Origin of the sequence: Synechococcus sp. JA-2-3B'a(2-13) (assembly GCF_000013225.1) — a bacterium.
In the GTDB taxonomy this organism is placed as follows: Bacteria; Cyanobacteriota; Cyanobacteriia; order Thermostichales; family Thermostichaceae; genus Thermostichus.
In genome coordinates this window covers 1,740,517-1,796,837 of the sequence record NC_007776.1, presented here as the reverse complement: position 1 = coordinate 1,796,837, position 56,321 = coordinate 1,740,517, and the positions used below count along the sequence as shown (strand labels likewise).

General features: G+C 59.4%; 49 protein-coding genes and 1 pseudogene (1 of these 50 running past the window's edge). 25 read left to right on the top strand and 25 right to left on the bottom strand.

All coding sequences use genetic code 11. The features are described 5' to 3' along the window. Positions 1 to 168: 168 nt before the first annotated feature. Positions 169 to 564, top strand: coding sequence for a DUF4346 domain-containing protein (locus CYB_RS08155; protein WP_011433316.1), 396 nt, complete (start codon positions 169 to 171; stop codon positions 562 to 564). Positions 565 to 594: 30 nt separating this feature from the next. Here the strand turns inward: CYB_RS08155 and groL are convergent, their stop codons facing one another. The 4 genes and pseudogenes from groL to CYB_RS08135 form a co-directional block, all read right to left on the bottom strand. After that, on the bottom strand, positions 595 to 2,214 hold the full coding sequence (groL, locus tag CYB_RS08150) for a chaperonin GroEL (protein WP_011433315.1): 1,620 nt from the start codon (positions 2,212 to 2,214) through the stop codon (positions 595 to 597). Positions 2,215 to 2,413: 199 nt separating this feature from the next. Then, positions 2,414 to 2,731, bottom strand: a pseudogene (locus tag CYB_RS08145) (30S ribosomal protein PSRP-3); the annotation flags it as partial. A 98-nt stretch (positions 2,732 to 2,829) separates the two neighbouring features. Beyond that, positions 2,830 to 3,945: an NAD(P)/FAD-dependent oxidoreductase gene (locus tag CYB_RS08140; protein ID WP_071818196.1), complete on the bottom strand. Its 1,116-nt coding sequence runs from the start codon at positions 3,943 to 3,945 to the stop codon at positions 2,830 to 2,832. Between the two features lie 11 nt (positions 3,946 to 3,956). Continuing rightward, positions 3,957 to 4,436, bottom strand: a complete 480-nt coding sequence (locus CYB_RS08135) for a GNAT family N-acetyltransferase (protein WP_041437363.1) — start codon at positions 4,434 to 4,436, stop codon at positions 3,957 to 3,959. Between the two features lie 172 nt (positions 4,437 to 4,608). Between CYB_RS08135 and CYB_RS08130 the strand changes: the two genes are divergently transcribed. Together CYB_RS08130 and CYB_RS08125 are read left to right on the top strand one after the other, a co-directional pair. Then, entirely contained in the window at positions 4,609 to 5,361 is a 753-nt protein-coding gene (locus tag CYB_RS08130) for a Uma2 family endonuclease (RefSeq protein WP_011433311.1), read from the top strand. 87 nt (positions 5,362 to 5,448) lie between these two features. Next, a complete protein-coding gene (locus CYB_RS08125) occupies positions 5,449 to 6,081 on the top strand; it encodes a lysophospholipid acyltransferase family protein (protein ID WP_011433310.1) in 633 nt (210 codons plus the stop codon). Here the strand turns inward: CYB_RS08125 and CYB_RS08120 are convergent. Then, positions 6,050 to 6,499: a (2Fe-2S) ferredoxin domain-containing protein gene (locus CYB_RS08120; RefSeq protein ID WP_011433309.1), complete on the bottom strand. Its 450-nt coding sequence runs from the start codon at positions 6,497 to 6,499 to the stop codon at positions 6,050 to 6,052. The genes CYB_RS08125 and CYB_RS08120 overlap by 32 nt on opposite strands. 59 nt (positions 6,500 to 6,558) lie before the next feature. On the opposite strand from CYB_RS08120, the gene CYB_RS08115 reads away from it, so the two are divergent. Next, complete coding sequence (locus CYB_RS08115; protein WP_011433308.1) at positions 6,559 to 7,119, top strand: 2'-5' RNA ligase family protein; 561 nt, start codon at positions 6,559 to 6,561, stop codon at positions 7,117 to 7,119. A gap of 34 nt (positions 7,120 to 7,153) precedes the next feature. Here the strand turns inward: CYB_RS08115 and gap are convergent, their stop codons facing one another. Both gap and CYB_RS14100 read right to left on the bottom strand, forming a co-directional pair. Continuing rightward, a complete protein-coding gene (gene gap, locus CYB_RS08110; protein WP_011433307.1) occupies positions 7,154 to 8,173 on the bottom strand; it encodes a type I glyceraldehyde-3-phosphate dehydrogenase in 1,020 nt (339 codons plus the stop codon). 156 nt (positions 8,174 to 8,329) lie between these two features. Then, positions 8,330 to 8,890, bottom strand: a complete 561-nt coding sequence (locus tag CYB_RS14100) for a Crp/Fnr family transcriptional regulator (RefSeq protein ID WP_187147224.1) — start codon at positions 8,888 to 8,890, stop codon at positions 8,330 to 8,332. 97 nt (positions 8,891 to 8,987) lie between these two features. Between CYB_RS14100 and CYB_RS08100 the strand changes: the two genes are divergently transcribed. From CYB_RS08100 to CYB_RS08080, 5 genes are all read left to right on the top strand, one after another. Then, the gene (locus CYB_RS08100) at positions 8,988 to 11,882 is read left to right on the top strand and encodes a helicase-related protein (RefSeq protein ID WP_011433304.1); all 2,895 of its coding nucleotides are present in this window, start codon (positions 8,988 to 8,990) and stop codon (positions 11,880 to 11,882) included. After that, positions 11,879 to 16,432, top strand: a complete 4,554-nt coding sequence (locus CYB_RS08095; RefSeq protein WP_041436559.1) for an endonuclease domain-containing protein — start codon at positions 11,879 to 11,881, stop codon at positions 16,430 to 16,432. The genes CYB_RS08100 and CYB_RS08095 overlap by 4 nt, the downstream gene beginning before the upstream one ends. 43 nt (positions 16,433 to 16,475) lie before the next feature. Then, the gene (locus CYB_RS08090; RefSeq protein WP_011433302.1) at positions 16,476 to 16,679 is read left to right on the top strand and encodes a type II toxin-antitoxin system VapB family antitoxin; all 204 of its coding nucleotides are present in this window, start codon (positions 16,476 to 16,478) and stop codon (positions 16,677 to 16,679) included. Between the two features lie 2 nt (positions 16,680 to 16,681). Further along, complete coding sequence (locus CYB_RS08085; RefSeq protein WP_011433301.1) at positions 16,682 to 17,077, top strand: type II toxin-antitoxin system VapC family toxin; 396 nt, start codon at positions 16,682 to 16,684, stop codon at positions 17,075 to 17,077. Positions 17,078 to 17,345: 268 nt separating this feature from the next. Beyond that, a complete protein-coding gene (locus CYB_RS08080) occupies positions 17,346 to 22,397 on the top strand; it encodes a DEAD/DEAH box helicase (protein WP_041436557.1) in 5,052 nt (1,683 codons plus the stop codon). Here the strand turns inward: CYB_RS08080 and CYB_RS08075 are convergent. From CYB_RS08075 to pds, 3 genes are all read right to left on the bottom strand, one after another. Then, positions 22,394 to 23,209 (bottom strand): ABC transporter permease, encoded by an 816-nt coding sequence (locus CYB_RS08075; RefSeq protein WP_011433299.1) that lies wholly within the window; start codon positions 23,207 to 23,209, stop codon positions 22,394 to 22,396. The two genes, CYB_RS08080 and CYB_RS08075, sit on opposite strands and share 4 nt — an antisense overlap. A gap of 82 nt (positions 23,210 to 23,291) precedes the next feature. Beyond that, positions 23,292 to 24,170 (bottom strand): phytoene synthase, encoded by an 879-nt coding sequence (locus CYB_RS08070; protein WP_011433298.1) that lies wholly within the window; start codon positions 24,168 to 24,170, stop codon positions 23,292 to 23,294. A 156-nt stretch (positions 24,171 to 24,326) separates the two neighbouring features. Beyond that, positions 24,327 to 25,745 carry a 15-cis-phytoene desaturase gene (gene pds, locus CYB_RS08065; protein WP_011433297.1) on the bottom strand — a complete coding sequence of 473 codons (1,419 nt, stop codon included), beginning with the start codon at positions 25,743 to 25,745 and terminating at the stop codon, positions 24,327 to 24,329. Between the two features lie 207 nt (positions 25,746 to 25,952). On the opposite strand from pds, the gene pgk reads away from it, so the two are divergent. Beyond that, on the top strand, positions 25,953 to 27,191 hold the full coding sequence (pgk, locus tag CYB_RS08060) for a phosphoglycerate kinase (protein ID WP_011433296.1): 1,239 nt from the start codon (positions 25,953 to 25,955) through the stop codon (positions 27,189 to 27,191). A gap of 123 nt (positions 27,192 to 27,314) precedes the next feature. On the opposite strand, the gene CYB_RS08055 is transcribed toward pgk, so the two are convergent. From CYB_RS08055 to CYB_RS08045, 3 genes are all read right to left on the bottom strand, one after another. Continuing rightward, entirely contained in the window at positions 27,315 to 27,665 is a 351-nt protein-coding gene (locus tag CYB_RS08055; protein ID WP_011433295.1) for a DUF1257 domain-containing protein, read from the bottom strand. Between the two features lie 124 nt (positions 27,666 to 27,789). Continuing rightward, on the bottom strand, positions 27,790 to 29,301 hold the full coding sequence (locus tag CYB_RS08050) for a stress-responsive protein Ycf46 (protein WP_011433294.1): 1,512 nt from the start codon (positions 29,299 to 29,301) through the stop codon (positions 27,790 to 27,792). A 198-nt stretch (positions 29,302 to 29,499) separates the two neighbouring features. Beyond that, positions 29,500 to 29,871, bottom strand: a complete 372-nt coding sequence (locus tag CYB_RS08045; protein WP_041436554.1) for a hypothetical protein — start codon at positions 29,869 to 29,871, stop codon at positions 29,500 to 29,502. 178 nt (positions 29,872 to 30,049) lie between these two features. Between CYB_RS08045 and CYB_RS08040 the strand changes: the two genes are divergently transcribed. Continuing rightward, positions 30,050 to 30,256 carry a hypothetical protein gene (locus CYB_RS08040; RefSeq protein ID WP_041436551.1) on the top strand — a complete coding sequence of 69 codons (207 nt, stop codon included), beginning with the start codon at positions 30,050 to 30,052 and terminating at the stop codon, positions 30,254 to 30,256. 21 nt (positions 30,257 to 30,277) lie between these two features. Here CYB_RS08040 and CYB_RS08035 read toward each other — a convergent pair whose 3' ends face one another. Next, positions 30,278 to 32,146, bottom strand: a complete 1,869-nt coding sequence (locus CYB_RS08035) for an ABC transporter ATP-binding protein (protein ID WP_011433292.1) — start codon at positions 32,144 to 32,146, stop codon at positions 30,278 to 30,280. A 68-nt stretch (positions 32,147 to 32,214) separates the two neighbouring features. After that, positions 32,215 to 33,387, bottom strand: coding sequence for an RNA-guided endonuclease InsQ/TnpB family protein (locus CYB_RS08030; protein ID WP_011433291.1), 1,173 nt, complete (start codon positions 33,385 to 33,387; stop codon positions 32,215 to 32,217). Between the two features lie 262 nt (positions 33,388 to 33,649). Between CYB_RS08030 and CYB_RS08025 the strand changes: the two genes are divergently transcribed. Further along, positions 33,650 to 34,459 (top strand): hypothetical protein, encoded by an 810-nt coding sequence (locus tag CYB_RS08025; protein ID WP_011433290.1) that lies wholly within the window; start codon positions 33,650 to 33,652, stop codon positions 34,457 to 34,459. On the opposite strand, the gene argB is transcribed toward CYB_RS08025, so the two are convergent. Genes argB through CYB_RS08010 form a run of 3 tightly spaced genes read right to left on the bottom strand, consistent with a single transcriptional unit; the run spans position 34,456 to position 36,766 of the window. Next, a complete protein-coding gene (gene argB / locus CYB_RS08020; RefSeq protein ID WP_011433289.1) occupies positions 34,456 to 35,394 on the bottom strand; it encodes an acetylglutamate kinase in 939 nt (312 codons plus the stop codon). The two genes, CYB_RS08025 and argB, sit on opposite strands and share 4 nt — an antisense overlap. A gap of 59 nt (positions 35,395 to 35,453) precedes the next feature. Beyond that, complete coding sequence (locus CYB_RS08015) at positions 35,454 to 36,335, bottom strand: M56 family metallopeptidase (protein ID WP_011433288.1); 882 nt, start codon at positions 36,333 to 36,335, stop codon at positions 35,454 to 35,456. Then, the gene (locus CYB_RS08010) at positions 36,332 to 36,766 is read right to left on the bottom strand and encodes a BlaI/MecI/CopY family transcriptional regulator (protein ID WP_011433287.1); all 435 of its coding nucleotides are present in this window, start codon (positions 36,764 to 36,766) and stop codon (positions 36,332 to 36,334) included. Before CYB_RS08010 ends, CYB_RS08015 begins: the two co-directional genes overlap by 4 nt. A gap of 117 nt (positions 36,767 to 36,883) precedes the next feature. Between CYB_RS08010 and miaB the strand changes: the two genes are divergently transcribed. Then, entirely contained in the window at positions 36,884 to 38,218 is a 1,335-nt protein-coding gene (gene miaB, locus CYB_RS08005; protein ID WP_011433286.1) for a tRNA (N6-isopentenyl adenosine(37)-C2)-methylthiotransferase MiaB, read from the top strand. 286 nt (positions 38,219 to 38,504) lie between these two features. Here miaB and CYB_RS08000 read toward each other — a convergent pair whose 3' ends face one another. After that, positions 38,505 to 38,855: a hypothetical protein gene (locus tag CYB_RS08000; RefSeq protein WP_011433285.1), complete on the bottom strand. Its 351-nt coding sequence runs from the start codon at positions 38,853 to 38,855 to the stop codon at positions 38,505 to 38,507. Between the two features lie 234 nt (positions 38,856 to 39,089). Between CYB_RS08000 and gltX the strand changes: the two genes are divergently transcribed. The 3 genes from gltX (at position 39,090) to CYB_RS07985 (ending at position 42,665) form a co-directional block, all read left to right on the top strand. Further along, positions 39,090 to 40,529 (top strand): glutamate--tRNA ligase, encoded by a 1,440-nt coding sequence (gene gltX, locus CYB_RS07995; RefSeq protein WP_011433283.1) that lies wholly within the window; start codon positions 39,090 to 39,092, stop codon positions 40,527 to 40,529. A gap of 79 nt (positions 40,530 to 40,608) precedes the next feature. Then, entirely contained in the window at positions 40,609 to 41,415 is an 807-nt protein-coding gene (locus CYB_RS07990; RefSeq protein ID WP_041436547.1) for a GAF domain-containing sensor histidine kinase, read from the top strand. Positions 41,416 to 41,582: 167 nt separating this feature from the next. Further along, a complete protein-coding gene (locus CYB_RS07985; protein ID WP_041436546.1) occupies positions 41,583 to 42,665 on the top strand; it encodes an isocitrate/isopropylmalate dehydrogenase family protein in 1,083 nt (360 codons plus the stop codon). 57 nt (positions 42,666 to 42,722) lie between these two features. Here CYB_RS07985 and CYB_RS07980 read toward each other — a convergent pair whose 3' ends face one another. Then, positions 42,723 to 43,649, bottom strand: a complete 927-nt coding sequence (locus CYB_RS07980) for a D-isomer specific 2-hydroxyacid dehydrogenase family protein (protein WP_011433280.1) — start codon at positions 43,647 to 43,649, stop codon at positions 42,723 to 42,725. A 330-nt stretch (positions 43,650 to 43,979) separates the two neighbouring features. Between CYB_RS07980 and CYB_RS07975 the strand changes: the two genes are divergently transcribed. The 5 genes from CYB_RS07975 (at position 43,980) to queA (ending at position 49,757) form a co-directional block, all read left to right on the top strand. Continuing rightward, positions 43,980 to 45,191, top strand: a complete 1,212-nt coding sequence (locus CYB_RS07975; RefSeq protein WP_011433278.1) for a phosphodiester glycosidase family protein — start codon at positions 43,980 to 43,982, stop codon at positions 45,189 to 45,191. Positions 45,192 to 45,949: 758 nt separating this feature from the next. Then, positions 45,950 to 46,692 (top strand): IS5-like element ISSoc13 family transposase gene (locus CYB_RS14525; RefSeq protein WP_148202731.1). Its coding sequence is split into 2 segments (ribosomal slippage): positions 45,950 to 46,268 and positions 46,268 to 46,692, totalling 744 coding nucleotides; the frame shifts between segments, so codons are not numbered across the junction. A gap of 390 nt (positions 46,693 to 47,082) precedes the next feature. Next, the gene (locus CYB_RS07955) at positions 47,083 to 47,790 is read left to right on the top strand and encodes a cob(I)yrinic acid a,c-diamide adenosyltransferase (RefSeq protein WP_148202730.1); all 708 of its coding nucleotides are present in this window, start codon (positions 47,083 to 47,085) and stop codon (positions 47,788 to 47,790) included. Between the two features lie 123 nt (positions 47,791 to 47,913). After that, positions 47,914 to 48,495 carry a dCTP deaminase gene (gene dcd, locus CYB_RS07950; RefSeq protein WP_011433274.1) on the top strand — a complete coding sequence of 194 codons (582 nt, stop codon included), beginning with the start codon at positions 47,914 to 47,916 and terminating at the stop codon, positions 48,493 to 48,495. An 83-nt stretch (positions 48,496 to 48,578) separates the two neighbouring features. Continuing rightward, positions 48,579 to 49,757, top strand: coding sequence for a tRNA preQ1(34) S-adenosylmethionine ribosyltransferase-isomerase QueA (gene queA, locus CYB_RS07945; RefSeq protein WP_011433273.1), 1,179 nt, complete (start codon positions 48,579 to 48,581; stop codon positions 49,755 to 49,757). On the opposite strand, the gene CYB_RS07940 is transcribed toward queA, so the two are convergent. From CYB_RS07940 to CYB_RS07925, 4 genes are all read right to left on the bottom strand, one after another. Then, positions 49,754 to 50,566, bottom strand: a complete 813-nt coding sequence (locus tag CYB_RS07940; protein WP_011433272.1) for an HAD family hydrolase — start codon at positions 50,564 to 50,566, stop codon at positions 49,754 to 49,756. The two genes, queA and CYB_RS07940, sit on opposite strands and share 4 nt — an antisense overlap. Positions 50,567 to 50,627: 61 nt before the next feature. Beyond that, positions 50,628 to 50,897 carry a hypothetical protein gene (locus tag CYB_RS07935; RefSeq protein WP_011433271.1) on the bottom strand — a complete coding sequence of 90 codons (270 nt, stop codon included), beginning with the start codon at positions 50,895 to 50,897 and terminating at the stop codon, positions 50,628 to 50,630. 12 nt (positions 50,898 to 50,909) lie between these two features. Beyond that, positions 50,910 to 52,190 carry a beta-ketoacyl-ACP synthase II gene (gene fabF, locus CYB_RS07930; protein ID WP_011433270.1) on the bottom strand — a complete coding sequence of 427 codons (1,281 nt, stop codon included), beginning with the start codon at positions 52,188 to 52,190 and terminating at the stop codon, positions 50,910 to 50,912. A gap of 45 nt (positions 52,191 to 52,235) precedes the next feature. Then, positions 52,236 to 52,481 (bottom strand): acyl carrier protein, encoded by a 246-nt coding sequence (locus CYB_RS07925; protein WP_041436540.1) that lies wholly within the window; start codon positions 52,479 to 52,481, stop codon positions 52,236 to 52,238. A gap of 239 nt (positions 52,482 to 52,720) precedes the next feature. Here CYB_RS07925 and rpsF point away from each other — a divergent pair, with 239 nt between their 5' ends. From rpsF to CYB_RS07905, 4 genes are all read left to right on the top strand, one after another. After that, on the top strand, positions 52,721 to 53,011 hold the full coding sequence (gene rpsF, locus CYB_RS07920) for a 30S ribosomal protein S6 (protein WP_011433268.1): 291 nt from the start codon (positions 52,721 to 52,723) through the stop codon (positions 53,009 to 53,011). Positions 53,012 to 53,084: 73 nt separating this feature from the next. Then, a complete protein-coding gene (locus tag CYB_RS07915; RefSeq protein WP_011433267.1) occupies positions 53,085 to 53,483 on the top strand; it encodes a single-stranded DNA-binding protein in 399 nt (132 codons plus the stop codon). 27 nt (positions 53,484 to 53,510) lie between these two features. Next, positions 53,511 to 54,209, top strand: a complete 699-nt coding sequence (locus CYB_RS07910; RefSeq protein WP_041436537.1) for a M14 family zinc carboxypeptidase — start codon at positions 53,511 to 53,513, stop codon at positions 54,207 to 54,209. A gap of 95 nt (positions 54,210 to 54,304) precedes the next feature. Beyond that, the gene (locus CYB_RS07905) at positions 54,305 to 54,952 is read left to right on the top strand and encodes a universal stress protein (protein WP_011433265.1); all 648 of its coding nucleotides are present in this window, start codon (positions 54,305 to 54,307) and stop codon (positions 54,950 to 54,952) included. Between the two features lie 4 nt (positions 54,953 to 54,956). Here the strand turns inward: CYB_RS07905 and CYB_RS07900 are convergent, their stop codons facing one another. Beyond that, a protein-coding gene (locus tag CYB_RS07900) for a DUF4340 domain-containing protein (protein ID WP_011433264.1) crosses the window boundary here: on the bottom strand, positions 54,957 to 56,321 show its 3' portion. It continues 120 nt past the right edge of the window; the window shows 1,365 of its 1,485 coding nt (coding positions 121-1,485); the start codon falls outside the window, past its right edge; its stop codon occupies positions 54,957 to 54,959.

Here is a 56,321-nt window from a genome sequence, read left to right as displayed (position 1 = left end):
CGCACAGGATCCCCTTCATCGGGTATATGACCAGCCCCACCGTTCAAGCTGGGAAGGAAGTCAACCACCCCAAAGGCTGCCCAAAGATTGGGTTCATCTGCCACAATGAGAGCAGCCAAAAGTAGTCCCGGCTACGTTTCTCCTGTGTGGTTCTGGGTCAGCCGTTCTATGTCCCCTTCCTCCAAGCCCCTGAGCGAGCAGATTCGCAGCATTGACGACCATCTCTCCCGCCGCCCCCTGGATCTGGATCCGGCGGGCTATTTCGTCATCTACTTGGATCGGGAGCAGAACCTCATTTGCGCCAAGTACTACAGCACCGTCATCAATGAGCGGGGGCTGGCCACCGATCCGGAAACAGGAGCTGTGATCCCGGCAAAGGGCTCCGTCAACCGATCCCCTGAACGGGTGTACGTTGGGCGCACGGCCAAAGAACTGTGTGTGCAGATCTTTGAAAAAGAGCAGGAGAAAGTGGTCTCCCAGCTCAGCCATGCGGCCTACTTGGGCAGGGAGTTTCAAAAAGCTGAAGCTGCCCTGATCTCCGGCGAGGAGTACATCCAAGACTGATCCCTTCCCAGAAAGCTCACTTTCGCAAGACTACATCATCCCCTTAGGTGCAGAGCCAGCCGCCGGCTTGGGCTCAGGCTTTTCCACCACAATCGCTTCGGTTGTGAGGTACATTCCGGCTATGGAAGCCGCGTTTTGCAGCGCTGAGCGCACCACTTTGGCCGGATCCACGATCCCCTGGGCAAACATATCCACATAGGTTCCGGTCAGGGCATCGAAGCCAAAGGGCATCTCCTTCTCCAAAACCTTTTCCACCACCACTGACCCTTCCAGACCGGCATTGTGGGCAATCTGAAAGAGAGGGGCCTGCAAGGCTCGGTAAACAATTTCTGCCCCCACCTGTTCTTCGGCATTCAACTTGGCCTTGAAAGCCGGGATCCCTTTGGAGAGGTGCAATAGCGTCGCCCCGCCGCCAGGGACGATCCCTTCTTCCACCGCAGCTCGGGTGGCATTCAGGGCATCCTCAATGCGCAGCTTGCGATCTTTGAGTTCGGTTTCAGTGGCAGCCCCCACTTTGATCACCGCCACTCCCCCGGCTAACTTGGCGATGCGTTCTTGCAATTTTTCGCGGTCGTACTCGGAATCGGTGGTTTCCAGTTGCTTGCGAATTTGAGCCACTCGCTTTTCCACCGCCGCTTTGGTGCTGCCATCGGTCACGATGGTGGTCTTGTCTTTGGTGACGGTGATCTTGCGGGCTACCCCCATCATGTCCAGAGTGACCTTATCCAACTTGATGCCCACATCCTCAGAGATGAGCTGCCCGCCGGTGAGAATGGCGATATCTTCCAGCATGGCTTTGCGCCGATCCCCAAAAGCCGGAGCCTTGACCGCCACCGCATTGAGTACCCCCCGCAGGCGGTTCACCACCAATGTGGCCAGAGCCTCTCCCTCCACATCCTCCGCAATGACCAGAAGAGGCCGACCCTCGCGGGCCACCCGCTCTAGGATGGGCACCAGATCTTGCAGGCTGGAGATCTTGTTGCTGGTAATCAGCAGATAAGCATTCTCATACTCGGCCACCATCCGCTCCGAGTCTGTGACGAAATAGGGGGAAATGTAGCCGCGGTCAAACTGCATCCCCTCCACCACGTCCAACTCGGTTTCCAGCGACTTGGATTCTTCGACCGTGATCACCCCATCTCGCCCTACAGCATCCATGGCCTTGGCGATCATCTCTCCCACTTCGCTGTCATTGCCGGCAGAGATAGTGGCTACTTCGGCGATGGTTTTACGGCCTTCCACAGGCTTGGCATGAGCTGCAATTTGCTCCACCAAGTAGGCAGTGGTCTTTTCAATGCCGCGCCGCAGAGCCACAGGGTTGGCGCCCGCCGAGATGTTTTTGAGCCCTTCCCGCACCATGCTTTGGGCCAGGATGGTGGCTGTGGTGGTACCATCTCCGGCCACATCGTTGGTCTTAGAGGCCACTTCCCGCATCAACTGGGCGCCTGTGTTCTCCAAAGGATCGGCCAACTCAATTTCCTTGGCAATCGTGACCCCGTCGTTGACGATTTGGGGGGCACCAAACTTCTTCTCCAAGACCACGTTGCGTCCTTTGGGGCCAATCGTAACCTTGATTGCATCCGCCAGTTGGTTGATGCCCTGCTCCAATGCCTTGCGGGCCTCTTCTCTAAACAGAATCCGCTTTGCCATAGAATCCGCGATCCTCGTAAGTCTGACTGGGCTCCTACTTTGGGTACTGCCAGGCGGAGTGGGGTTCCCAGGAATCCTCCGGCTCGGCTAGCAGGGAGTTAGCACTCTAAACTCCCGAGTGCCAATCTAGCTCAAAGACGGGAGCCTGAGCAAGATGGGCAGATCCGGAGTCACGTTTTGGCTGACAGGGGGGAGAGGGCTAGGAGTTGCCGCCGATCAGGATGTCGGGAAACTGGGCCTGGGCTTCGCTGATGGGGCGGTTGCGCCCGCCGTTTTGCCAGTAGTTGATGAGTTCGGTGGCTCGGTTAAGCAGCTCGATGCGATCCACTTCGCTGATCCAAGTTTTGCTTTCCAGCTCAGCCTTAAGCTGCTCCCAAGCGTCATCCCGCGGCCAGAAAAAGTAGTGGGTGAGGGGGCTGCGGTTTTTGGCCACCACCTGATCGACGGCAATAGCCAAATCGTTTTCCAACCAGAGGGCTTTTAGGGCGAACTTCGGCAAGGCTCTCTTCTCCTTATGGGCTACTCAACGGACGATCCGATCCTAACCAGGCAGCCTTTCATTCTGACATATGTCCTGTCCATCGGCGGGCCGAGAGCCGGAAGATGGATACGGGCTCAGCCCTGTCTGGGGGCAAAGGGCCCTAGATCACAGAGGGCTGTTTCCCCTTTCAGTACCAAGTCCCGCAGGATGGCGGCGCTGATCGGGGCCAGCAACACTCCATTGCGATAATGGCCGGTGGCAATGAGCAGATTGGCGTAGCCAGGAGCCCAACCCAGGATGGGGGCGCGCTGTCCCACTGGTCGAGGCCGATGGCCGGCCCAATGATCCAACAAAGTCGCTGCGGCCAAAGCCGGGCAGAGTCGGATGGCGCGGGCCAGCAGATCTTGTAGCGCCAGCAGCGTCGGCTCGGGATGAGGGGCCTGAAATTCCACTGTTGCCCCCACCCACAGGGATCCATCCCCCAGGGGAACCAGATGCAGATCCGCGTCGGTGACCACGGGCCCCAGGGGGATCCCGGGGGCTTTGACCCGCAGGGCCTGACCTTTGACCGCTTGCAGCGGCACCTGCAGCCCCAGCTCTTTGGCCAGAGGAGAGCTGCCCAGACCTGCCGCCAGGATGACGTGCCCTGCCGAGAGGGTGAGAGCGGGCGTGTAGACCGTTTGCAGGCGAAAGGGGGGATCCGAGCTGCGCTGAATCTTCTGGACAGGCTGGTGGAAGAAAAAGCGGGATCCCTTGCGTTGGGCTGCTTCCAAGAGAGCCTGGGTTAGGAGCTTGGGTTGGACTTGTCGATCCTGGGGAGAGTAGATGGCCGCCGCCAGGTCGCTGCGCAGGCCGGGCTGCAGGGATCCCACTTCGGCAAGGCTGAGCAGATCTAGGCGGTAACCTGCTTGTCGGCGGGCCACCAGGGTTTCTTGCCAAGCTTCCACTTCCTCCTCCCTGAGGAGTTTGAGAATGCCGCGCCGATTGACGGGCAAACTCCGGCCCAGGTCTTCCTCCAGCCGCGCGATTAGGGGATCGAACAGCTCCAGGCTTTTCAGGCGAAGCTGAACCGTCTCCCCACCCGCTTGCCGACTGGAAATGCCCACCAATACCCCCAGAGCTGCCCCTGTCGAGCCGGCGGCAGGATCCCCGGCATCGATCCCAACCACCGATAGGCCAGCCGCAGACAATTCGTAGGCGATGGCACAGCCCACCACCCCACAGCCGATCACCAGCACATCACAGTTCAACAGCCCAACCCTCAATGGAGATGCTTTTCGTAGTGATACTCCACAGAGTTGCTGCGATCGTGCAATTCACGAATTTCCGGCAGACGCACATAGCCGAGCCGCTCATAAACCCGATGAGCCGTCGTGAAGCGAGTATCTGTCCACAGATGCAGAGAGTCCGCCTGCTGCTGCCGAGCCGCAAATTCGGCCTGTTCAATCAAACGCCGACCCAAACCTCGACCCCGCACTGCGGGCAGGGTGTAGAGTTTTTTCAGCTCCATTCGCCCAGGGATCCCATCGGGCACAAGGCCGACACAGCCGACCACTTGATCCTGATGCTGCGCCACCCAAAGGGATCCCCCCATCTCCGCGAAAGCTGTGGCAGGCTGAAGCAACTCCGGCACCTCTTCGATGTCCAATACACAGCCTGGATACTCCGCAAAGACCACTTGCAAAATGTGGAGCAGAGCCGCACTGTCCGAGTTTTCCGCAGGACGGATGTCGATCTGCATCGAGCAGCGAAGAAAAAGAACGAGCAGCGAAGAAAAAGAAATCATCGTTAAGTAAAGCTTTCTCGATTGTACCTGGGCTTGCTCGAGGACTCTGTTTTCTCTGTTTCTCAGGGAGCAGAGGATCCCTGAGGTGAGCAGCTAAGATCACTGGCATCCCCACCCCCATCTGCCCATGGATACTGAACTGCTGGTTCCCGACGTTGCCGACCTTGTGACGGAGGACGATACCCCGGTGGATAATTTCGCCTCCGAAAAGCAGCAGCGCCTCTTGACAGGGGCTCTCTACAGCGCTTTGCGCGGCAAAACCTTTTTAGCAGCGGCAAATGTAGGCATCTACACCGCCATCGGTCGGCCCCCGATTGTGCCGGATGTTTTTCTCAGCCTGGACGTCACGGTGCCGGAGCAATGGTGGGAGAAGCAAAACCGTTGCTACCTGCTCTGGCAATTTGACAAGCCGCCGGATGTGGTGATCGAGATCGTCTCCAACCGCGAAGGCGACGAGCTGGAAGGCAAGCTGAGCCGTTATGAGCAGATGCGAGTTAGCTACTACGCGGTCTTCGATCCCAATCATGAGCTGGGGCCAGAGGAGTTGCGCATTTTCGAACTGCGGGGCCGCCACTACGCGGAAATGACCGAGACCTGGCTAGAACAGGTGGGGCTGGGCCTGACGGTGTGGGAAGGCGTTTTTGAGGGGAAACAAGCTCGCTGGCTGCGCTGGTGTGATGCCCAAGGGCAGTTGCTGCTGACCGGCGATGAACGGGCTGAGTTGGAGCGGGAACGGGCGGAGCAGGAACGTCAACGGGCGGAACAAGAACGCCAAAGAGCCGAACAAGAACGCCAACGGGCGGAACAGGAACGTCAACGGGCGGAGCGTCTGGCGGCAAGATTGCGGGCTTTGGGTGAGGATCCCGATTTGGAGAGCTGAAGCCCAGGGATCCCCTTCAGCACCCACCCTCCACTACACTCAGAGAGGGAACTGCTGCCGGAGTGGCAGGGATCGTTGGACTCACAGATGGGTTATCGCCGCCGGGATTGGTTGGCCTACTGGCTGCTCAAGTGGCTGGTGGTCAACCCCTTGTTTCGGGGACTGTATTTTGGGCGCACCTATGGGCAGGAAAACGTGCCTCGCCAGGGATCCCTCATCGTCGTCAGCAACCACGCCAGCCATTTGGATCCGCCGCTGGTGGCCAATGCGGTGCGCCGCCCGGTGGCCTTCATGGCCAAGGAAGAGCTGTTTCGGGTGCCGGGGCTGAAGCAGGTGATCCAGCTCTACGGCGCCTACCCGGTCAAAAGAGGCGGCTCTGACCGCGCTGCCCTGCGGGCCACGGAAGCAGCTTTGGCGCAGGGATGGGCGGTAGGGATCTTTTTGAATGGCACTCGTACCCCCGATGGCCGCATTCCTCAGCCCCACTTGGGAGCGGCCTTGGTTGCAGCCCGCACCCAAACGCCTCTGCTGCCTGTAGCCCTTTGGGGCACGGAAAAGGTCTTGCCCAAGGGATCCCGGTGGCCGCGTTTGTTCTGCCCCATCACGGTGCGCATTGGCAACCTGATTCTCCCCCCCGCTTCCAGCGATAAGGCCGATTTGCAGCGGGTGACGGCAGAGTGCGTGCAGGCTATCCATGCCCTTTTGGATCAGGGGCGCTGAGGGTATCTTGGGCTACCAGATACTCAACAACAGGGATCCCTCCCAAGATGTGCTTTTGAAGAATCTCCTCCACCACCTCCGGCGTGACCGAGTGGTACCAAAACCCACCGGGATAGACCAGCAGCACAGGGCCAGGAACAGCATAGTCGCATGCCCGCAGGCAGTTGGCTTTGGTGCGGTGTACCCGCAGGGATCCCCCGCTCCCGATTTCCAGGTTCAATTCCTTGATCCGCGATTTCAAATAGTCCCAGGCTTCCAATCCCACGGCTTTCTCACAACATTTGGGCTTGGTTTGATCTGCACAAAGGAACAAATGCCACTGGTAGGGCGGAATGGGAGCCGGCTGAGGCGCTTGGCCTGGGGATCCGGTTGTCGAGGAGGGATCCAGGATAGGGGAAGAAGCGACAGGACGCGACATAACAAGATGTTTGGGCTTGGCTACAGTTGCATTATCCCCTGTTCTCTAGGTTCTTACCGATGCTGGTGGATAACCCCAAGCAGCGACTGTTTCTTGCTCTGCTCCCCCCTCCAGCACTGCAAGAGCAGGTGACAGCCATCAAACAGCAGTTTGCCGAGCAATTTGCCAGCCAAGCGGCCCTGCGCTCGCCTCCCCACATCACTCTGGTGCCGCCGTTCGAGTGGCCCAGTTCCGATCTGCCGGCCTTGACGGGATCCCTAGAGGCCTTTGCCAGGCGTCAGACCCCCGTCTCCATCCAGCTATCCGGCTTTGGGGCCTTCGCACCGCGCGTCATTTTTATCCATGTCGTGCCCTCCCCAGAACTGCAGCGGCTACAAGCTCAAGCCCATCACCACATGGGGATCCTTCTCAACCAGAAAGAGACAACCGCTCAAGCCCGTCCGTTTGTGCCCCACATGACCGTTGCCTTTCGAGATCTAACCCCCGCCCACTTTCGCGCCGCTTGGCCGCAGTTCAAGACCCGTTTTTTTCAAAGTTCCTTCACGGCGTCGGCTTTGACGCTTCTCCTCCACGACGGCAAGCGCTGGCAGGTTTTTGCCCAGTTCTCGATGGGGGAATAATGGGGAACAGAAGAGGGTTGCCAACCGAAGCAGCCTACTCCACCCAGTGAGCGGCCATGTATTCCGCCAAGTCCAACACCCGCTGGGAGTAGCCCCACTCGTTGTCGTACCAAGCCATGACCTTGACCAGATCCCCATCCAGCACACTGGTCATCTCCGCATCCACAATGGCCGAGCAGTCGTGGCCGCGGTAGTCGATGGAGACCAAGGGAATATCCGAGTAGGCGATGATCCCTTTCATCGTGGTTTCCGAGGCTTCCTTCAGGGCAGCGTTTACCTCCTCGGCAATCACGCGCCGCTCTGTTTGCACCACCAAGTCCACCAGAGACACATTGGGCGTGGGAACCCGTACCGCCACCCCATTCAGCTTGCCTTTCAGCTCCGGGATCACCAAAGCCACCGCCTTGGCAGCCCCCGTGGTGGTGGGCACCATGCTCAATGCTGCTGCCCGGGCCCGCCGCAGATCGCGGTGACCACCATCTAAGATCCGCTGGTCGCCGGTGTAACTGTGGGTGGTGGTCATGGTGGCACGGAGGACGCCGAACTTGTCCAGCAACACCTTGATGATCGGGGCAAGGCAGTTGGTGGTGCAGCTGGCGTTGCTGACAATGTTGTGCCGCACCGGGTCGTAGGTGTGTTGATTAACACCGTAGACAAACGTGGGAATGTCTCCCCCCTTGGCCGGGGCGGTGATCACCACCTTTTTGGCCCCCGCTTCTATGTGCTTAGAGGCACCCTGGTAGTCGACAAAAACACCTGTAGCTTCAATAACAAGATCCACCTTCCACTCTTTCCAGGGCAGGTTGCTGGGGTTGCGGTCGGAAACGGCATAGATATGCTTGCCGTTCACCACCAAACCGTTTTCTGCAGGCTCAACGTCTGCTCCCTGCAACGGCCCAAGGATGGAATCGTACTTGAGCAGGTGGGCAGCCGTGCGAGCATCTGAGGTGTCGTTGATGGCAACAATGTCCAGGTTGGACTGGGAGCGACCCAGCCAACAGCGCAAAAAGTTGCGACCAATGCGACCAAACCCGTTGATGGCTACCCTAACCACTGCTCCTGACCTCGCTGCTTGAAATCTCTTGGGGGCTGCTGCCTAGCACATGATATCGCAACCCCTGAACATTCTGAAGACAAAATTTGGGATCCAAGGGGTTGTCTTCGTGGACGTTGACCTGCAAACCTATGCGGAGCAGGGATTGAGCCTCTTTCAAGCGGGATAGCGCTGGTGCAGCAGAGCCATAGCCGAGGCTACATTTTCTACCCCTCGCTGCTCCAGCAGATCCGTGAACATACTATCCAGCCAGTAAAGGTGCTCGCTGATGATCTGGCTCCAGGCGCGGTAGAGTTTCACCTGGACTTCCAGAGGCAGCAGGATCAGCCCTTCGGTGGAAAGGCGTAGGGTTTGCACCTCGGTCATGCTCACTGCCGTAAAGGAGCGCCGCCGTCCCGTCAGCAGAGAAAGTTCCCCAAACAAACGCCCGGCGTGCAGCGTAGCCAGCCAATAATCTCCCGGATGTCGCACATATTGGCGACGCAGCTCCACCACTCCACTGAGGATCATGTACAGGTCACTGCTGGGATCCCCCTCTTGAAAGATCACCTGGCCAGGAGAGAAGCGGCTGGGCAACAGGGCTGCCGTCAGCGCCTTCCACTCGGCATCTTCCAAAGATTGGAAGAGCAAGTGCTCGCGAACACGCTCAAACGGATAACGGGGGCTGCTCATGATGTCGGTGGGCCAGAGGGGTACCTGAGGCCGGCTCCGTTTCATCCTACCGCTGCCGGCAGGGTATTGGGAGATGGGAGAGAGTTGTCCCCAAAGAGTATCTAAGATGCAATGGAAAAGGTAGGTCGCTCCCAGGGATCCCATGCAGCCTGGCTCAATTGTCCGCTGCCGCAACCGCGAGTGGGTGGTGCTCCCCGCTGATTCAGAAGAAATTGTGGTGCTGCGGCCCCTCACCGGCACCCCAGAAGATGCGGTTTGCATTCACCGACACCTGATGAACCTTGTGGGCGGCACCTTGCCCTTCGAGCGAGTGGAGCCTACCGCCTTTCCTTGGCCCTCTGGGGATCATCCTGCCGATACCACCAGTACCCTTCTCCTCTGGCAGGCGGCCCGGCTGATTTTACGGGAGGGCGCAACTCCCTTTCGCTCTCTGGGGCGCCTCTCGATTCGGCCACGGGTATACCAGTTTGTGCCCTTGCTCATGGCGCTGCGCCTCGATCCGGTGCGGCTATTGATTGCCGACGACGTAGGGGTGGGCAAGACCATCGAGGCGCTGCTGATAGCCAGGGAGCTTTTGGATCGCGGCGAGATCCGACGCCTTTGTGTCCTGTGCCCTCCCTATTTGTGCGAGCAGTGGGCCAGCGAGCTGGCCGAGAAGTTTAACCTGGAGCCAGTGGTCATCCGCTCGGGAACGGTGGGGCAATTGGAGCGAAAAACCCCTGTTGGGCGCAGCCTCTACGAGCACTTTCCTGTCCAGGTGGCCAGCATTGACTTCGTCAAGACCGAGCGCAACCGCCACCCATTTCTGCAATTTTGTCCTGAGCTGGTCATTGCCGACGAAGTCCATGGGGCAGCGGCAGCCCATGGCAAAAACCAGCAGGAGCGCCACAGTCTGCTCAAAGCGGTGGCCCAAAACCCCAACCGCCACCTGATCCTGCTGACGGCAACTCCCCACAGCGGTGTCGAAGAGGCCTTCCGCTCGCTGCTGGGGCTGCTGCGGCCCGAGTTCGAGACATGGGATCTCCAGGATCTCAACGAAGACCAACGCGTCCAGCTAGCCCGTCATTTTGTCCAGCGCACGCGGCGAGATATTCGGGAAACTTGGCAGGAGCTCACCTGTTTTCCAACCCGGGAAGCTGAAGATGAAACCTACACCCTTTCTGAGGGACAGCGCAAGCTGTTCGAGGACACCTATGGGTTTTGCTCGGAATTGGTGTGCACAGGGCAGCAACTAGAGAAGCGCCAGCAGCGAGTGCGCTACTGGGGAGCGCTGGCCCTTTTGCGCTGCGTAATGTCCAGCCCGGCGGCAGCAGTAGCGGCATTGCACAATCGCAGCGGAGCAACCCTGGAGGCAGAAGAAGAGGTTGAGGCAGAACTGAGCCGCTGGGTGTTCGAGTCGGCAGAAGAGCGTACCGACGATGAGCTGCCAACGCCAGCTCTTGAAGCCGCAGACCCAACCCTGCCGGATAGCGACCGCCGCCGGTTGCAGGCCCTGGCCCGTCTGGCCAAACAGCTCCAGGGCCCAGAGCACGACACCAAACTGGCGCGGGCCATCGAGCTGGTGAAAAAGTTGCTTCAGGAAGGTTTTCATCCCATCCTCTGGTGCCGCTACGTTGCCACTGCGGAGTATCTGGACAGTTACCTTCGGCAACAGCTGGGATCCCCAGCCCAAGTAGCCTGTGTAACGGGCAGGATGGGAGACGAGGAGCGGGAGGCCAAGATCGCGAACCTGGAAGTTGACCGACCACGGGTGCTGGTGGCCACCGACTGCCTCTCGGAAGGGATCAACCTGCAGGAAAAGTTTACAGCCGTCATCCACTACGACCTGCCCTGGAACCCCAATCGGCTGGAGCAGCGGGAGGGCCGGGTGGATCGCTACGGCCAAAAGGCCAGCCGGGTCAAGGTCATCCGCTTTTTTGGCCGCGACAACCCCGTAGATGGCGTGGTACTGGAGGTGTTGCTCAACAAAGCGCGGGAGATCCACCGCACCCTGGGCACCCACGTGCCTGTGCCGGAGGCTAGCGAAAGCGTTACCCAGGCTGTGCTCGAAGCCCTCTTCCTGCGCAAGGGACACTGGTCCGCCGAGCGCCAGCTAACCCTCGATCTTGGCGTGCCGGAAGTGGATGAGTTTCACCGGCGCTGGGATCGCTCTGTCGAACAGGAGCGGCGCAACCGCACCCGTTTTGCCCAGCGGGCCCTCAAGCCTGAGGCAGTGCAGCGGGAGCTGGAGGCCACCGATGCCGTGCTAGGGGATCCCGAAGCTGTGCGCGAATTCTTCCTGGCTGCCGCCCAGCGCCTCAACCTAGCCATAACCCCAGGGAAGCGGTCGGGGGTCTACCAGGTTAGCGTCGGCTCCGAAGCCACTGCCACCTTGCCGGAAGCCATTCGCCTGGCCCTGCCCTCTCCCAAAGGCGGGCGTTGGCTAATCAGCTTCGACTCGCCCACGCCCGAAGGTGCCGAATACATTGGCCGCAACCACCGCGTCGTGGTTGCCCTGGCCCAGTTTTTGCTGGAGGAAGCCCTCGACAACCCAGAGAAAGGGGATGCTGTCGTCTCCCGCTGCGGCGCTCTACGCACCCGAGCGGTAGTTGATCTTACAACTCTACTGCTGCTGCGGGTGCGCTACCTGGTGGAGCAACCCCAGGGGCAGCCTCTCTTGGCGGAAGAGGTGCTGGTGCTAGGCGGTGTTGGCCTGGAGAGCGGCGAGGCCCGCTGGCTGGAGACGGGCGCAGCTCTCCAACTGCTGGCCACGGCCAAGCCGGATGAGAACCTACCGCTAGCGGAAAAGCGGGAGCTGGTTCAGCATCTCCTGGCCTGTCTCGGCCCGTGGCAGGAGACAGAGGAAAACTGGGGAAGGGATCACCGGCTGCAGCAGGCGGCGCGGGAGCGGATTTTGCAGCGTGCTGCTGAGCTGGAGGCTGCCCATAGGCGCATCCGCCAAGCCGTGTCCCTACAGGGGCGGGGGCTGAAGGTGAAGCCGCAGCTTCCCCCCGATCTTTTAGGACTCCTTGTTCTCCAACCGGTGGTTTGCCGATGAGCGAGTTTTCTGGGGTACGCATCGAAGGAGGCCTGTTGGGGCCCGATATTCTCGAAAAGCTGCTGGCAGGGGATCTGCCAGGACAGAAGCCAGAAGACTTCGGCTTTAACAGCAAGCGCGGCCCAGTCGAAGAGATTGCCGCGGTCTTTGCCGATTGTCGAAAGTACTGGGAGGCCTTCCAGAGCCGCCTGCAGCGCCTGCCCGAAAGCGATCTCGCCACCAGCATCACCCGCGATGCCTGGGCGATCCCCTTCTTCAGTTTGCTGGGGATCGAGGTGCGCTATCAACCGCGCGCCTGCGAGGTGGACGGAATGAACTTCCCCATCTCGCATCGCATGGGCGAGGCGGAAGACGCGCCACCGGTGCACATCGTCGGCGCGCGCCAGGAGCTGGGCCGCGTGCCGGCTTCTGGCCGGCCTCGCCTGGCACCCCACTCGCTGCTGCAGGAGTATCTCAACCGCAGCGAGCACCTCTGGGGCATTGTTACCAACGGATTGACCCTGCGCCTCCTGCGGGACTCCACCTATGTGCGTCGGCAGGCCTATGTGGAGTTTGACCTGAAGCAGATCCTAGAGGAGCAGCGGTTTAACGACTTTGCCATCCTCTTTCGGCTGCTGCACCGCAGCCGCTTGCCCCAAACGGCAGAGCTAGCAGGGGATTGTCTGCTGGAAAAGTACTACCAACAGGCCCTGGAGCAGGGTGGCCGGGTCCGGGAACGGCTGCGGGAGGGGGTTGAGGAGTGCATCAGGTTGCTGGCAAATGGGTTCCTGGCCCATCCCAAGAACCAGAGGCTGAGAGCGCGGCTCTTGTCGGATCCCAGGGAGCTCTACCGCCAACTGCTGCGCTTGGTCTACCGGTTCCTGTTCCTCTTAGTTTCCGAAGAGCGGGGGTTGATGAGCAGCGCGGCGCTCTATCGCGAGCACTACAGCGTGACGCGGCTGCGGCGGTTTTTGGATCGGCAAAGTGCCCAAGACGAACACGAGGATCTCTGGTGCAGCTTGCGGGTGCTCTGGAGGGTGCTTTCCCAAGAGGAGCTGGCGGAGCTGCTGGGGGCTGCTCCTCTCAACGGAGAGCTGTTTGCCCCTCTGGAGCTGGATGAGTGCAGCCTGAGCAACCGGGATCTGCTGCAAGCCTTTTCGCACCTAGCCTACTACCGAGAAAACCCCACCTCTCCCCTTCGGCGGGTCAACTACGCGGCGCTGGATGTAGAAGAACTGGGATCCGTCTACGAAAGCTTGCTCGACTACCAGCCTCAGATTGTAACTGGGCAAGGGGCGCCTCGCTTTGAGTTGAGCTACGGCTCAGAGCGCAAGAGCACAGGCTCCTACTACACCCCGCCGGAGCTAGTGGCCGAACTCATCCGCTCGGCGCTGGAGCCAGTGATCGAAGAACGGCTGAAAGCCGCTCGCCCACCTGAGGAAAAAGAGCAAGCGATTTTGTCCATCCGTGTGTGTGATCCCGCCTGCGGATCCGGTCACTTCCTGCTTGCTGCCGCCCGCAGGTTGGGCAAGGAACTGGCAAAGATCCGCACCGGCGAAGAGGAACCCGCCCCCAAGCGTGTCCGCGAGGCCATCCGCGATGTGGTGGCGCACTGCATCTACGGCGTGGACAAAAACCCGCTGGCGGTGGAACTCTGCCGCGTGGCCCTGTGGCTGGAGGCCCACTGCGCCGGCAAGCCCCTCACCTTCCTGGATCACCACATCAAGTGCGGCGATTCGCTGGTGGGTGTCTTGGATTTGGCGGTTTTGGAAAAGGGCATCCCCGATGAAGCCTTTACCCCGGTTAGCGCTGACTCCAAGGAGGCTGCCCGCTCGCTAAAGCAGCGCAATCGCACCGAGTGCCAGAGTTTGCAAACAGGGCAGCTTTCCCTTGCTTTTGACACTGACCAGGTGGTGGCTGAGCTTAGCCAGGAGCGACAGAAGCTAGAAGCCATTCCAGACAACTCCCCGGCAGAGGTTAGCCGCAAGCAGCAGCTCTACAGCCGCTATTGCCAAGACCCGCAACACCAAAAGCTAGTGGAAGCCTGCAACCTGTGGACAGCCGCTTTTTTCCAGCCCTTGATCCCTGACTTCTCTAGGGCCATTACCACCCAAGCCGTGGCTGATCGACTGCAGGAGAGAACCCCCTCCCAGGCCCTTGCCACTGCTCAGGCCCTCGCCGTCGAGAACCGGTTTTTCCACTGGCCGCTGGAGTTCCCGGAGGTGTTTGAAAGTGGCGGCTTTGATGTGATCCTCGGCAACCCGCCCTGGGAGCAAATTCAACTGGAAGAGCAGGAATTCTTCGCCAGCCGCGATACCGCCATTGCCCGCGCGCCCAACGCCGCCGCCCGCAAACGGCTGATCGCCGACCTACCCAAGACCAACCCCGCCCTCTGGCACGACTACCAGCGTGCCCTGCACGGCGCCGAAAGCACCAGCCGCTTTTTACGGGGCAGTGGTCAATATCCCCTCGCCGGCCGCCGCCGTATCAACACCTACTCGGTCTTTGCCGAACGGGTGCGTAGCCTGCTCAATATCCGGGGGCGGGCGGGCATCATCGTCCCCACCGGCATCGCCACCGACGCCACCAACCAGTTCTTCTTCGCCGATCTGGTGGAAAAAGGACATCTGCTCAGCCTGTTCGACTTTGACAATCGTGAAAAGTTATTTCCGTCGGTTATTTCACTAATGAAGTTTTGCTTGCTCACGATCTGCGGGACAGGCGATCCAAAACGACAGATTCATTTCGAATTTTTCTGCCACCGTCCTGAAGATATACGGAATCCGCTGAAACTTTTGCCTCTGGCACCACACGACTTAGCCGTCATCAACCCCAACACCCGCACCCTGCCGGTCTTCCGTACCCGGCAAGATGCCGACCTCACCCGCGCCATCTACCAGCGCGTGCCGGTTCTGGTGAACGACTCCCCTCTTCCTAAGGGAGAGGGGCTGGGGGTGAGGGTCAACCCCTGGGGCGTGCAGTTTAAGCAGGGGTTGTTCAATATGTCTTCTGACTCGCACCTCTTCCGCACCCGTGCAGAGCTGGAAAAGCAAGGTTACCGGCTGGTGGGGAATGTGTTTGTGCCCTCACCCCCTAGCCCCCTCTCCCACGCTGCGGGAGAGGGGGGAAGGATCGCAGCCCCCGACCTCTCTTCTCGCGCTGCGGGAGAAGGAGGGTACGAATTACCCAAGGCCAGCCGGGAACTGATTGCCAGGGCGCGGCAGTTGCGTCGCGAGGCGACGACCGCCGAAAGCCTGCTCTGGGAATTGTTGCGTGACCGTCGGCTGCTAGGCCGAAAATTCCGACGTCAACATCCGATTGGACAATTCATCGCCGACTTCTTCTGTGACGATGCCCGCCTGATCATTGAGATAGATGGCGCCGTGCACCGTGAACCCACTCAGCAGGAACGCGACCGTTTGCGGGAGGAAATCCTGCGCGAACATGGCTTTGCCATGCTGCGCTTTACCAATGACCAGATACTCGACCGCACAGAACAAGTCCTCCAAGAAATTGCTGCCTATGTCACTGCCCATTCCTACGAGCATCCTTCTCCCCTCTCCCAAAGCCTTGGGAGAGGGGCCGGGGGTGAGGGCTACCTCCCCCTCTACGAAGCCAAGATGATCTGGCACTATGACCACCGCTACGGCACCTATGAGGGCGTGCGCGACCGCTCCAGCACCCAACTGCCCACGCCTGATGAGCACCAGCACGCCGACCCGCACTTTGTTGTCCAGCCCTGGTACTGGGTGCCCGCCGAAGAAGTGCAAGCCCGCCTGGGCGCGTGGCAACGCGGCTGGCTGCTCGGCTTCCGGGATGTGGCACGTTCTACGGATGAGCGCACCGCCATCTTCAGCTTGCTGCCCAGAGTTGGGGTAGGACATACGATGCCCATAGTCCTTACGGGTGAGATTTCGGCTATTCATCTCTCATGTTTTCTAGCCAATCTAAATGTCCTAATTTTTGATTGGGCATTGCGCCAGAAAATTGGTGGGACGCATCTTACTTTCTTCATCCTCCGCCAACTCCCCGTCCTGCCGCCGGATGCCTACACCGCCGAAGATTTGCGCTTCATCGTCCCGCGCGCGCTGGAGCTGGTCTACACCTCCTGGGACATGAAACCCTTCGCCGACGACGTATGGCGAGAGGCAGACGAAGGATTGCGGGCTGTGATTAGACCTCACCCCCCGACCCCCTCGCCCGCAGCACTGGGTGAGGGCATCCCCTTCCCGCCGTTCACCTGGAACGAGGAACGCCGCGCCATCCTCCGCGCTGAACTGGATGCGTACTACGCCCGGCTCTACGGCCTCACCCGCAAGCAACTGCGCTACATCCTCGACCCGGCAGACCTCACCGAACGCGAACTGGAAGACATACTCGACCCGCGGGAAGAGGTGGCAGACCCGCTCGACCCGGCTGGCTACGCTACCCGCGCTCCTGCTAGCACCTTCCCCGGCGAAACCTTTCGCGTGCTGAAGGAGAAGGAGATACGTCAATACGGCGAATACCGCACCCGGCGGCTGGTGCTGGAGGCGTGGGAGAAGCTGGCGCAGCACTCAATAAAAGCTTAGAATACACATAGATCTGCATTTCTATACACACAAGTGGCTCCTCATGCGCACCAACATCGTCCTGGATGACGACCTGATCGAGCGTGCCCGCCAGGTAACCGGCCTCAAGACCAAGCGCGAGGTGATTCACGAAGCGCTGCGTGTCCTGATTCGCCTACACGAGCAAGCTGAGATCCGCAACTTACGCGGCAAGTTGAAATGGGAGGGCAATTTGCAGCAGCAACGCCTGTCGTGCCTGCAGGACTGAGGATGATCCTGGTGGACAGCACCATCTGGATTGATTACTTCAACGGCATTTCATCGCTTCACACCGACTATCTGGATTGGGCCCTGGATCAAACTCTTATCCTGGTGGGCGACCTGATTTTGGCAGAAGTCTTGCAGGGCTTTCGCAAAGATGCCGATTTCGAGCAGGCTCGCTGTGCTCTGGTGAAATTGCATCAGGTGCAAATGGTTAACCCCTCCCTGGCGGTGAAAAGTGCGCAGAACTTTCGCTTGTTGCGTCGCAAAGGCGTGACGGTGCGCAAAACAATAGACAGTTTGATTGCCACTTGGTGCATTGAGAACAATGTTCCGCTCCTCCACCACGACAGTGACTTCGATGGCTACGAGGCGCATCTAGGATTGCGGGTTATTCGTCCATGAGGCAGAGGTGGCCTTCTGCAGACCAGTTTTCTCTTGACATACCCCCTGCCTAAAGGCAAGGGATTCTGGTTCCTGCATTCGGAGAACGCTGCAGCCGTCGGCGGGTACTGGAGGTGTGGGGGAAGCTGGCGCATTGCCGATCCCACTTCGGAGATATCTTTTTGCCGTTCAGCGGGCCGTAGATCTTGGTGGGTGCGGTTTCAAACACCACTTGCGGCATCTTCAAGCTAGGCTTGAGCTAACCAAGCGGGCCTTAAGGGCAGATTCGATGTCCACCATCTTTGATCTCCACGCCACTGTTCTGGACGACTATCGCGATTTTGTCCGCTCCTTTTTTCTCATTGGCGACCAACGGGCGCAAGCCTTTGTGAATCAAGCTCTAGAGGAAGGGATCCACCTCTGGCCAGAACCCCTCCTCCAGCTCAGCCCTAGTTATGTATCTGGTCCAACCGTTGACGAGTTGGCCGAGGCGGGGCGCATTGCCCAAGAAACAGCCCGCATTTTCCGCTTTGAGGATGGCAGACCCTTCCGCCTCTACCGCCACCAGGAGGAGGCCATCGCCAAAGCCTTGGCAGGGGAAAGCTTTGTGGTTACCAGCGGCACCGGCTCCGGCAAAAGCCTTTGCTACTTCCTGCCCATTCTCGACAACTGGATCCGCCAGGGGGGATCCCTGGGCCAGGTGACGGCCCTGGTGGTCTATCCCATGAACGCCCTGGTTAACTCCCAATACCAGTCTTTACAAACTCTGCACGAGCGCTACGAGCGCGCCTACCATCGCCCTTTTCCGCTGCGCTTTGCCAAGTACACCGGGGAAACTGCAGAAAGCGACCGGGAAGATCTGCGCCGGGATCCGCCCCAAATTCTGCTTACTAACTACGTGATGGCGGAGCTGCTTTTGGTGCGCCCCGAAGATCAGCGCTTTTTAAGTTCCAACGGGCTGCGCTTCCTGGTCTTTGACGAGCTGCACACCTACCGAGGCCGGCAGGGGGCCGATGTGGCGATGCTGGTTCGCCGCCTCAAGGGACGCTGCGCCGCCAAGGACTTGGTTCACATCGGCACCAGCGCCACCATGATTGCTCGGCCAGAGGCCAGTGCCCTGGAGCGCCGCCAGACCGTGGCCGACTTCGCCAGCCGCTTCTTTGGCCATCCCTTCACACCGGAGCAGATTATCGAGGAGACCCTGGCCCCTTTGAGCGAAAGTGGCCCGCCTTCACCTGAAGAGCTCAAACCCGCCCTCGATCCCCCCTGGCCCACCGACCTAGCTAGCCTGCGCCGCCACCCCTTGATGCGCTGGTTGGAGTACGAGCTGGGCCTGGAGCAAAGTCCCGATGGCAGCTTCAGGCGCCGCGTGCCCCGGGAGCTTTCCAAGGTAGCTGCCCAACTGGCAGAGCTGACCAGCACTACCCCTGAGAGCTGCACCGAGTCCCTACGCCAGTTTCTGGCCCACGCCAGCAGCCTGCGGGAGGGCTCTAGCCGCGGCCCGGCCTTGAAGTTGCACCAGTTTATCTCCCAGGGCCGCACCCTCTATGCCACCCTGGAAAGTCGGGACAAGCGGCAGTTTTCCCTGGAAGGACAAGTGCAAGCAGGGGAAGGAAAGCTGTTTTTCCCCGTCAAGTTCTGCCGCCACTGTGGCCAGGACTACTACCACGTCCTCAGGTCAAAGACTCACTTCCTGCCCTATCCTCTGGGGGAAGAGGTTGAGGAAGGCGAAGACCAGCAGGCCGGCTACCTCAGCTTGGATCCCATTGACAACGAGTGGTCGCCAGAGCAGATCCCGGAAGATTGGTACACCCCTGAAAACCGGCTCAAACCCCACTGGAAAAAGCGCGTCCCCCAAGCAGTTTGGGTACGCCCGGACGGCTCCTTTTCCGAGGTGCCTCAGGCAGAGGCCCAGAAGCTGTGGTGGCAGCCCCAGCCCTTTTCTCTTTGCCTAGCTTGCGGCGAGTACTACAGTGGGCGGGAGCGGGAGTTCGCCAAGCTGGCTTCCCTCTCCAGCGAAGGCCGCTCCAGCGCCACCACCATTCTGGCCACTTCTCTGCTGCGCCATGCCGCTCAGACGGGTGCAGCCCGCGGCAAGCTGCTCACCTTTACCGACAACCGCCAGGACGCCTCCCTGCAGGCCGGCCACTTCAACGATTTTGTGCATGTGGCCCTTCTGCGGGCCTCGCTCTATGCTGCCCTGCAGGAGAAAAAAGAGCTGGACTTCTCAGAGGTAGCCCCGGCAGTGGTGCAGGCCTCAGGCTTGAGCCTTGCCGACATTACCCAAAACCCCGATTTGGATCCCGACTCGCCCAGTGCCGAGGAAGTGTGGCAGACCTTTAGCGAGCTAACCGAATACCGGCTCTATGAAGATCTGCGGCGCGGCTGGCGGGTTACCCACCCCAACCTGGAACAGGTGGGCTTGTTGAAAATCGAATACCGCAGCCTCAGGGAGCTTTGCCAAGGCTCGGCCCTGGCCCCTCTCCACCCCTGGTTTGTCCAGGCCGAGGTTGAGGAGCGGGAACGCCTGCTGCGGGCTGTTTTGGATCAGTTTCGGCGCAAATTGGCCATCGATGTGCGCCTGCTCAAAGCCGAGTCCCAGAGAACGCTGCGCCGACGGGCCGAGCAACACCTCAACGAGTTTTGGGGCCTAGAAGAGTACGACGAGCTGCGGACGGCCACCTGCTTTGTCCGCCAAAGCTGCGACGGAAAGGACATAACAACTTTCAGCCTGGGCCCCCGCAGCGCCCTCGGACGCTTTCTTGCCAAGCGCCTTGGGCTAACCCGGGAAACCTACGATGAGCTTTTGGGATCCCTGCTTTCTCTCCTAGTTAGCTACGACCTGCTGCGGCGCCACTCGGAGAATGGCCAGGAAGCCTACCAGCTCAACGCTGGCTGTCTGCGCTGGTGCCTGGGCAATGGCTCGCCGCCGCCAGATCCTCTGTATTCCCGCCGGGCCGAGCAGAGCGGCTACTCCTCTGCCCGCCGCCCCGTTAATCTCTTTTTCCAGCGCCTCTACCAGGCCGGGGCAGCAGGGCTGGGATCCCTGGAGGCTAGGGAGCACACTGCCCAAGTGGTTCGGCCAGGAGAGCGGGAGCAGCGAGAAAGGCGCTTTCGCGGGGAGGATCAAGCTCGACGCCTTCCCTATTTGGTGTGCTCGCCAACCCTGGAGTTGGGGGTCGATATTGCCGATTTGGATCTGGTGCATCTGCGCAACGTGCCCCCCACACCCGCCAACTACGCCCAGCGCAGCGGTCGGGCAGGCCGCCAGGGGCAGCCGGGACTCATCATCACCTATTGCGGGGCTTTCAATAGCCACGACCAGTACTACTTCCGCCGCCGCCCCGAGATGGTGGCCGGTCGCGTGCGCCCTCCCCGCCTGGATCTAGCCAACGAATCGCTGCTGCGCGCTCACATCCACGCCGTTTGGTTGGCTCAGGTGCGCCTGCCCCTAGGCAATTCCATTGAAACCGTCATCGACGCGGATCGGGAAGAGCTGCCCCTCAGGGAGACAGTGGCCCAGCAAATCCAACTTGAGGAGTCTGCCCGCCAACAAGTGAAGGAGCAGGTGCAGAAGCTGCTGGCCGCCGATCGCCAACTCCTAGATAAAAGCGGCTGGTTTAGCGAGCGCTGGCTTCAGCAGGTCATTGAAGAGGCACCCCAGGCTTTTGACCGAGCTTTCGATCGCTGGCGAGAGCTCTATCGGGCTGCCACGCAGCAGTTGGAAGCCGCTAACCGCCAGCTCCAGACGACTCGCCAAAAGAAAGACCAACAGGAAGCCGAGCGCCGCCAGCAAGAAGCCCTGCGCCAGCGCAACTTGCTGCTGCAGATTGGAACCCAGCGGGAGGAAAGCGACTTCTATCCCTACCGCTATTTGGCTAGCGAAGGCTTCTTGCCCGGCTACAACTTCCCTGCCTTGCCGGTGCGGGCCTGGGTGCCCCGCGGCAGCGAGGGCGAGTTCATCGCCCGGCCTCGCTTTTTGGCTATCCGCGAGTTTGCTCCCCACAACTTCCTCTACCATGAGGGCTGCCAGTGGGAAGCAGTGGCGTTTCAGGCTCCGCCCGGCGGCCTGGAGGAGCGCAAAAGTAGCCACAAGCTCTGTTTTAGCTGTGGGGCCTTTGCCGATCCCCACCTGGATTGCTGCCCCGTCTGCGGCACCCAGTTCGATGGGCAAAACAGCCTCTTTACCCAGCTTCTGGAAATGCCCAATGTGCGCATGCGGCGGCGGAATCGCATCACAGCTGACGAAGAGGAGCGGCGGCGGCAAGGCTACGAGCTGCAGACCTTCTTCCAGTTTGCTCCCGAAAGCTCTGGCTACCGCGTCCAAGAAGCTGATGTGCTGAGCGGACAAACTCCCCTGCTGCAGTTGCGCTATGCCCCGGCGGCCACCCTGCTACGCATCAACCACGGCTGGCGGGGAAGTGGAGGGCGCGGCTTTTTGGTCAACTTTGAAAATGGGGAAGTTCCCTCGCGAGATCAGCTTGAGCGGAACAGGGCAGGCTCGTCCAACCCAGTCCCCCTGCAGTCCATTCGCCTGGCGGTGCGCAGTACCCAAAACCTGTTGCTGGTGCGCCTAGTTCAGCCAGGGGTGGAGAATCCGCAGGCCCTGGAGACCACCCTGCGCTATGCCCTCAAGCGAGGGATCGAAGAGACCTTTGAGCTAGAAGAGACAGAGCTGGCCGCCGAGTGCATCGGCCAGGGATCCCATCAGGCCATGCTCTTCTACGAAACAGCAGAAGGGGGCGCTGGCGTCCTGCGGCGCCTGGTGGAAGAGCCCCAGGCTCTAGCGGAAGTGGCCCAAGTGGCGCTGGAGATCTGTCACTTCCAGCTTTCAGAGGCCGGGATCCAAGACCTGCGGCCCGAATGCCGAGCAGCCTGCTACGAATGCCTGCTCAGCTATGCCAACCAACGGGAAGCGCTGCAGCTTGACCGCTATCAGATCCGGGATCTTTTGGGCCTGCTGGTCAACAGCCGCACCGAGCTGCGCTCCCTGGGTCGCTCCCGCCAAGAGCACCTGGAGTGGCTGCGCCAGCTCCTGGACCCTCGCTCTGAACTGGAGCGCCGCTTTCTCGAAACGCTGGCAGCAGGAGGGTATCGGCTGCCTGAGGATGCCCAGAAAGCCATTGCCGATCCCGACTGCGTCGTTGACTTCTTCTACAGCCCCAACATCTGCATCTTCTGCGATGGCCCAGTCCACGACCAGCCTGCCCAAGCGGAACGGGATCGCCAACTGCGCTCGCAGCTGCAGGGACGGGGCTACCGCGTGCTTGTTCTGCGCTACAACCAAGATTTGCAAGAGCAGCTGGCTCGCTACCCAGAAGTATTTGGCAAGGGCAGCTAGTCCTGCTGGTGGGAAAACAGATAAGCTCCCACAAAAGCCAGGATTACCGCCAAGCCGCCCAAAACTCCCACCGTGTACCAGGGAAACTCCGCAAGCGGCTGGTAGGCGGCTGCCCGCATGCCAATGCTGGCGTAGGAAAGGGGCAGGCAATAGACCAGCACCTGCAGGTAGGTCGGCAACTGGGCGGGATCGAAAAAGGTGGCCCCCAGAAAAGACATGGGCGTAATCAAAAAGTTGGTTAGCACGCCCACACTCTCCAGGCTGGGCACCTTCAAGCCAGCAATTACCCCAATGCCGGCAAAGACGGCGCAATCCAAAAGTAGAACCAACAGCGACAAGGGGTGAAGCAGGCCCCAGGCCCCCGTACCCAGCACCCCCACCGCCAACACCCCCAAGGCCGTCAGCAGGCCGCGGGCAATGCCCGCCAGCACCTTGCCCAGATGCAAAGACAAGGGGTGCACCGGCAACAGCAGCAGCTCTTCAAAGCTCTTGGTAAATAGCCGCGATCCACAAATGGAGAAGGTGGTGCCGGCAAAGCTGATGGTCATGGCTGAAAGAGCCACCATCCCCGGCAAAATAAAGCGCAAATAAGAACCTGCCGCCGTGGATCCGGCCACCTCGGCCAAAGCTTCGGCCCGCAGGGATCCCCCTAGGCCCACCCCAAAGGCAACAATGTAGATGAGGGGAGCCACCAGCCCCGAGGCCACCACCTGCCAAACTCGCCCCCGCAGATCCAGCCAGTCGCGCCAGAAGATGGTTAAACTGTCTTCCCAGATTCGCTGATAGGGTAGGGTCAGGGCACGGTTCACCATACGTTTTCCTCGCCGTTCACGGGTTTTGGGCTTGCCGTCTTGTGTCCGATTTTCTGCCACCACTCCGGTTGGGCACCGTTGGCTAATAGCCGTAGTAGTTGGAACGCCACCAAGCCACCGGCAGCGCCAATGCCTTGCTGAGAGTGGACACGTAAGCGCGGGTGCGAAAAACCTGGTAGTGGTTGCGCTCGATGGCGTTGAGAATCTGCCGGTAGAGCATCAAGGAAGCGGCTACCGGCCAGCGGGAGTCCGGCTGCAGGGTAGGGATCCCCCGTTCCGCTTGGGCATAGAGCTCTCTAGCCCGCCGGATCTCATAGTCCATCAAAGCCATCCAGCGCTCGTCAATAACATAGTTAAACAGGTCCCGCTCGGAGTAGTTGAAGCGGCGCAGATCTTCCAGGGGGATGTAGATCCGCCCGCGGCGGGCGTCCTCTCCCACATCCCGCAAGATGTTGGTTAGTTGCATGGCGATCCCCAGCGCCACCGCCTCCTCGCGGCCATCCCGGCCCGGCACAAATCCCATGATCTCCGAGCACATCAGCCCCACCACCCCAGCCACGCGGTAGCAGTAGACCCGCAGATCCTCCCAGGTGGCGTAGCGCCGCGTATCCAAGTCCATGCTCTGCCCCCGCAGCATCTCGCGAAACGGCTCGATGGAAAGGCGGTAGGTGCGGATGGTGTGGATCAAAGCGAGGTCCGTGGGGACTTGCGGCTCGCCTCCCTGGAAGAGCGACTCCAGATGGGATCCCCACTGCTCCAGCTTGCTGCGGGTGACCTCCACCTCTGCCTGGCTGGCTTCCAGTCCATCCAGCAACTCATCGGTTTGCCGCAGCCAAGCGTAGATGGCCCAGATGGCCCGCCGTTTGGACTGGGGCAAGAGCAGGGATCCCAGGTAGAAAGTCTTAGCGTGCTTGGCCGTAATCTGGCGACAGAGGGCAAAAGATTGCTCAAGCGGACTCATCTGGCTATCTCCAGGAGCACAGGGCCAGGATAGAGAAGGAAGAGGAACGGCGAGGGCACATATCAACACTACGGGAAAGCGGACGCCGCGGATAGCCTAGAAGAGGTTGTGGGGAAAAGAAAGATTCAAAAGGCATAGGAGGCGGACGGCGGAGAGCTAGACCCCCGCAGCTGCCAGAGTTGAGGCCGAGACAGAAGCGCGTTGAAATGGGATCCCCTTGTTGATGGCCTCCGCCGCCCACTTGCCGGAGAGGATGGCCCCCTCCATGCTGCCCAGGAAGGGCTGTAGGGTGTAGCTGCCCGCCAAGAAGAAGTTGGGAATAGGGGTAACTTGAGTGGGGCGATACTGCTGTCTGCCAGGGGTAGCCTTGTAGACCGAGCGCGGCGTTTTCACCACCACCCACTTGCGCACGCGGGCGGGGTTGGGGCCGGTAAGGTGCTGGGGAAAGAGTTTTTTCAGTTCCTCCAGCGTGGCGGCAAAGATCTCCTCATCGCCGCGATCAATCCACTCGGCAGCCGGAGCCAGCACCAGCTCCAACATGGACCGCTCCGGATCGGCATAGGCCCGGCAGGTGTTGCTCATGTCGGCATACACGCTCAATAGCGGCGAGCGGGAAAACAAGGAGTGATCGATGTGAGTAATCTTGCGGTCAAACCAGATCTGCAGGCTAATTACTGGCACCCCCTCCAGTTCACGCAGCTTTTGGAAAAAGGGGATCCCCCACCACTGCGCCGGCAGCAGCTCCTTGAGCGCGTCCACCGAAAGGGCCGAGACATAGGCATCGGCAGTCACCTCCACCGGCCCAGAGGGGGTGGCTAAGCAAAACCCGGCCACGCTGTTATCGAGGTTGAGACGAATGTCCTGCAACGCCGCCTTCAAATGCACTTCCCCCCCACGGGCGACAATGTAGTCCACCATCGGCTGGCAGAGCCGCTCTGGGGGAGCGCCGTCTAGGTAGGCAATCCTAGAGCCATCTTTTTGCTGCAAAAAGCGGTTCAAGGCCGTCAGGGGCACCATGGCCGAGATCTCCTCCGGGTTGATGAAGGCCAGGGCCTTGGAGACGGCAATGAAAATATCGGTGTTGACCCGCTCGTCAATACCCTGCCGCCGCAGCCATTCCAAGAGGCTATAGCGATCCATCTGCTCCACATAGCGCTGGCCGCGAATCATGGCCGGCACCAGCCCCAGGGCAAACTTCACCTTTTCCCCCCAGGTGAGCATGTCGTTGTTGCGCAAGATGCCGACAATGGCGTTGAAAGGAGCGGGAATATCCGGCAGGTCAAAGCGGGAATAGGTGCCCGGCTTGTCCGGCTGGTTGAAAATCAAGCTGTGTTCCTTCCACTGCAGGCGATCGGAGATGCCCAGCTCCCGGAACAGCTGCAACGTGTTGGGGTAGGCGCCAAAAAAGTTGTGCAGCCCCGTCTCGATCCAGTCGCCGTCGGCATCTTTCCAGGCAGCCACCAGGCCACCCAAAACATCCCGCCGCTCAAAGAGGAGCGGTTGATGCCCGGCATCGCAGAGATACTTGGCACAGGCCAGCCCGGCCAGCCCGCCACCAGCAATGGCAACACGCATGAGGGTAACGACAAAGCAACATTTTTATTCTATTTGCAAACCGTTACAATTGCCGGGGCCAAGGGGCAGACGGAAGGCCGACCCAGCAAAAGCAGCGGAACAAGGGGATCCCGAAGCCCATCTGTCTCACTGCCGGGATCCCAATCGCTGGTAGGATACATACGGAAGAAAAAATAAAGATTTTCTGCAGTCCGGGGGAAAACAACGATGGCCAAACAAACACTGGGATCCCTGCTGTCATCCGGCTTTGATCTGGCCGGCAAGCGTGTGCTGGTGCGAGCCGATTTCAATGTCCCCTTGGACGCCCAGGGCAACATTACCGATGACACCCGCATTCGGGCTGCTCTGCCCACCGTCCAGGCCCTCACCCAGGCAGGCGCCAAAGTGATCCTCACCAGCCACCTGGGCCGCCCCGTCAAGAAGGACAAAGAGACAGGCGCGGTTAAGGTCGCCCGCGAGGGCAATAGCCTGGCCCCCGTGGCCACCCGTCTTTCTCAGTTGCTGGGCCAGCCGGTCGCCTTTGCCCCCGATTGCATCGGCCCTGAGGCCGAGGCGGTAGTGAACCGCCTGGAAAACGGCCAGGTGGCCCTGCTGGAAAACGTCCGCTTCTACCCAGAAGAGGAAGACAACGACCCGGAATTTGCCCGCAAGTTGGCCTCACTGGCCGACCTGTTCGTCAACGACGCCTTTGGCAGTGCCCACCGCGCCCACGCCTCTACTGCCGGCGTCACCGCCTACCTCCAGCCTGCTGTGGCTGGCTACCTGGTGGAAAGGGAGCTGCAATTCCTCTCCGGCGCCATTGAGGATCCGCGGCGCCCCTTGGCGGCCATCATCGGCGGCTCCAAAGTCTCCACTAAGATCGGCGTCATTGAGCGGCTCCTGGAAAAAGTGGACAAACTCCTGCTGGGCGGCGGCATGATCTTTACCTTTTACCAAGCCCAAGGGATCCAAACCGGCAAGTCTTTGGTGGAAACCGACAAGCTGGATCTGGCCCGCTCCCTGATGGAAAAAGCCAAAGAGCGGGGGGTGGAGCTGCTGCTGCCGGTGGATGTGGTGGTAGCCGATAGGTTTGACAAAGATGCCCAGGCCCAGACCGTTTCCATCCACGCCATCCCCGAGGATTGGATGGGCTTGGACATTGGCCCAGAATCGGTAAAAGCTTTTCAGTCCGCCCTGCAGGGGTGCCAAACCGTGGTCTGGAATGGGCCAATGGGCGTGTTCGAATTCGACCGCTTTGCCCTGGGCACAGAAGCCATTGCCCGCACCCTGGCCGATCTCACTCAAGCGGGAGCCACCACCATCATCGGCGGGGGAGACTCGGTGGCTGCCGTGGAAAAAGTGGGCCTGGCCGACAAAATGACCCATATCTCCACCGGTGGCGGAGCCAGCCTGGAGCTATTGGAAGGGAAGGTGCTGCCCGGCATTGCCGCTCTCACAGAAGCGTAGGTTCCTCCTTCGGGTCGCAGCCCCTCCAATCCAAAAACCAAGCCAAAAAGTAGGGGCTGGATTCAGCCCCTCCTAACTTTAGTCGGTGTAGATCGCTGCAGCGATGGCGAGACAGGATCCGGCTTAGTGCACCACCACTTTAACGTTGGCGTTGTTCAGGCCAGGACGCTTCACCTCGGCCAAGGTCTTGTTGACGGCGTACTTCTGGTTGATGGAGTTGATCAACTCGGTTTGGTTGTGCTTCTTGGCCACGCCCCACAGATCGGCGATCAGGTCGTAGGAACCGTCGGGATTCTTCGACCAGCCCAGATCGTAGTCGCCTTCCAACTGAGCCACGATGTCAGCGCGAACACGCTGGCCGTTGTAGCCACGCACGTCGGCGTTCAGCTTAACGGTGTAGCCGAGATCGCGCAGAGAGTTGATCAGGACTTGACCGTCAGTGATTTTGGTACGCAGGGTGCTAAAATGAGACATGGTGTTTCTCTCCTTTGTATAGGGGTTGGAACATCGACACAAACAATGGGCACTGTTCTTTGGGGAAGGTTTGGGCCCTGCCGTCCCTGCTTCTGTCAAGGTAGCTTTGGATCCTCACCTCCTCCTAGAACTCCAGCCGCTGGTACTCGGCTACAGAGGCCGCTGCAGGCCGAGCCCGCTGCTGGGCCCATTCCCTCAACGCTACCACTTGCTCCGTCATGGTGCGAGATAGCGGTTGAGTTGCTTTCGTTGCTGCCAGAATGTCCAGCTGGGTAAACTCACGGTTCTGGGCAAACGCTTCGTACATGGCAGCAATCAAAACTTGTTCGATCTCCGCGCCGGAGAAGCCTTCACAGGCTGCGGCCAACTGGCGCAGATCAAAGCGGCTGATGTCGCGCCGCCGCTTCTTCAGGTGGATCCGAAAGATCTCGATGCGCTCGTTGATGTTGGGCAAGTCCACGAAGAAGATTTCGTCAAAACGGCCCTTGCGCAAGAATTCACCCGGCAGACGATCCACACGGTTGGCCGTGGCCATGACAAAAACCGGCGAGCGTTTCTCCTGCATCCAGGTCAGGAAGGAGCCAAAGATGCGGCTAGAGGTGCCCCCGTCAGAATCGCTGGAGCCTGCTGATCCAGCAAAGGCTTTGTCCAGCTCGTCGATGAAAAGGATGGCAGGGGCGAGAGATTCAGCAGTTCGCAGGGCACTGCGCAGATTCGCTTCCGATTTGCCCACCATGGAGCCATCATAAACGCGGCCCATGTCCAGACGCAGCAGGGGCAGGCCCCAGAGACGGGCAGTGGTCTTGGCGATCAGCGACTTACCGCAGCCAGGCACGCCCAGGATCAGCATACCCTTGGGTTGGGGCAGTCCATAGGCGCGGGCCCGCTCAGTGAAGGCCTCAGAACGTTGCAGCAGCCAGCGCTTCAGCTCTTCCAGACCGCCAACGGCGTCGATGGTCTCGTCCTCTTCGATAAACTCGAGAATGCCGTTGCGCCGGATCAGTTGCTTCTTCTCAGAGAGGATGATGTCTACTTCTGCCTCGGTGAGGCGACCATGCATCACCACAGCCTTGCGGTAGACTTTTTCTGCCTCGTCCTGCGTTAGGCCCAGGGCCGCCTTGAGCAACTTTTCGCGGGTATCAGGAGCCAAAGGCAGGGAGCGCGGGATCTGCTCCAGCTGGCGGTTGAGGGCGCGCTCCAATGTGGCCATGTCCGGCAGGGGGAAGTCCACTACGCAAATGTCTTTCTCCAGCTCGACCGGGATCACCTGCACCGGCGACATGAGCAGGATGGTTTTGTGGGATCCCTTCAGGCTGGCAATAGCATCCCGCAGCCAGCGCTTCACCTCGGTGTTGTCCAAGAAGTCATGTAGGTCTTTGAAGACGCAGATGGCGGGATCCTTTTGCTCCATTACCCACTGGATGGCGGGCTGGGGGGATTGGGTGTTGTGCTGGGTGAGGCTGCGGGGGTTGCCGTATTCGACGATGCCGTGGGTAACTGTCCAAATGAATAGGCGACGCTGAGGCTTAAGGGTGCGGGCAATTGCTGCCAGAGCCGCTTCTGCCCGTTCCTCCTCTGGAGTCAGCAGGTACAGCAGTGGGTATTGAGCTTGAATGAGGATGCTTAGCTCTTGCATGGGAAACACCAACTGCAGAGGGGAAATTTCAGGAGCCGCCAGAACGGTTGAAAAATGGGGTTCGAGTTGCCTAGGTATTGGATTGCACTTGGGAGTACGCCCTTGTTGGATGGATTTTGAGAGGATTTTAGAAGCCTTCTGTGTTGCTGTCTGCTCCTATCAGCTCAAGTTCCTGAAGGGGGCCCGCTTGGGAGCGTTCTAGCAGGGTACCAGAGCATCCTGCCGTTGCTCTTCCGAGCCAGCAGCCGATCCCCAGTATTCTGGCTCCACCTCTTCAAGGATGGCTTCGGCAGCCGATGTCTGGTGCAGGGAAACCACCTCTCCATCGCGGATAACAAATGGGTGACTACACTTGGGACATTGATGGACACGATAGGCGCTACCTTGTACCCCTTCAATGACCTCTGGGTGAAGCAGATAGAAGGTAATGGCCTTCTCTGCCACTGCCGACATCGGCTCCCGCTCCACGGCAGCCCGAATCTTCAGATTCCGGTGCAGCTCAGGTGAGAGATACAGGGTCACCTTCTGCTTGGACTCTGTGCCTTCCACTACCTCTGGCCGATGATTCATGGCTAACCGCTTTCTTTGAATTGCTTGCCAAACTTGGGGCCTATCATAGCCAGTCTGCCGGCTTGACGGCAAGTTTTTAACAATCTGTAACAAACAATTTTCTTGATGGCCCTCTGTGGATACCTGCGGCTGGGGGAGTAGGCTAGGTGGAAGACAAGGAGCGGAATGTCCAATCCCTATGGAACGCTTGATCAACACCCTCAGCAAAAATTTCTCTAGCTGGGGCCGCCGTGCCCTGGTGCAGGCCAGCGATGGTTTGGCCAGCTTGAGAGACACTGCCGTGGATAACGGCAATCTGTTACTCTGCAAGGCTCGCATCGCGTTCGCGGATGCCAGCTTCACCACCCTAAAGGCAATTCGGTCTCGCTTTGGCGCCAGTCGCTGACGGTTGGGCAGAAGCACCCTGCTAGCCGCCCAGATCTTGCAGCCGATAGAGGCTGGCATAGAGCCCGCTGAGGGCCATGAGCTCGGCATGGGATCCCTGCTCTTTGAGTTCCCCCCGCTGCAGAACCAAGATGCGATCCACATCGCGGATGGTGGAAAGGCGGTGGGCGATGATCAGGGCGGTGCGATCCCGCAGCAGGGTGTCTAGAGCGGATTGCAGGAGGGCTTCGGTGCCCACATCCAGGCTGGCGGTGGCTTCGTCCAAAACCAAGATTTTGGGATCCCGCCACATGGCCCGCACAAAGCTGATAAGCTGTTTCTGGCCGCTGGAGAGGTTGCTGCCCCGCTCTCGCACAGGGGTGGCGTAGCCTTGGGGCAAATTGCGGAGGAAGTCATGCAGGTTGAGTTGGCGGGCGACCTGCTCCACTGCCGCTAGATCTGCCTTCTCTCCTAGGGTGATGTTTTGCTGGATATCCCCGGAAAACAAAAATCCATCCTGCAGGATTACCCCTAGGTGGCGGTGCAGCTCAGCCTGGGGGAGATCCCGAATATCAACGCCGTCAATGCGAATAGATCCCTGGGTTACGTCGTAGAGACGGCAGAGCAAGCGAATGATGGAGCTTTTCCCGGCTCCCGTGGGCCCCACCAGGGCCACTTTTTCTCCGGGGCGGATGGTGAAGGTGAGGTCTTTGAGCACCCACTCCCCGGGGTTGTAGGCAAACCAGACGTGCTCGAACTGCACCTCTCCTCTGGCATTGGGGGGCAAGTGGCGGGGCTGAGCGGGATCCCGGATGGCGACCGGCAGGCTGAGGATGGCATCGATGCGCTCGACGGCGGTGAACCCCGCCTGCAGGGCGGTGAACTTTTCGGCCAACTGCCGCAGCGGGTTGAAAAACCGTTGCGAAAAGAGAATAAAGGCGTAGAGGCTGCCAAAGGTGAGGGGTTCCCTGGGCAGGGGCAGGGATCCCGTCCATCCCCCTCCAACTGAGCCCCTACCGGCTGACATCACCTGCTGCCCGCCCACCCAGAGCAAAGCCGCCACGGCCAGCCAAGACACCCACTCCAAAACGGCAGAAAGGGCAGAATCATAAAGGATGGTTTGATCCACTTCCCGGATGTAGCGGCGGTTCATGGTTTGAAAAATCTCGCTATTGAGCCGCTCCCGCCGAAACAGTTGCACCACGGTAATGCCCAAGATGTTCTCCTGGATCCAGGAGTTCAGCTTGGAGAGTTCTTCGCGCACGCGAAAGTTGGCATCCCGAAAGCGGCGCTGCAACTCGAGGACAACAGCGCTGATGGGCAGGACGATGAGGATTAGCAGCAAGCCCAGATCCCAGCGTTGGCTGAGCATGACCACCGCGATCACCCCCAGAGTAAACAGGTCGCTGACAATGCCGACGGCACCGGTGGAAAAGACATCCCCCAAGGCTTCCACGTCGCTGGTGATGCGGGTGATCAGCTTGCCCACCGGGGTGCGGTCGAAAAACTGAGCCGGCAAGGCCAGAATGTGGGCGAAGAGATCGTCGCGGATGTCGCGGGTCATCAACTGCCCCAGCTTTTGGCTGACATACCCTTCCAGGGCTTGGAAGAGCCAGCGAACCAGTACCGTTAGGATCAACAGCCCCACATAGGGCCAAAGGTCGGAGAGGATCCCGGCCTCACCCTGTTCCAGCGCTCGGGCAATGGGGCCATCCAGAGCCCGCTGCAGAATCAAGGGCTGCACCGCATCCGCTAAGGCCAAAGGGGGCAGAAAGGCCAAGGCCGCCAACACCAGCCTGAGGTGCCGACGGGCGTAGGGCCAGAGCAGCCGCAGCAGCCGCCAATCGCTTTCTCGCCGCGGGCGGGGATCCCTACTTAAATCGGTATCGGGGGGAGAGGCGGCAAGGCTCACAGGCTTACACCCGAGAACAACAAAGACAACTCATAGAGAGCAGTAAACTACCCGACCCTGACTGCTTCTCAGTACAGGGCGGGCTTTCGGCAGCCCTGCAGTTGGCAAGCCAACCACGAACCTCTAGGCTGGTTTACAGCAGCCCCCAAAAGCGCAATCACCTTCGCACCATTCAAATCCGCATCCCCTTCCCAACCGCAGTGCCCGCATTTGAACTGCTTACCCTTGCGATAGGATTGAGCGGAGTCGGGATGAATATGCAGGCACTTGTGGCAGATCTGCGAGGTATAGGCCGCAGGGACAGCTACCACTTTGACACCCGCCCTCACAGCCTTGTATTCGATAAACCGCCGCAGCTGGTAGAACGCCCAGCTATTGCTACGCCGCCGCTCCTCACGACTGCGGGGGTGTTGATTGGTGCGTTCTCGAATGCCGCTTAAGTCCTCAATGGCAATGCAGGCAGAAAGAGATTGAGCTGCTTTAACGATGCGCTTAGCGATACTGTGGTTCACCCAAGCTTGAAAGCGTCTCTCCCTGCCAGACAGCCGTTGCAGCAGTTGACGGCATCGCCGCCTGCAACTGCGGGTGCCCTTACTGGCCTTGCGCTGAAGAGACGCTCTTAACCGACAGTAGTGATCTCGGACTTTGTTCAGCTGCTGTCCATTCCAGTTGTCTCCTTCGGAGGTATGTGCAATGTCTCGCCGTCCCAGGTCAACACCAATCACCTTGTCGGTGTTCTGTTGCTTGGGGGGCTCTGCCTCGACACAAATCTGGATGGAGTAGGAGCCGTCCTTCCGCTGGACTAGGGTGGCCGATTTGGGGTTAGAGCCAGCCAGCATTCCCCTCTGGTAGTTGCCAATGGCTAGCTCAAAGCGTTCTCTTCCATCAACCGTGGTCAGCGACACCGTCCAGTCTTTCTCGCGGAATGAAAAGATACGTGCGTCGTAGGTAACGAACCTACGCTTGAACTCTTTAACCGGACGGTTGCGCTGTCTCGCCACTTTGCGAGCGCCTGCCACCCGTCTGCAGACCTGCTGGGCTAGATTACTGGACAAGCCAAACCGAGCGCGAATCTGGTAATAGCAAAGGGATTGGAGTTTGACTGCGTTGACTACTTTTTCTGGTGTGTTTTGGTTGACCCAGTTCAACGCCTGCACAAAGGCATCCATTGTCGCGTCCAATTTGGCGGCTTGCGACTGGGACACCTTGAGTTTGCAAGCTACAGTCAGGACTTGGGTCATGGTTCTATCATAACTTCCGCATTCTTCCCGACACTGACCCTACGGGTACAGTGCGGGGCTCCTGCGATTTCTAGCTGATCTACTCTAAGCGCTCTCCCTGAGGGAGAGGGAGTTTGGGATCCGCAAGGGTTTCCTCGCCATTGGGAATGGCTATAGCTGCACCCCTAATGGCTCTGGGACGGACGGAAAACTGGCCGCTTCAGGAGCTTCTGGCCGCTCGGTTCGGGCAGGCTGTAGGCAGCTTGATGAGGAGAAACCGGCAATGTCTTACTCAACCTCTTACTCCGTGTCTTACTCGAAAATCTTTTTCCCAGTTTGGGTGGCGGGGCTGCTGTTGTTGATTGGCGGTGGGATCCTGTTTGTCCTGCTGCGGGCTTTTGGGCTACCCATTGGGGAGCTGGCCGACTGGGCCATTGGGATCGCCAGCTTTTGGTGGCTGGTGGTGATCGTCACCCTTCCCTGGAACCTCTACTTTCAGGCCAAGGCCGTTCAGCAGGAGGCGGTTGTGTCTCAGGAACGAGGGATCCCGGTGGAAGATTCAACCTTGGCTTTCCTACAAAAGCTCAGCTGCTGGTCGTTGCGCGTGGCCATTGCCCTGCATGGGCTGTCGGCTCTAGCTTTCTATGGCTTGGCCGTTGGGCAAGTCACCCCCATTGGCTACCCCAGCGCCGTGGCTGCGGTGTTGTTGACGGCTCTGCGCCCGGCCATCCGCGGCTACGAGTATTTGGCCGACCGCTTGGCCCAGTTGCAAGGGCAAATCCGCATCCCTCGCGAAGATGCCCTCGAGCTGGCGGAACGACTAGAGCAGTTGCAGCGCCAAGTCGAGCAGTTGCAGGAGCAATGGGATCCCGGCAAACCTGGCTCTTGGGCCCAACAAGAGGAAGAAACCCGGCGCTACCTACGGCAGGAGCTGGCCGCGCTCAAAGCCCAACTGGAACAGTTGCGGGCCAGCAACGAGCTGGAGCACAGGCAATTGCGCCAGGAGACCCACCAAGCTGTGGCTCAGCTCAGTGTGGATAGCCAGTTTCTCGGCCATGTGCGGGAGATTCTTCGCTTTATCAAGGAAGCTTAGCGGGATCCGTTGTTCAGTCCTTCCAACTGAGCGGAAAACTGAGAAGGAACAAGCTTGGTGCCCACCCCGGCATCGGTCAGCAGCTCCAGCAATAGGGAATGAGGGGATCCCCCATCCAGAATGTGGGCTGCCCGCACCCCTTGTGCCAAGGCGCGAATGCAACACTGCACCTTCGGGATCATGCCGCCCTTGACGACACCGGCTTGGATCAACTGGCGAGCCGTCTCGATATCCAGCAACGTAATCAGAGAGCTGCGATCCTGAGGATCTTTGAGAATGCCAGGGGTGTCGGTGAGCAAAATCAGCTTTTCTGCCCCCAGAGAGGCCGCCAGTTCTCCCGCCACCGTATCGGCGTTGATGTTGTAGGCTTGGCCCGTCTCATCGGCAGCCACACTGGAGATCACCGGAATCTGTCCACCTTCCAATAGGGTTTGCAGCAACTGGGGGTTGATACTGCTCACTTCCCCAACAAAGCCAATCTCCGCCCGGCCCTGGGATCGCGCCTTGATCAAGTTGCCATCTCGCCCGCACAGCCCCACCGCCGATCCGCCGGCCAAGCTGATGAGCTGCACGATCTGCTTGTTGACCTTGCCCACCAACACCATCTCCACTACTTCCATGGTGGCGGCATCGGTAACCCGCAAGCCATCCACAAACTTGAAGGGAATGTCCAGTTTTTGTAGCCAACTGTTGATCTCCGGCCCCCCCCCATGCACCAACACCGGGCGGATCCCCACACAGGCCAGAAAGACGATGTCTCGGAGCACCTCGGCCCGTCGCTCTTGGTGCACCATGGCTGCGCCGCCGTATTTGATGACAATAACGCGGCCCTGGTACTGCTGAATGTAGGGTAAAGCCTCGATGAGGATCTGCGCCCGCGTAAGGGGATCACACGCCGACCCGGTCGCCTCAGAAAGGGAAGAGTTGGTTTGCACTGCTGTAAGTCCCTAGAAGTCCAGAAAACCTGACCCAGAGTATCGCATCCTGCAGATCCTCAGGTATGGAACGGGATCGCCAGCAAAGGCAATAGGGACAACCCCAACCAGGCCCAACCCCGAATGGAAGAAGAATGGGGTAGGGGATCGACGGGCCCTGACTCTGCCTGCTGCAGCAGGGCATCGATACGCTCTTGCAGCCGCTGCCTTGGGTCTGAACTCACGGCCATTGCAAAGCCAACCCAAGCTGCCGCCGGTTGCTCCACCACGCCATAGCCCACCACCTGCAGCAGGGCCTCTCCCAACAACAAGGGATCCACCCGTTGGGCCGCCCAGCGATCCGCCCGCAGCTCCCGTAGGGTGAGCAATTCCTCCCACAGGGCCTCGGTGTTGGGCAGCCAGCCGGTGAGGCGTCGCAGCCAGCCCACTCCAAACATCCAGAGGGTATCGCGGTAGTGGCGATGGGCCTCTTCGTGGGCGATTACGGCCCGCAAGTGCTCATCATCCAACTGCTCCAGCAGGCCGCGGCTGACCACCAACTGGGCATTCCACACCCCCACTTGGGCAGCAAAAGGGATCTCCAAATCCAGCACGTAGGCCGGAGAGCCATGCAAATCCACCTGGGCCAGAGCTTGCAGATGGGCACGTCGATAGGAGCGCCAGTATTCCCAAATCCAGTGCAAGGCCACGCCGCCGGCCACGGCCAGCAACAGCAGGGCACAGCCGTAGCAGAACCAGCCCCCCACCCCGGCCATTTGTCCCCACGGCCCCATCCAGGCCAAGGCCAAAGCAGTGGTCAGCAACAGCAGCGGGGGCAGCAAGAAGTGGATCCAAGCCCGCTGCCAACGTCGGCCCCATCCCCCACTCCTGTCCAGGCGCACCTGGGCTCGCCACAGCCAACTGAGGCCCAAGCCCAGCAATAACATGCCCAAGTGGCTCATCGCGGATCCCTCCTGGCTTGACGGGCTGCCCGCAGCCGTTCGGCAATCGCCTGCAACTGGGACACACTGGCCTGATCCAGGCTATCGGCAAAGGCTGCCACCGTATCGGGATCCCCTACAGCCAAAAACTGCTGCAGGTGGGTGAAGGCCCTGAGGCTGGCCGCTTCCTGACGCGAAAGACGAGGCCGCCACAGCATGGGCAGATTCCGCCCTTGGGGATCGGTGCGGCGCTCACAGCTCACCCAGCCCTTCTGGCTTAAGCGCTGCAAAACTGTAGTCACAGAGGCATAGGCCAGCTCCCGATCCGGATCGGCCAAGATGCGCTCGTGGATTTGACGGGTGCTGGCACTGCCCAGATCCCAGAGGATGTCCAAGATTTCCGACTCCAGAGGGCCCAGCGACAGTTGCTTGGGACGATGCTTGGGCAACATGAGCCTTTGCCGGTGTAGGAACTTTTATCTAGACTAACCGTTGCAGTCTCAAACCCCTCAGCCATTTTAAGGATCCGCTAAGCTCGAAGATGGTGGTTCTTTGTGCTGTTACTTCCCATGGCTGCTCCCACCTATTACACCATCACCTTCGGCTGCCAAATGAACCGCGCCGATACCGAGCGCATGGCCGGGATCCTGGAGTCCCTGGGGTATGTGGCCACCGAAGATGAGTTGCAGGCGGACTTAGTTCTCTACAACACCTGCACCATCCGCGACAATGCTGAGCAAAAGGTCTATTCCTACCTGGGCATCCAGGCGCAGCGCAAGCGCAAAAACCCGGCCATCAAGCTCATTGTGGCCGGCTGTGTGGCCCAGCAGGAAGGGGAAAAATTGTTGCGCCGCGTCCCTGAGCTGGATCTGGTCATGGGCCCCCAGTACGTGAACCGCCTTGGGGATTTGCTGGCGCAGGTGGAAGCCGGAAACCAGGTGGTGGCCACCGATCCGGTTGAGATCCCAGAAGACATCACCAAGCCCCGTCGCGACAGCCAGGTCACTGCTTGGATCAACGTTATCTACGGTTGCAACGAGCGCTGCACCTACTGCATCGTGCCGCGGGTGCGAGGGCAAGAGCAGTCCCGCCAGCCCCAGGCCATCCGCGCCGAAATCGAAGACGTGGCCAGAGCAGGCTATCGAGAGGTGACGTTGCTGGGGCAGAACATCGATGCCTACGGACGGGATCTGGATCCCAAAACCAACCTGGCCAGCTTGTTGCGCTTCGTCCATTCGGTGGAAGGTATTGAACGGATCCGCTTTGCCACCAGCCACCCGCGCTACTTTACCGAGGAGCTGATCACCACCTGCGCCGAGCTGCCCAAAGTCTGCGAGCACTTCCACATTCCCTTCCAGGCGGGCAGCAACGAAGTGCTCAAGCGGATGCGGCGCGGCTACACCCACGAGCGCTATCGCCAGATTATCCAGCTCATCCGCCAATACATGCCCGAAGCCGCCATCAGCGCCGATGCCATTGTCGGCTTCCCGGGAGAGACCGAAGCTCAGTTCCAAGAAACCCTGCAACTGGTGCAGGACATTGGCTTTGACCAAGTGAACACTGCTGCCTACTCCCCCCGTCCCGGCACCCCTGCCGCCGAGTGGCCCGACCAGGTGCCTGAAGAGGAAAAAAGCGACCGCCTGCAACGGCTGAACCGACTGGTGGCCGAGGTGGCCGCCGCCCGCAGCGCCCGACTCTTAGGCCAGGTGCAAGAGGTGCTGGTGGAAGGCCCCAACCCGAAAAACCCCCGCCAGGCGATGGGGCGTACCCGCGGCAATCGCTTGGTGTTCTTTGAAGGGGATCCGGAGGAACTGCAGGGATCCCTGGTGCCGGTGCGCATTACCGCCACGCGAGCTTTTTCGCTGACCGGAGAGGCAGTTACCGTCCGCGCGAGCGGGCCATAGGATGAAGGCTCTCACAAACACAACTTTCCCCAGTTCCCTCTTGTCCGATTGCGCCGGCGGAGCGCCTCTCCAGGGAGCTGTTTCGCTGAGAAAAACCATGCCCTCCTGGGTGAACAGCTTTAAGGCAACCGCCAGGCAGTCACTGCCCTTTCCGCCACGCCGACCAGGGCACAACCACCGCCCTAGCTAGCTTTCTTCCGCGCAGCAGTAGAACGGAGCTTCATACACAACGTTTTGGCAACAGCAACAGGCCGGCGCTGGAACAGGCCCCGAATACCTGCCCTGCCTAGCGCAAGATTTCAAAATCCAAAACGGGCTCTGTCTGGGTCACGCGGTAGTACCCGGCCTGGGTACGAACCGAAGCCTGATAGGGACTGGGCAAATCTAGCGAGCGCAGGGGTGGGATGTTGGTGCGTTGGTTCAGCAGCGTGGTGAAGAAGGCGGTGGTCTGCCGGGCCTGGGAGCGCACCACCTCCTCAGGGAAAATGACCGGATCCACATTCCTGCCTGTATCCAACAGGATCCTATCCAGGGCATCTCCCACCGGATAGGAAGGATAGGCAATTTGGGCCAAGGCGGATCCAATCGGGATCCCGGCGGACAGACAACCCAGAAGAATGGCCAAAGTCAGACGCATGTGCTGGGATTCCTCCTGCGCTACAGCTTTTCCTCAACACCGGAAAAAAGGGGAGGTTGGACGTTGCCAATCAACCTTGATCCCCGTGCAGCCTACCTTTTGACCGGCGGCTAGAGCGGATTCTACTCGAAATGCCTCAATTGGCAACCGCCTGCAACCCAATGGAGGGCCAATATGACAAAGGATCTCGCCGCCGACTAGGATCAGGATGCTCTGCTTGGGATCCTTAGACCTGTGAGTGTTTGTGTTCGCATTGCCCCCAGCCCAACCGGAAATCTGCACATCGGCACTGCCCGAACGGCAGTGTTCAACTGGCTGTATGCCCGTCGCCACGGTGGCCGGTTCATTTTGCGCATCGAGGACACCGACCGCGACCGCTCTTTGCCCCGCTACACCCGCAACATTTTGGCGGGCCTGGCCTGGTTGGGCCTAGACTGGGACGAAGGGCCGGTCTACCAATCCAAGCGCATCGAGCGCTATCAAGCGGTGGTACAGCAGCTTCTGGATCGAGGGTTGGCCTACCGCTGCTACGTCAGCGAGGCGGAGCTGGAGGAGATGCGCGCTGCCCAGAAGGCCGCCGGCAAAGCCCCCCGCTACGACAACCGCCACCGCTTTCTCACCGAAGCCCAGCGACGGGCCTACGAAGCCGAGGGTCGGCAGCCGGTGATCCGCTTCAAAATCGAGGAGCCCCTGGAAGTGTCTTGGGTGGATCTCATTCGCGGCCCCATTACCTGGAACACCCAGGACTTGGGGGGGGATATGGTCATTGCCCGGGCGGATGGCTGCCCTCTCTACAACTTGGCGGTGGTGGTGGATGACATCGACATGGGCATCACCCATGTGATTCGCGGCGAAGATCACATCGGCAATACCCCCAAGCAGATTTTGCTCTACCGTGCTCTTGGCCACGAACCTCCCCAGTTTGCCCATTCTCCGCTAATCCTGAACCCGGAGGGGAAAAAGCTCTCCAAACGGGATGGGGCAACTTCGGTAGCAGAGTTCCAGCAACTGGGCTTTTTGCCGGAAGCTCTCAAGAACTATTTGGCTTTGCTCAGTTGGTCGCCCCCGGATGGGGAAGAGCTTTTCTCTTTGGAAAAGGCGGCTGCGCTGTTCGACTTTGACCGGGTTAACCGTGCGGCTGCCCGCTTTGACTGGGACAAGCTCAACTGGATCAACAGCCAGTACATCAAGCGGCTTTCTCCGCCAGAACTGGTAGAACGGCTCACCCCCTTTTGGCAGGCGGCAGGGTTTGACCTTTCCGAGGTGCCGGATCCCACCTGGTTGGAAGATGTGGCCCGCCTGATTGCCGATGGTATCGACCGCCTGGCAGAAGCTCCTCCGCTCAGCCGCTTTTTGTTTCAGGAGCCCCTCAGCTACACGTTGCCAGCTCTGGAACAGTTGCGCCTGCCTGGGGTGGCAGAGGCTATGGCTGCAATGGCCACCACGTTGGCTGCTGCCGAGCTGCCCCAGGTTTCGGCGGACAGCTTAAAACCGCTGGTGGATCAGGTGGCCAAGGGCCAGAACATGAAAAAGGGCCTGCTGATGAAGAGTTTGCGGGCCGCCCTGACAGGGGATCTGCAGGGGCCGGATTTGCTGGAATCTTTTGCCCTTCTCCAGCGGCGGGGCTGGGCTTTGGGGCGGTTAGAGGCTGTGCAGAAGTTGGTTCCTTGTTGATGGAAGCCCATCTCTTGCTGTCATGCCTTCGGTTGCCTCTGTTGAAAGTGCTCCGCACCGCTGCCGCAATCGGGATCCCATGCTGTCACGCCAGCTACAGGCTGCAAACCAAATTGTCCAAGAACTGGTGCTGCTCTCTTCTCAGTTATCTTCCCCATCCTCTTCGGACTCTGTAGAGATGGGGGAGCTGGAGCAGTGTGTGCTCAAGCTGGCCCAGACCTTGGTACGGCAGATGGTGGATCGTCTGGGTGCAGCCTCAGCTCGCCTTTGGTTTTTCGACCCGCAGGAAGGATGTTTTCAGTCGGTGGCCCATGCCGGCCTGCTCAGTCCTGCTCACGACCAAATTCAGCGGATCTACCCTGACGACAGCCCTTTGGGACGGGTGGCCCAGGAGGGGCTGCCGCTTTTGAGCAACAATCCCGCCCAAGAAGCCTGGATGCCCGCCCCGGAGTGGGTGAAGGCCAATGGCTTGCGAGGCTTTGTTGCCTACCCGATTAACCGGGGGGAGGAGCGGCTGGGGGCTTTGGCTCTGCTGAGCCGGACACCTCTGGAAGCCAGCTTTCTGATTGTCAAACACGCGGGGGCACGGCGCATCGATCTCATCATTCAGCCCAAGGTTCAACAGGACGCCGGTTCCTCTATCAACCCTCAGGCTCCCTACACCCACTTGGAGCTGAAGATCATCGACGATGTCTGCGGTATGCCGGCGTCCAAGAGTGGGGTGGATCCCGCCCAGCCGTCTGGCCATGGACACGGGTTGCTCAACATGCGCTACCGAGCCGAGTTGATCGGGGCAAGCATTGCTTGGCGTAATCGCCGCTTTGGCAGTGGCACAGTTGTAGAGCTGCGAGTCCCTCTGCCGCCGAGTCCCCGATCTTGCGGCTAGCCCCCCCTTTTCTGAGGTAGCAGACGCAGCATTTTCAGTCTCAACCTGTTCTATAGTCATTTAAGCTCAAGGGTTCCCGGTTCTCTAACCTGTCTGGTGGAGGGATCCTCTCACGCCGGCAGGACGGAGTTTTTGCGCTGTCGTTAACACTGCGAGGAGAAGCATCTGTGGCCTATCGTGTGACTTTGATCCCTGGGGATGGCATCGGCCCGGAAGTGGCCAAGGCGATGACCACGGTCTTGGAGGCTACCGGGGTTGGGTTGGAATGGATCCCGGTAGAGGCAGGGGTGGAGGTGATCGAGAAATACGGCACCCCCTTGCCGCCCCAGGTGTTGGAGTCCATTCGGGAAACCAAAGTGGCGATCAAAGGGCCGATTGGCACTCCCGTAGGTACTGGCTTTCGTTCGGTCAACGTAGCCATTCGCAAGGAGCTGGATCTCTACGCCAATCTGCGCCCGGCCAAATCCATGCTCGGTGTCAAAAGCCCTTTTCAAGACATCGACCTAGTGGTGGTGCGGGAAAATACCGAAGATCTCTATGCCGGGATCGAGTTTGAACGGGGCACGCCGGAAGCCATCCAGGCGCGGGAGGAAATGATGCGCCTTTCCGGCAAACCCATCCGCGAGGGATCCGCCATCGGCATCAAGCCCATTTCGGACTTCGGCAGCCGCCGCATTGTCAAATTTGCCTTTGAGTACGCCCGCCAGAATGGCCGCAAGAAGGTGACGGCAGTTCACAAAGCCAACATCATGAAGTTCACCGATGGCTTGTTTTTGCAGGTGGCGCGGGAGGTGGCCCAGGAGTACCCCGACATCGAGTTTGAAGATCGCATCGTGGACAACATGTGCATGCAACTGATGCAAAAGCCGCAGCTCTACGATGTGCTGGTGCTCACCAACCTCTATGGGGACATCATTTCCGACTTGTGCGCGGGGATGATCGGCGGGCTGGGGGTGGCGCCGGGGGCCAACATCGGCAACGGCATTGCGGTTTTTGAGGCCATTCACGGCTCTGCTCCCAAGTACGCTGGCCAAAACAAAGTCAACCCCTGCGCTCTGATCCTCTCCGGGGCGATGATGCTGCGCTACCTGGGAGAGCGGGAGGCTGCCGCAAGGGTGGAGGCGGCGGTGCAGGCGGTGATCGCCGAGGGCAAGCAGGTCACCTATGACCTGGCCACAGGGGATCCCGTCGGCACTCAGGAAATGGCCAAGGCCATTGCTGCCCGCGTGCAGGAGATGGCTTTGCAGTAGGGTTTGGCGCCAAATGTTTCTGATCCCAGGCTCCCCAAGGGAGGGGGGCTAGAGGACTCAATACCCCAAAACCGGATCCACCACCCCTAGCAAGGGATCCCCGGTCCGGAAGCGCTGCACATTTTCTCGCACCCGCTTAGAGAGGGCTGGGACAATCATGGCATCGGTAAGAGCAGTGTGGGGGGTAATCAGGCAGTTGGGCAAGCTCCAGAGGGGATGCCCATCCGGTAGGGGCTCGGGATCCGTGACATCCAAGGCGGCCCCGCGAATGACCCCCTGCTGCAGGGCGGCCACCAAGTCGGAGGTCACGATGTGCTTGCCTCGCGCCACATTCACCAACCAACACTGGGATCCCATCTGCTCCAACTCAGCTTGGGCGATGATCCCCTCGGTTTCCGGCGTGAGGGCCAAAGCCAGGATCACCACATCTGCCCCTGCCAACACCGTTTGCCGTTCCGCGAGCGTCACCACCCGTGTGGCACCCGGCAAGGGATCCGCCTTGCGACGCACCACGTCGACGGAGCATTGAAAAGGCTGCAACAGCTTGATCAACTCTTGGGCGATGCCCCCGGCCCCGAAAATGACCACACGGCTACCCCAGAGGCTGGTACCGGAGCCCTCCTGCCAAGTTTGGGCCAAGGCGCGGATCTTCAAGTCGCGCAAGCCGGCCAAGGTCAAGGCCAAGGCATGTTCCGCCACCGGTTGAGCATAGACCCCCTTGCCACAAGTCCACACATAAGCGGGATCCAAGACTCCCGCCCGAACAAAGGGTTCCACCCCTGCCCAGGGCAGCTGCACCCAGCGGATCCCTTTCCCTTCCGCCAGACAACGCTTCAGGCCAGGCACATCAAAGGCATCAGCCCAGACCAAGGCTTCTGCTTCTGCCAGGGGCACAATTTCGCCGCCCCCCGCCAAAACAGCCTCTTTGAGCCAGGGGCGAAGATGGCCGGGTTCGACGGCAATGCGTTTGCCTTGGATGCCCATAGGAACCGTTGGATAAGGCTTTCCCCTTGCCAGGATACTGTCGGCAGAGCGAGAGATGGCATGCACGGGCAGCCAAACCGGTGTCGAGTGTTAAGGGATCCCAAAGGGAGCCTGGAGCACCCTTCTGGGATCGCTAGGGTGGAAGCCGGAGCTGTTGTGTTGGTTAAATCTCCAGTAGGTGGCATTCCCCGATGACCCTTTCCGAACTGCTGATCTTGGTGACGCTGCTCTTTCCAGGGATCCTGTTGTCGCTCATTGTGATGGGAACCTTTGCCGCAGGGGGATAATCATCTCCCAATGACAATGGTGAAGCCCTAAAGACGTGAAGACATGTCCAAAACCAAGCTGAGCGCCTGGGTCATGGGCTGGGGGTTAGCCTGCACTGCTGCTCTCTTTTTGCCCAGCGTGGCTGCTCAAGCTCAGGTGACCCTCGGTGTGCAGCCGGTGCGGGTGGTGCAAGGGATCCCTTTGTACCAGAAGGAGGTTTGGGTTGGAGACAATCGGATCCCAGTTTCCATCGTGGTGGTTTCTCTCGCAGCCGGCCAACTGCGGCCCATCTGGGCTGCACGCGCGGGGCTGGTGGGTTTGGGGGAGCTGTCTTCCTTTGGCCCTGAACAGGGGGCAGTGGCCGCCATTAACGGTGGGTTTTTCAACCGCAACACCCGTCAGCCGCTGGGGGCGATTCGTCGGGATGGCCGCTGGATCTCCAGCCCCATTTTGGGTCGTGGGGTCATCGCCTGGTCGGATGGGACGGCAGGGCAAGAAGGGGGATCCGTGCGCTTTGCCCGTTTGCGGATGCAAGCAGAGCTGCGCAATGACATTGGGGATCAAATCCCAGTGGTGGGCATCAATACAGGCTATATCCTGCCCGGCATCTCCCAGTTCACCCCCGACTGGGGATCCACCTACACCACCCAAACGGACGACGAAATGCTCGTGATGGTGCGGCAGGATCAGGTGCAAGAAATTCTGGTGGCGGGCCTGGCCGGCAGTTTGACGGTACAGATTCCCAGCGAGGGGTATGTATTGGCAGGGCGGGGGCTAGAAGGTGCCCTAGAAGCCCGCAAGCTGGTTCCCGGGGATCGCCTCAGCTTTTATCTGCGCTTGGATCCGCCTGAGCTGGAGGTCTATCCCCACATCCTAGGGGCAGGGCCGCTCTTGCTCTTGGATGGACAGGTGGTTTTGGATGCCCGATTGGAGGGATTTCAGCCTCTCTTTCGCAGGCAGCGAGCCGCCCGCAGTGCCATCGGCCAACTGGACAGCGGACATTTGCTGCTGGTGACCGCCGGCAATGCCCAGGAAAATCAAGGGCTCACCCTGCTGGAGATGGCACAGTTGATGCAGCAATTGGGCTGTCGCCATGCCTTGAACTTGGATGGGGGCAATGCTTCCACCTTGGTGCTGGGGGGAGAGGCCGTCAATTTGGAACACCGACACCCAGAAGCCAGCCCACCCAACAGTGAGACGGATCCCAGTCCCTCCCGGCGGCGTACACCCCGAGTTCACAATGGCCTAGGGTTTTTCCCAAGCCCAAGTCGGTGACAGAAAACTTTTGTGCCGGCGGGATAGAGTCTTTTCCCTTTGATCCAGGGATCGAGGGTGGGATCCCCGAACTTTCTGGCTGATTGGAGGAGGGGGCAGGTATTCTCCAGGATTGGATCTACCTTCTCAAGAAAAAGATCTCTCCCCCCGCCAGAGGAAGGACTCGGCTTTGATTGCGCAATGGGATCCCGGCAATCTCAGCACCCAAAGCCCCAGAGCTTTTTCAGGTCAATTTTAAGTGGGATCCAAACTGAACGCCCAATGCTCATTTCTCATAACAGAAATAGAGATTAAATTAAGTAGAAAACATTGGCCTTGAGACCGGTAAGAAAAATGATCAAAGAGGCGATCTCTTGAAGAAGACGACCTCAGAGTATAAAAGGCACGCAATTCTTTACGCTTCTGCTAAATCAGATGCTGGTTTTCAAAAAAGTATTGTCAATAATCCATTTTTTGACGAAGATGATTGACGAATTTATATTTCTTCACTCTCGAGGTTAGAAATTAACTCCTTGGACTTTTGGTTACAATTCCCTCTACTACGAATGTTCGCTAATGTGTAGGCCTACCCGGCTCCCGACCAAATGTATAGTTATTTTAAAAATGACTATCTCTCCTGGTGGACAAGGCTTTTGGGGCAGGTTGACCCTTGCTCCTCTCTCGTGGGTGGGCTGCTGGTACTGGCATTCCTGTTTGTGAGAGTTAGGTCGTGTTGATCTTATGTTAGGATAGAGAGAATAATTTATAGAGGAAAGAGGATGAAGTTGGTTTTCTTAGATGAAAACAAATGGCAGAAGATATTGGCTTTTTTACAGACAGAAGAGAGAGTTAACATTGGGAAAGAAGCAAACTGCAAACAGTTTATTGAAGCAGTTCTTTGGATAGCCCGTTCCGGTGCTCCTTGGCGCTACCTCCCAGAAGGATATGGCAAATGGTACACCATCTATCAAAGATTCCACCGGTGGAGTCGTTTTGGAGTGTGGGAACGGATGTTCAAGTATTTTATTGACGACCCTGATTTAGAGCATCTCATTATTGATTCAACCATGGTTCGAGCGCACTCCTGTGCTGCCGGAAAAAAGGGGAGCAAGCTTTGGGGAGAAGCCGAGGCGGATACAGCACCAAGATTCATGTGAGTGTAGATGGGTTGGGAAATCCGCTGGAATTGAGAATAACTGGCGGAGAAAAGAGCGATATTACTCAAGGGGAAGAATTGATAGAGGGCTGGCAGAGAAAGGATACCAAAGTAATTGGGGATAAAGGATATGATGCGGATAAGTTGATTGAGAAGATAGGGGAAGCTCAAGCGGTTATTCCGCCTAAAAGGAATAGAAAGACGCAGCGGCATTATGACAAGCATCTGTATCAAGAGAGGCATTTAATCGAATGCTTTTTTCATAAGTTAAAGCAGTACCGGCATCTATGTTCTCGTTTTGACAAATTGGCCAGGAACTTCTTGAGTTTTCTCTATCCCGTCAGTGCTCTCTTTTGGCTCAAATGAAAGATCAACACAACCTAATCTTATTTGGAAGAAATTGATCTTTTTCTCAAATTTTTATAGAGCACCTCTATACTCAAGTGAGATAGCCCCACACACAAGCTTCTGGGCTAGGCCTGAAATTTTATTGAGATCCCCTGTCAAAGCTTTTCAGGTATTGCCTCTTGTGCCAAAAGGCTAGGATGGGCAAGGATTGTATTTTCTATTACTCTATTGGGAATGATTTGTATGCCAGCTAGAAGCAGAACCGACTCATTGACGGATACGCACAGGTGGTGTTTCATGGAATCCATAGCCGACGCTCTCCACCACTTGTAGGCCCTATAACCTAGGGCCGTGTTCTCTAGCCTGCTCGCGAGATAGAACGTGGTTTGCACTGCTTCTCCAAATCCTATGCCTTCCTCCAAGGATGCCGCTCCTGTAGCCCGCGCCAAACAGCCTGCGGCTCAAGCCAGCCCTGCTGCCGGCGAGCTTTTCCTTCAGCAGAATGGATCCCTCTCCGCCCAGTTGGTTCCCCAGGGATCCCTGCAGCTTTACACCCACCCCAGCCGGGGCATGTTTACGCCCGTCATGGCTCAGGCGATGCGCTTGGCAGGCCAGGGAACGCGGGTGCTGATCGTGCAATTTCTCAAGGGTGGGATCAATCAGGGGCCCGAAAATCGTCTCTCCCTGGGCAGATCCTTGGAGTGGGTTCGCTGTCGCCTGCACCGGTGCATCGATACACCTCACCTAGAGCCTGAGGAGCGGGTGGCATTGGATGAGCTGTGGCAATTTACCCAGGAGGCTGTCAGGAGTGGCCGCTATGACTTGGTGGTGTTGGATGAGCTGAGCTTGGCTGTGAAGTTGGGCCTGATCCCAGAAGCGGAAGTGCTGAGCTTAATCGACCAGCGCCCCATCTCCATGGACATGGTGATCACCGGGCCGGAGATGCCAGATTCGTTTCTGGAGCGGGCCGACTTGATCACGCAGCTGCGCCTACGTGGCATCCCAGGCCCAGGGCTCCGCACTGCCGATGGGAATGTTGCCTGTTCTCTGGATCCCCCTCAAGTCAGCGGCACAGGTGCTATGCCTACAGCAGCCCATGTTGCTCCGCACCGCTAGCGCAAACAGTTTCCGCTCCGAAAGACCTAGGCAACACGGGTCGCGTCAGGGGGGCGGAGTCCCAATAAGACTGGAGCTTGTCCACCAGATGTGCCCTCACTCTCCAGGAAGCCGGCTGTAGCCATGTTGAAAAACGACCGCTGGATCTGTGAGCAAGCGCGGCGAGGGATGATTGAGCCCTTCTGTCCTGAGCTGGTGCGCGCTGTTGAGTCTCGGCCTGTTTTGAGTTACGGGCTGTCCTCCTATGGCTACGACATCCGCCTGTCGCCGGTGGAGTTCAAGATCTTTCGCCATGTGCCCGGCACGGTGGTGGATCCCAAGCGGTTTAACCCCAAGAATCTGGAAGCGGTGGAGCTGCACCACGACGAGATGGGGGATTACTTTATCATCCCGGCCCACTCCTATGGGTTGGGGGTGTCTTTGGAGCGGCTGCAAGTTCCGGATAACATTACCGTGATCTGCATTGGCAAATCTTCCTATGCCAGGGTGGGCCTGATTGCCAACCTGACGCCCGCTGAGGCGGGATGGCGGGGTTATCTCACCCTGGAGTTTTCCAACGCCTCCAGCGCTGACTGCCGTGTGTACGCTAACGAAGGGGTGGTCCAGCTTCTTTTTCTGGAAGGGGATCCCTGCCAAGTGACCTACGCCGACCGCGCTGGCAAGTATCAGGATCAGCCGCAGCAGGTGGTGGTGGCCAAGGTTTAGCTGCTTCCCTCAAAAGGGAGAGGGTTGGCGGGATCCGGTTGGCTATGCTGGATCCACGTAGAACCCCATCTTGATTCATCTCCATGCCTGACTCTTTTTCGCCTGCTGCTGCTCCCCCCGGTGAGGCTGAGCCTTTGGGCGATAGGGAGTCCAATCCCGATCTGCTTACAGCTTCCTACGATTACACTCTCCCTCCAGACCAGATTGCGCAAACGCCGGTGGAGCCCAGGGATCAGGCGCGGATGCTGGTGGTGTACCCGGATAGGCACGAGCATCGCCGCTTCTGCCATCTGCCCGACTACCTGCGGGAGGGGGATCTGCTGGTTCTCAACGATACCAAGGTGATCCCGGCCCGCCTGTTCGGGGCCAAGGAACCCTCCGGGGCGCGGGTCGAAGTGTTGCTGCTGGAGCCTTGTCTGGAAGGGATCCCTGCCGCTGCGCAACCTCTGCCGGATCAGGCGTGGAGCTGGCGGGTTTTGGTCAGGCCGGGCAAACGGGTGAAGGTGGGGGATCGGATTGGTTTTTGGAGCAAGCAGGGATCCCCCTCTGGGCTGAGGGCCACTGTTCTGGCTTTGGACCCGGAAACCGGCGGGCGAGTGGTGCAGTTTGAGTGGGAAGGGGCGCAACCTTTTGAGGAAATCCTGGAACAGGTGGGCCGGATCCCGCTTCCTCCCTACATCAAGGCTTCCGGATCCCCGGGCTCAGGACAAGTTCGCCCTGAAGACTACCAAACCCTCTGGGCCAAACACCCCGGCTCGGTGGCCGCTCCCACGGCAGGGCTGCACTTTACCCAGGAGCTGCTGGAGCGGCTGGCCCAAAAAGGGATCCAAACGGCCTACATCACCCTGAACATCGGCCTGGGTACCTTCCGACCGGTGGAAGCGGAGCGGGTAACCGAGCATCGTCTCCACAGCGAGTGGCTCAAGGTGCCGGCAGAAACGGTGGCAGCCATCCAAAAAGCCCAAGCCCGAGGGGGGCGGGTGATCGCGGTGGGAACGACTGTGGTGCGCTCTTTGGAAACCGCGGCAGCCTCTGGCACCTTGCAGCCTTGGCAGGGGAAAAGCGATCTATTCATCTACCCCGGCTACTCCTGGCGGGTGATTCAAGGACTGGTCACCAATTTTCATCTGCCCCGCTCCAGCCTGATGATGCTGGTGGCTGCGCTGATCGGGCGGCAAAGGCTGCTGGATCTCTACCGAGAGGCCGTCGACCAGGGGTATCGCTTCTATTCCTTTGGGGATGGCATGCTGATCCTGCCCTAGGGCTGGGGCTGCTCTCCCTGGGATCTCTTGCAGGAACCGGCCTCTGCTTCTGGGGTCGAAGGACGGTCTTGGCCGCCGGCAAACCAATTCTGGATGCGCTCCCATTCCACCTGGTGGTAGCCGTCCACCGCCCAATTGGCCCGCCGCTGCAGCATGTGCAGAGGAAAGAAGGTAGCCAGCGCCAGGACTGGGATCCCTGCCGAACGGGCTGCCTGAATGCCGGAGTAGGTGGCTTCAATGCTCAAACACGCCTGGGCAGGCAATTCCATCCGCTGCAAAAGCAGGCGGTGCAAGTGTCCTGGGGAAAATATTGGGCCTGCATCATCCCCCGTCACTCGATAGGAGCCCACATCGGTCAACTGTATCAGGGCCGGGCAACAGGACTGGAAACGCTCCAGAAAAGCGGTCACCTCGGCTGCCGATTGGCCGCACAGCAGGCCGACCTTCAGTTGCAGCCGCTCCAGCGTCTCCAAAGTTTCCCTCAGGCCGGGAATGAGAGGCAGCTCCCTTTGCCCCTGCAAAGCTTGCTGGTAGTATAGGGCTTTGCGTTTCAGCAGCTCTTCCAGTTGTTTGGGGCTGAGCACCCGCCCCTGCTCCCCCCACAGAGCCGGCAGGCGCTCTCGATCCGGTCGGCCCAGGTATTGCAGCCGATAGAGCTCCCGCTGCCCAGGGGATCCCGACTTCGGCCAGCACAGGTTCCAGGGGCGCAGGTTCTCTTCCACCAGCAGTTGGTTGATGGCCTGCAGGTGCAAGTTCTCGTCATCGGCCACCACTCCACTCCAGCTCAAGATCACCCCTTGCAGTCCCATAGGGGGGACATCACCCTCTGCTAACGACCGCAACCCAACTGCATCAAAGCAGATGGCTTGTCTATCCATTTTGGACGCGACGCTCGAACTCTTCCCGAGTGGTGTCCACCAATTGCACTGCCTCTGGATAGAGCTGAGGATGGTTTTGCTTCAGCCAACTGAGCACCCGCGCCAATTGAGCTGCACACAGATCCAAATCCGCTTGAAAAATAACCGCCGCCGCCATGTGCTGAGCATATTCGGGCGGGTGGCCTTGCTGCGCCAGCTCCGCCGTCAAAGCGGCCAAGGCTTGTTGACGAACTGAGGGCGACGAACTTTCGGGAGAAGACATAGGCCAAGCCTTTCAATCGGGAGAGTAGCGGCGCAAAGCCAGCGTGACGTTGTGCCCACCAAATCCAAAGGCATTGACCAAAGCGGCCCCGACAGCCATCTGCCGCCCCTTGTGGGGTACAAAATCCAGCCCTTCGCACTCGGGATCGGGGTTGTCCAAGTTGAGGGTGGGAGGAACCCAGCCGTGGTGGATGGCCAAAGCTGTGGCCACCGTGGCAATGCCGCCCGCTCCCCCCAACAGGTGGCCGGTCATGGACTTGGTGGCGCTGATGGCCAAACGGGGGGCATGCTCGCCAAAGACCGACTTGATGGCCTGGACCTCGGCGATATCCCCTACAGGGGTGCTGGTGGCATGGGCATTGATGTGTTGCACATCCCCAGGCTGAAGCCCGGCATCCTTGAGGGCCAGCCGCATCGCCCGGGCCGCTCCCTCGCCGCCGGGGGCAGGGTTGGTCATGTGGTGGGCATCGCAGGTGAGGCCATAGCCGACTATCTCCGCATAGATCTTGGCCCCGCGGGCGCGGGCGTGCTCCAACTCCTCCAGCACCAGGATCCCTGCTCCTTCCCCCATGACAAAGCCATCCCGATCCCGATCAAAGGGCCTACAGGCTTGCTCCGGGGTGTCGTTGCGGGTGGAAAGGGCCTTCATGGCACTGAACCCCGCCATGGACAAAGGGGTAACCGCCGCTTCCGTGCCACCTGTAATCGCCGCTTGCACCTCTCCCCTCTGGATGAGCCGAAAGGCATCGCCAATGGCGTTGGAGCCAGAGGCACAGGCCGTAACTGTGCAGGAATTGGGGCCTTTGGCGCCAAAATGAATGGCCAGGTGACCCGCAGCCATATTGGCAATCATCATGGGCACCATGAAGGGGCTACAGCGATCCGGCCCTTTCTGCAGATAGATGGTCTGCTGCTCTTCCAAGACGCGGATGCCGCCGATGCCGGTGCCCAAGATCACCCCCACTTGCTCGGCGTTGAGAGCGGTGATGCGAAAGTCAGCGTCCTCCAAGGCTTGCCGGGTGGCCGCCATCGCCAGGTGCACAAAGCGGTCGGTGCGCTTGACATCCTTGCGATCCAAGTAGTCGAGGGGATCAAATCCCTTCACCTCTCCGGCAATACGGCAGTCGTGGCGGGAGGCATCGAAATGGGTAATCGGCCCAATGCCGGAGCGCCCTGCCAGCAAGCTCTGCCAAAACTCGGCAGGAGAGTTGCCGATAGGGGTGACCGCACCCAGGCCCGTAATCACAACGCGGCGGGTTGGTCTGTAAGCAGTGGCGGGATCTGTGGTAGCCATCGTCCGGTGTTAGCCCGGGGGTATAGAGTCAGAACTGGGGGCAGACTAGGCAGCTTTCTTCGAGAGGATGTAGTTAACAGCGTCTTGCACGGTGGCGATCCCCTCTGCATCTTCATCGGGGATCTCCAGGTCGAATTCCTCTTCAAAAGCCATGACCAGCTCCACCGTATCAAGGCTGTCGGCCCCCAGGTCGTTCTGGAAATTGGCTTCTGGGGTCACTTTGTCATCTTCCACGCCCAGTTGATCGGACACGATCTTACGAACACGGCTGTAAACTTCGTCTGCGCTCATGCTTGGAATCCCAACTCTCGATTCAGCGTGTCTTGGCCGGGCCAACCAGCGGCCAATGAAGCAATCCCTATTGTATCGGACAATGGATCCCCTCTTGTGAGCAGCCTCACCTGCATTTGCCGCTGCGGCCAGAGTATGGAGGTGTGGGGATTGAGCCGCGGCCTTTTCGGTTGTGGGAAAGAAAAGCTAGTATAGTCCACTGCGTCTCTACCACTGGATTCTAAGGAGAACTTGCTTCCATGCCCCGCGCTTACGAAACGATGCTGATTGTGCGTCCTGATCTGTCAGATGAACCCCTCGAACAACTGCTCAGCAGTCAGGAGGCAATCCTGCGAGAGAACGGAGTAACCCACGTGGAGATTACCAATAGGGGCAAGCGCCGCTTTGCCGGGTTTGAGATGAAAAAGTTCAAGGAAGGTCTGTACATCCAGTTCAACTACGAAGCCGAACCCAATGCGGTGGCTGCCTGGGAGAAAAACCTGCGCATCAACGAGAGTGTGCTGCGCCACATGACTCTCCGCGTCGGCTAGGTTTGACGGCATCCTGGCCTGCGGGCATGATGGAAGTGCCCTGAGCTGCCCCTTATCCCTGGATGGCTCCGTTATGAACTCGATTGTGTTGATGGGCGAGGTTCTGTCTGAGCCAGAGCTGCGCTACACCCTTGATAACTTAGCTGTTGCGTCCTTGGTGATTGGCTTTCCCAGCTTGCGCCCGGATGAGCCGCCCTACCGGGTGCGCGTTTCCTCTTTTGGAGAACTGGCCAAAAGGGTGGTGGACACCTGCCATGTGGGCGACCAAATCACAGTGGAAGGCCAACTGCACATGAATGTGGTGGAGCGAGATGGGCGCAAGGAAAAGCTGGCCGAGATCACCGCGCGCCGTGTCCATCAGCTGGGATCCGCTCGCGTCCTCTCTCTGACGGGGATGGGTGAACCGGCAACTGGGGAATCCTCTGAAGGGGATGTCCCTTCCCCACCAGATCCCAACGATATCCCGTTCTAGAGGTTGTGAGATTTGTCGGGATCCCCCATGTCTCAAAAACTTGGCGAACCCTTGGGATCCCTGCAGGTCATCGGCTACTCGGTGCAGGGACGTCCTATTCACCTTTGGCAGCTCACCCAAGGGAGCCGCTCCTTGCTGCTGCTCGGCGGGGTACATGGGGATGAGGTGGAGGGCTATGCCCTGATCGAGCGCTATGTGGCTTCTGGGAAATGGGGATCCCTGGCCGGGAAAGCGACCCTATGGGCAATCCCTCGCTTGAACCCGGATGGCTGTGCCCTGGGGCAACGGCTCAATGCCAACGGTGTGGATCTCAACCGCAATCTGCCCACCCAAGATTGGATCCCGGCCTCTTTGGAAGCTCGCTATCCGCCCGGATCGGCCCCAGGCTCCGAGCCCGAAACGCAAGTGTTGTTGACGAGTTTGGCCCGGATTCAGCCCCAGTTTATCCTTTCTGCCCACTCCTGCCAGGCGCACCCCTGCGTGAACTACAACGGCCCTGCCCTTGAGCTGGCCCAGGTGATGGCCGCTTGCAACGGCTTGCCCATTACCGCCGACATTGGCTACCCTACCCCTGGTTCTCTGGGCACTTGGGCAGGGCAGGAACGGCGGATCCCAACCCTAACGCTGGAAATCCTGCGGGGCACTCCCCTCGATCAAGTCTGGCAAGAGCAGGCCGAGGCGCTGCAGGCGGTGTTGGAGTGGGCAGCCCAAGGCGATGCCTTCTGACCGGTGTCAAGATCTCTGAACTTTCGTTGCCAATCTGCCTAGTTCGTTCAAGATATCTGGGGTTTTCTCGCCCAAATCTTCTACAACACAGATAGGTGGGGCAGAGCAGAGGGGAGCTTGGAGTCGAGGGAAAAGGGGTCAGAGGTCAACCCCGAAGTCACGCTGCTTCTGCCTTGTGCCCCGCTGTTAGCCATCTGGAGGAAGCCAATATGTTCAGCAGGATTTTGGTGGCAGTGGATCGGTCGGAGCTGAGCCAGGGAGTATTTCAAAAGGCCGTCCAAGTGGCCAAGGCCATGCAGGCGCAGATGATGATTCTCCATGTTCTGTCTCAGGAAGAGCCGGGCGCCCCAGAGCCGCCGATGATCCTGGGGGTAGATTACAGCTCCACCATCAGCGCCGAGCTGTGGCAGTCCTACCGGGAGCAATGTGCCATCTTCGAGCAAAACCAGATGGACTACCTGCGCTCGCTGGTGGAGAAAGCCGCTGAGCACGGGATCCGCGCTGAGTACACCCTCAACTACGGCAACCCCGGTCGGGTCATCTGCGATCTGGCCCGCTCTTGGGATGCGGACTTGGTGGTGGTGGGCCGCCGCGGCCACTCCGGCCTGAGCGAGCTGTTTCTGGGCAGCGTCAGCAACTACGTGCTGCACCGCGCCCCCTGCTCGGTGTTGACGATACAAGGGGAAGCCCTGAAAAAAGAAGCCCAAACTGCGGAGGAGAAGACAGCTACCTCTGCTGGCTAAGGCTCTAGGAACTCGGGGGCGAGGGGGTGGAAGGCGGTTGCGTGAGTGGGGCGGAGTCCTTGCTCTCCGGCTGGCCTTCCAAGAGGCGATTCACTTCGGTTTCCAGGCTGTTGAAGGTGCTCAGCTCGATCACGGCAATGTCCGGCTGGCGGCTGCTTTGCACATAGGCCCGCAAGCCAGAGGCGGCCAAGCTCAGGGCCAAGGGATCCTGCTCGGCGTCGGGTTTGGGCTCAAAGGTCAGCCGTAGGTCGGGCTCAGACAACACCCTTTGGGCTTCCGCGTCGGCCTGTTCCACAAACTCCTTGGCGCGGGCAGCATTTAGGCTGGAGAACAGAGAGCCGAGATCCACAGGCTGGCCCGGTCGCTCCGGGTTTTCCCAGCGCAGCTCCAAGGATCCCTTCTCTGAAGGCCGAGGGGTGAGGGTGACCTTTTCCCCTTGGGATTCTAAGGTGACTTGGCCCACTTGGTTGGCGTTGAGGCGGGCAATGCGGTGATCCCGCAGCTCTTCCAAGTCGGAGCGGAGAATATCGGCGGTGCTGGTGAGCAGGGTGGCCACTGCCGGGTGCTCAGAGGTGATGACGTACACCTGGCCATCTTTCTCCGATCCCAAAGCGACCTTCAGGGTTTTGCCGCCCTCCAGCTCTACCGTCAGCCGGGCGGAAGGCTGCTCCAAGCCATAGGGGGCTAGATCCGTCTGGGTCTCGGCGGGGAACTCCACGGCCTGCAGGCGGGCCAGAGTATTGAGCAAGCGGTTGACGTTGATCTCATCGGCAGGCAGCTCGCGGGGCTGGACAATCTGCCAAGTAAAGTGCTCCGCACCGCTGGCGCGAACGTCTTGCCGCTGCAGGCGAACAACTTCCGGCTCCGCCTCTGCCAACTGCACTTGCAGGGCTTTCACCTCGGCTGTATCAAACTGAAGCAAAGTCTTGTCCCGCAAAGCCAAGAGAGAGGGCAACAGGGATCCCTTCTGGGCACTGCTTAGAAGCACCACCTGTCCCCCTTCGGGCTGGGCGTAGAAGCCAGAGCCGTCGAAGTTGTCGTTGCCGATGGCTAGGCGGTAGGGATCCCCTTCTTTGGGGAAAAGGGCAATTTGGTGTCGCGGCTGATCCAGGCCAAAAGCGGCTAGGTCGGTGGCCCCCTCTAGGGTGATTTGGGGAGTGAGGCGGGAGAAGGTGTTGAGCAACTGCTCAATGGGGAAGTCCAGCGCCGCTGACTGAATGGGACTGACAATCCGCCAGCGGGATCCCTCTTCTTCTGGATTGCGCTCCAAAAGGATTTCCAAGTGCTCCGCACCGCTGCCGCGAACGGGTTCCCCCTCTTTCTGTTGGCGGATTTCAATGCGGGCAATGGTATCGGTGGCAAAATGGAA

Bases quoted from the DNA above. Each gene is read 5' to 3' on its own strand.
- CYB_RS08155 (WP_011433316.1), top strand. From the start codon at position 169: ATGTCCCCTTCCTCCAAGCCCCTGAGCGAGCAGATTCGCAGCATTGAC.
- groL (WP_011433315.1), bottom strand. From the start codon at position 2,214: ATGGCAAAGCGGATTCTGTTTAGAGAAGAGGCCCGCAAGGCATTGGAG.
- CYB_RS08135 (WP_041437363.1), bottom strand. From the start codon at position 4,436: ATGCAGATCGACATCCGTCCTGCGGAAAACTCGGACAGTGCGGCTCTG.
- CYB_RS08130 (WP_011433311.1), top strand. From the start codon at position 4,609: ATGGATACTGAACTGCTGGTTCCCGACGTTGCCGACCTTGTGACGGAG.
- CYB_RS08125 (WP_011433310.1), top strand. From the start codon at position 5,449: ATGGGTTATCGCCGCCGGGATTGGTTGGCCTACTGGCTGCTCAAGTGG.
- CYB_RS08120 (WP_011433309.1), bottom strand. From the start codon at position 6,499: ATGTCGCGTCCTGTCGCTTCTTCCCCTATCCTGGATCCCTCCTCGACA.
- CYB_RS08115 (WP_011433308.1), top strand. From the start codon at position 6,559: ATGCTGGTGGATAACCCCAAGCAGCGACTGTTTCTTGCTCTGCTCCCC.
- CYB_RS14100 (WP_187147224.1), bottom strand. From the start codon at position 8,890: ATGAAACGGAGCCGGCCTCAGGTACCCCTCTGGCCCACCGACATCATG.
- CYB_RS08100 (WP_011433304.1), top strand. From the start codon at position 8,988: ATGCAGCCTGGCTCAATTGTCCGCTGCCGCAACCGCGAGTGGGTGGTG.
- CYB_RS08095 (WP_041436559.1), top strand. From the start codon at position 11,879: ATGAGCGAGTTTTCTGGGGTACGCATCGAAGGAGGCCTGTTGGGGCCC.
- CYB_RS08090 (WP_011433302.1), top strand. From the start codon at position 16,476: ATGCGCACCAACATCGTCCTGGATGACGACCTGATCGAGCGTGCCCGC.
- CYB_RS08085 (WP_011433301.1), top strand. From the start codon at position 16,682: ATGATCCTGGTGGACAGCACCATCTGGATTGATTACTTCAACGGCATT.
- CYB_RS08080 (WP_041436557.1), top strand. From the start codon at position 17,346: ATGTCCACCATCTTTGATCTCCACGCCACTGTTCTGGACGACTATCGC.
- CYB_RS08075 (WP_011433299.1), bottom strand. From the start codon at position 23,209: ATGGTGAACCGTGCCCTGACCCTACCCTATCAGCGAATCTGGGAAGAC.
- CYB_RS08070 (WP_011433298.1), bottom strand. From the start codon at position 24,170: ATGAGTCCGCTTGAGCAATCTTTTGCCCTCTGTCGCCAGATTACGGCC.
- pds (WP_011433297.1), bottom strand. From the start codon at position 25,745: ATGCGTGTTGCCATTGCTGGTGGCGGGCTGGCCGGGCTGGCCTGTGCC.
- pgk (WP_011433296.1), top strand. From the start codon at position 25,953: ATGGCCAAACAAACACTGGGATCCCTGCTGTCATCCGGCTTTGATCTG.
- CYB_RS08055 (WP_011433295.1), bottom strand. From the start codon at position 27,665: ATGTCTCATTTTAGCACCCTGCGTACCAAAATCACTGACGGTCAAGTC.
- CYB_RS08050 (WP_011433294.1), bottom strand. From the start codon at position 29,301: ATGCAAGAGCTAAGCATCCTCATTCAAGCTCAATACCCACTGCTGTAC.
- CYB_RS08045 (WP_041436554.1), bottom strand. From the start codon at position 29,871: ATGAATCATCGGCCAGAGGTAGTGGAAGGCACAGAGTCCAAGCAGAAG.
- CYB_RS08040 (WP_041436551.1), top strand. From the start codon at position 30,050: ATGGAACGCTTGATCAACACCCTCAGCAAAAATTTCTCTAGCTGGGGC.
- CYB_RS08030 (WP_011433291.1), bottom strand. From the start codon at position 33,387: ATGACCCAAGTCCTGACTGTAGCTTGCAAACTCAAGGTGTCCCAGTCG.
- CYB_RS08025 (WP_011433290.1), top strand. From the start codon at position 33,650: ATGTCTTACTCAACCTCTTACTCCGTGTCTTACTCGAAAATCTTTTTC.
- CYB_RS08015 (WP_011433288.1), bottom strand. From the start codon at position 36,335: ATGAGCCACTTGGGCATGTTATTGCTGGGCTTGGGCCTCAGTTGGCTG.
- CYB_RS08010 (WP_011433287.1), bottom strand. From the start codon at position 36,766: ATGTTGCCCAAGCATCGTCCCAAGCAACTGTCGCTGGGCCCTCTGGAG.
- miaB (WP_011433286.1), top strand. From the start codon at position 36,884: ATGGCTGCTCCCACCTATTACACCATCACCTTCGGCTGCCAAATGAAC.
- CYB_RS08000 (WP_011433285.1), bottom strand. From the start codon at position 38,855: ATGCGTCTGACTTTGGCCATTCTTCTGGGTTGTCTGTCCGCCGGGATC.
- CYB_RS07990 (WP_041436547.1), top strand. From the start codon at position 40,609: ATGCTGTCACGCCAGCTACAGGCTGCAAACCAAATTGTCCAAGAACTG.
- CYB_RS07980 (WP_011433280.1), bottom strand. From the start codon at position 43,649: ATGGGCATCCAAGGCAAACGCATTGCCGTCGAACCCGGCCATCTTCGC.
- CYB_RS07975 (WP_011433278.1), top strand. From the start codon at position 43,980: ATGTCCAAAACCAAGCTGAGCGCCTGGGTCATGGGCTGGGGGTTAGCC.
- CYB_RS07955 (WP_148202730.1), top strand. From the start codon at position 47,083: ATGCCTTCCTCCAAGGATGCCGCTCCTGTAGCCCGCGCCAAACAGCCT.
- dcd (WP_011433274.1), top strand. From the start codon at position 47,914: ATGTTGAAAAACGACCGCTGGATCTGTGAGCAAGCGCGGCGAGGGATG.
- queA (WP_011433273.1), top strand. From the start codon at position 48,579: ATGCCTGACTCTTTTTCGCCTGCTGCTGCTCCCCCCGGTGAGGCTGAG.
- CYB_RS07940 (WP_011433272.1), bottom strand. From the start codon at position 50,566: ATGGGACTGCAAGGGGTGATCTTGAGCTGGAGTGGAGTGGTGGCCGAT.
- CYB_RS07935 (WP_011433271.1), bottom strand. From the start codon at position 50,897: ATGTCTTCTCCCGAAAGTTCGTCGCCCTCAGTTCGTCAACAAGCCTTG.
- fabF (WP_011433270.1), bottom strand. From the start codon at position 52,190: ATGGCTACCACAGATCCCGCCACTGCTTACAGACCAACCCGCCGCGTT.
- CYB_RS07925 (WP_041436540.1), bottom strand. From the start codon at position 52,481: ATGAGCGCAGACGAAGTTTACAGCCGTGTTCGTAAGATCGTGTCCGAT.
- rpsF (WP_011433268.1), top strand. From the start codon at position 52,721: ATGCCCCGCGCTTACGAAACGATGCTGATTGTGCGTCCTGATCTGTCA.
- CYB_RS07915 (WP_011433267.1), top strand. From the start codon at position 53,085: ATGAACTCGATTGTGTTGATGGGCGAGGTTCTGTCTGAGCCAGAGCTG.
- CYB_RS07910 (WP_041436537.1), top strand. From the start codon at position 53,511: ATGTCTCAAAAACTTGGCGAACCCTTGGGATCCCTGCAGGTCATCGGC.